This is a genomic window from Cetobacterium sp. (assembly GCF_977044495.1).
This window is the reverse complement of sequence record NZ_CDRRQU010000008.1, coordinates 1-57671: the sequence shown is the minus strand read 5'-3', so window position 1 is coordinate 57671 and position 57671 is coordinate 1. Positions and strand designations below refer to the sequence as shown.

Genomic DNA, 57671 nt, shown 5'->3' with positions numbered 1-57671 from the left:
AGAGATTTCCCCTTTGTCTTTGACAGAGCTCTTATCGCCGAAGAAGTTAAAATTATAGCTGTGTTCATTTAGATTATCTATAAGTTTTTCATCCTCTTTTACAAATCTAGTTTGAATATCAAAAATTTGTCTAGGAAGGTTAGCATATATTTGCCCAGATAAATCTTTTACAACTTTTTTAACATTAGTTACATTACTAGATTTTAAAATTTTATCTACAACCAATTTTTCATCTTTTGAAAATGTTGTTTTTTCAATATCTAGGTATCTATCTAGAGCATCAGTTAAAGAACTAAACTCCGCACTTTTGTAAATTTCTTCGATAGAGGTGTCATTTCTATAGACAGTCATATCTACATTGCCACTGCCATTAAGATTTAATTTAGAGTTGTAAAATACAGAGACGGCTCTAGAAACGCTTGATTTAGACAAGTCAATTGTTGGTGCAGAAAAAACATCATTATATATGATTTCTCTTTTGTTTCCATCTATTAACTCATTAGTTGCTACAATATCTCCATCTATTTTTAAACTTTTTTTAGCTTTAACTTTAGCGATATTTCCAGAAGCATCTTTTCCAATAATAAACTTGCCTAATTTATCAGTAGATATTTCAAGAGAGTTATTCGCCAAAATCTTACCTTTGTTTATATAAGTAGCGCCATTAGTTGCTTGAATAGCTGTTCTTCCAGTTCCATCATTTAAAAAGACAATCTCTCCCTCGTTAACAATAGAGCTTCCTTCATGGCTAGCAAACATTCCAGTTATGATAGGACTATCTCCAGCTAAAACAATCTTACCTTTATTTATAATTTTTCCACCGAGTCTAGCAACCATTCCATAGGAATTAAATCCTTGAACATTGATAACTCCTTCCTTCTCGTTAGTAGCAACTGCTCCTCTTAAAGCATTCATCCCTATTGCGTCTTCTCCCTTGACATTGATAGTGCCTCTGTTGATAGCTGTTGTATTTTCACCATAGGAGTTCATACCAGTAGCTTTTTTTCCAGAAACTGAGATTGTTCCTTTATTTTCAATGATGTTTTTACTTTTTGAATCAAAAGCGGTAATAGACATCCCTTCCAATATGTATGGTTTATTAGGATTTAAAAGATGGAAGTCATTGCCATCAATACTTATCTTTCCGTTATTAATCAAATGGATATCCTCATCAACTCCATCTTTTTCAACTATTTTTTCAGCTCTCATACCTATAAGTTGCCCATAAGCAGCGTTAGTTTTTTTGTTTCCACTAATCTCTATTTCACCATTATTAGTAGCTGTAAATCCTTGTCCTTTGGATGAGCTAAGCATTCCGATAATATCAGTTCCTTCGGCTTTTAGTTTACCATTATTTTCAAGGATACCACCATCAAGAGCTTTCATAAGAGTTATGTATGTATTTGGATTCTCCATGTTGGTAATAATAGTTCCATTGTTTATAGCTTTTGCATTTTTATCAAAAGCTACTATACCAATTCCTTCGTCAGCTAAAATCTTGATAGTGCTTGACTTTTCATTGATAGCAACCTTATTAGGGGTAGCTACCAAACCAGCTCTACCCATCTCTATAACGTTGATTGTCCCACTGTTTTTAGATGTTGGACCCTCAATTGGAGGTAAATCCTCTGGCTCTGGAATAGGTTTCTCGACATTAACTTGTTCAATTTTTGGATTGATAGGGGGAACTATATTTGTATTTGTTTTACTATTTACTGTAGGTGAAGATGTAGCAGAAGGTGAGTTACTGCTACTACCTCCACCACCTCCACTTCCACATGCTGTTACTATGGAAGCAAGGATTCCGATAAATAGATATTTTTTGCTGTATATTCTCATGTTGATTTATCCTCCAAATTTTTAAAACTTGTATGTAGCACCAATAGATACTGTGTAACTACTATTTTTTATACCTGATAAATTTTTAATACCATCGATTTTATCGCCATCTTCACTTGTAAAATCAGTAGTAGATTTTTTTCTATGGAAGTACTTAGAATACTCTAAGCTACCGTTTATATCAATGGACGGAGTCAGTGGATACGTGGCTACAACTTTAACTCCTAAATTCTTAATTTTTTTATATTTTTCAACAGTTTCCATCGGACCTCTTTCAAGGTGCTTATCATGGGCTTTAGCTTTTCCATAGATACTACCGTTAATTCCAAAGTCTAAAATTAACTTCTCGTAAGTATATGAAATTCCATAACCAATGTACGGTGTGAAAAATTTTTGAGAGTATTCAATACTTTTTCTAGAATAGTCTCCTTTAAAAATAGTAGTGGATCCATCTAACATATAGTTATATTGATCACCACTCTTAGCATAAAACTTAAAGTAGTCATATTTAAGACCGACCATAGGTCCAGATTTTAGATTGTCAGTGTGGAAGAACCAATACTTAACATTTGTATCAAACATTAAAAGATTATCCACATAGTTGTCATTACTACTGAAGTTTGACAGTTTACCGTAGTCACTAGGAGTAGCTCCATCTTCACTGTCGTTGGATGAATACCAGTCATAGTCTTTCATAGAACCACTGGATGTGGAGCTAAAGTTTTTCTTTAGCCCCATTTGAAACTCTATATTATTATTAAATGTGTGTGTATAACCAAGTATAAAAACAGGGACATTTTTAATTTTCCAATCTAGATAACTGATTTTTTCCCCTGTTTCAGGAAAATATACATACTCTCCAGCTTTACCATTAACAGTTCCTAAAGAGAAGTTAAAGGTGTTAGTTGGCTGAGCAAAAATTCCAGTAGAGGTAGCAGTAAGCAGAATTAAAAAATTTCGTTTTAACACAAAAGACCTCCTTAAAAATTTTGTGAAGTTATTTTCTAAAACCATTTTAGTATACAGAATACAAAAATTATTTTTTATGACATGAATTATTAAAAAAAATACATGAAAATATAAAAATTAAAAATTGGAAAATTAAATGAAATATTTATGATATTAAAATTACAACTGAGATGTGTTATAATTAAAAGAAAATGTATGAGGGGAAAGCATGATTAGGAGATTGAATAGAATAGTTCAAGACTTTCTAAGACCAATAAGATTAGGTATAGGCAGAAAGCTTTGGGATAGAAAAAATAAGAAAAATACAGAGTTATTAAAAGATAAAAAATTGGATATGAGTAGGGTAAAATCTATTCTTTTTTTACGTTATGATGGGAAAATAGGGGATATGGTTATAAATACTCTTGTATTTAGGGAGATACAAAAGAGATATCCAGATATTAAAATAGGGGTGGTAAGTAGAGGTACAGCTACGGATATTATAAAATTTAATCCCCATGTGAATGTGATTCATGAGTATAAAAAAGGCAAGGAAAGAGAGTTAGCTCATATCATATCTAAAGAGAGTTATGATGTATTGGTTGACTTCTCAGAGATGCTCCGTGTAAATCAAATGAAGTTTATAAATCTATGTAAAGCTAAGGTGAATATAGGGTTAGATAAAAGTGATTGGCAACTTTTCGATATAAGTTATGAAAAGAATTATAGGAAGCATATCACTAATATGTATGAAAGTATACTCAATATTTTTGGAATAGTGAACCCCAATTTGGACTATGATATATATACGGGAGTAGTTGTAAAGGATGAGATTAAAAGAAGGTTACATGAGCTCGGGAATCCAGAGAATATAGTGATTTTAAACCCGTATGCAGCTAGTAAACACAGAAGTTTTAATAGAGAAAAAACTTTGGAGATAAGTAGAAAGATTTTAAAAGATTCTAAAAATATGTTAGTATTTATAGGGGAATCTGGAAAAAAAAGTGAAATAGAGGAGATAATAGAGATTTTAGGAGATAGAGAAAGAGTAAAATACCCAACTCTTTCTGGAATACTGGAGGTTGTTGAACTGATAAGGTATTCTAAATATATAATAACTCCGGATACTTCAATTGTACACATAGGAGTGGCAGAAGGGATACCTATGACAGCAGTTTATCGACTTGATACAGGGGATAATAATTCAGTAGTTTGGGGACCCAATTCACCACTGGCGAAGCAGGTATTTTCTAGTGATATACCAGTAGCTGGAGAGGAAGCAGATATAAATAAATTTGATGTGAAAAAGCTAGAAGTGTACTGAGGAGGAAAATGAGGTATAAAATTTTAAGAGGAATTAGAGAGATAAAAAAAGTAAAACCAGACTATCTAAAATCAAGCTATTTAAAATCAAAGTTAGCAGATTTTTTATTTGAAAGATGGTTTAAAAAATTCAAAAGGGATTTTAAGAAAAAGCAAACAGAGAACGTATTGGTGATATCTTTAGAAGCTTTAGGGGATAATGTTGTAAAAACAACATCATTTAAGATTTTAGCTGATTATTATGGTAAGGAAAATCTATATATCATGTGTAGAGACAAATGGGAATCCGTATTTCAAGAGTTGGGGTATAATGTTTTGGGATTGAAAAAGTTAAAAAATCCTATAAAAAATGCAGAATATAGAGTAGAATTTTTCAAGAGATTAAATGAACTTTCATTTAAGAGAGTTATATTATTTGAGCATATTGGGATAGGTGAAATTTTAAAGTATATAATTTGTGATGATAAAATAGGATTGTGTAGCGAAGAAAGTAGCATATATATGAATAAAGCAATAAAAGTGGATGACAATAAGACGTATGTATTAGATAGACAAATTTTATTGATGGATGAGGTATTGAATAGATCTTTCACGAGAGAGGAATTAAGACCTGATATGAGAGAGATGTTTAAAGAGAGAAAATATAGTGATATAATAAGTATTGGAGTGGGAGCATCCTCCGAACAAAAAACTTTACCAATAAAAAATATGTCTAAAATTTTGAAAATGCTTTCTATGAGATATCCAAATAAAAAAATAGTACTTTTGGGGAATGGTAAAAAACAGCAGCATTATTCGGAGCAACTACTCGAAAGTTGTGGTTGTGAAAATATAGAGAGTTATATAGGAAAAATTTCTTTGGTTGAAACAATAAGGGTAATAAATGATTCAGACTTCTTTTTGGGATACGACTCAGGACTTTCAAATATAGCATTTGCACTGAGAAAAAGCTACATTTGCCTATTTTGGACTAATATGACTATCTGGCAACATCCATTTGATAATTTAAGAGTTATAAAAGGAGATGGAGTTGAGCCAGAAAATGATGGATACCATGGAACAGATATATTAAATAGTATAAAGGTTGAACAAGTGGAAAGTGCTTTAGAGGAGTTAAAACTATAAAAAGAGGATGAGAATGTTAAAAAAAGAGATTTATAAAGAAAATAATTTGTATTTTTTTGATGATGAGTATGAAAATATAGGTAAAAAAATAATTGAAAAAGATTTTATAGTTATAAAAAAATTAAAGGACACTAAAAGAAATTATGTAGCTCTTATAGAAATAGACGGTAAAAAATATATACTGAAAGAGCCTCGTAATGAATATAGAATACCACAGAGAAAAGTGATGTCAATATTTAAAGCTGGCGAAGCATTGGCAACTTTAAAAAATGTAACTAGATTGTATAATGAGGGTATTAAGGAGTTAATTCTTCCAAGATTAGTGATAAATACAAGAAAGTTTGGAATGATAACATATTCGGCAATTTTAATGGACTATTTTGATGGCGAGATAGATATAAAGTATAATGATGAATTTGTTAGGTTAGTGGAGAAAATACATAACAAAGGCTCATATCATGGTGATTTTAATCCAGGGAATTTCTTAGTAAAAAATGGTGAAATAAAAATATTGGATACTCAGGGGAAAAGAATGTTTTTTGGAAGATATAGAGCACATTATGATATGATAACGATGAGAAATGATTCCTATAAAGAGATGAAATATCCCTATAAGAAAGAGTGGTATTATTATTTAGCTTTAGGGATGAAGAAGCTAAAAAGATTAAAACTTGTTGAGAAAATAAAAGAAAAAAAGAAAAGGTTAAGGGATAGAGGATGGAAAATATAAAAGTTTCAGTAATTGTTCCTGTATATAATAGATTGGAACACTTAAGAGCCCTATTTATTTGTTTATTAAATCAAAAGATACAGCCATATGAATTGATAATAACGGATGATGGCTCTTCGGAAAAAGTTCTAGATTATATAGGTGATTTAATAGAGAAGGCTAAATTTAAGATAAAACATATCTATCAAGAGGATAGAGGCTTTAGAAAAACAAGAGCACTAAATAACGCAGTTAGAGAATCAGAAGGAGAGTATTTAATCTTTTGCGACCAAGATTTGATATTTCCAAATGATTATATTGAAAAAATGTTAAGAAATGCTAAAAAAAATGAATATTTGATGGGAAGAGCTCACAATACGGAGTTTGAAGAAAAAAAATTAATATTAGAAAAATTAAATAGAACTAAAGATTATTGTATAATAAAAGAGATTGTTCCTCAAAAATATTTTGAAAATATGCTACATCAATATAGATTAGATAAAAAAAGAAGAATTTTACAACGTTTTTGTTTAAATAAGAGAGGAATAAGATTGGCTGGAATGAGTTATGGCTTATTTAAGGAAGATTATTTAAAAGTAAATGGATATGATGAAAAATATCAGGGATGGGGGTATGAGGATGATGACTTCGGAAATAGGCTATGTGTTTCAGGAGTTAAAAGTAGAGAGTTAAAAACCGATTTAATTCAGCTACACCTTTATCATCTATTTGATCCAAGCAAGAAAAAAAGCCTAAATGAGGAATACTATTACGAAAGAAAGAAAGAGATATTTAAAAGAAAAGATTATTTTTGCAAATATGGGATAAAAAATTCTCTGGATGGAGATAAAGTTAGTAAATATACTTTGAAGTAGAGAGGAGAAAAATGTGAAATTTGTTCATATCTGTGAGGAGTTTGAGTATACTTGGATTGGAAAAGATAATGGTATGATTCCAATTTATGCTCACAATGTACTAGGCTTTGAAAGCGAAATAGTGACTTGTGATTTAAAAGAAGACTTACCTGAAGATGTCAGAGGAGTAAAAATCGTAAAAATTCCAAGATGGTTTAAAAAGATGAAGAAATTTGCTCCATGGGTAATGTTTATAAAAAGAATACCTCTTTACAGGTATATATGTAAAAATGCCAAAGATATTGATGTTTTGATGTTATTTCATGTAACAAAGTGTAGTTATTGGAACGCATTTTTTTATAAGAAATTTAATCCAAACGGAAAAGTCTTTATAAAAGCCGACTTTAATTTAGGTGTCTATGAGAAAGAGATAAAAAAAACTCAAATGAAACCAAGAAATTTAAGAGAGTTTTTTAGAAAGAGAAGAGAGATAAAAGAGTATGATAAGCGAAAAAAATTGGTTCAAATAGCAAATTTAATAAGCTACGAAACTAGGGAAGCTTATGATAAAATGAAAAATTCATATGCTGGGGTTTCCACAGAGGGAAGAACTATACTGCTTTCAAATGGATATGATGACCTTTTGATTGAAAAGAATTTTAAATTAAAAAATTATGAAGAAAAAGAAAATATATTTTTAACAGTTGGGAGATTGGGCACTGAAGAAAAAAACACTGAATTTTTGTTAAAAGTTTTAGAAAAGGTAGATTTAAAAGATTGGAAATTTTTCTTTGTAGGAAGTATTGAAAGTAAATTTCAGAAAAAAATTGACGATTTTTTTCAAAGATTTCCAGAGAAAAAAGAAAATATTATTTTTACGGGTATAGTTAAAGATAGAGAGCTTTTATATGAGTATTATAACAGAAGTAAAGTTTTTATCTTACCGTCCAAATGGGAAAGTTTTGGAATAGTTATGGTTGAAGCGATGGCATTTAACAACTATGTTTTGACATCAAATACGTGTGCGGCTAAAGATATAACTGATGCTGAAAAAGTTGGTGAGATTTTTTCAATAGTTGACGAAAATGAGTTGATAGAAAAGGTAAGAAAAATTATTGACGGGAAAATAGATTTACAAAAAAAGGAGAAACTAATAGATAACTATAAAAATAGATTTAAATATAGTTCAATAATAAAAAGCTTAAATTTAGGAGATTATTGATGGGAAAAAACATAGAGAAATACAAAGAGATAGAATCAGAATTAGTTTTTGGAAAATATAGCGAGGAAGTTCCTAAAGTGAGCATTGTCATTCCCACTTATAATAGAGATCACTTACTGAAAGAAGCTTTAGCAAGTGCATTGAATCAAGATAGTTTTGAGCCTTATGAAATTATTGTAGTGGAGGATTCACCTGAAAAAAACAGTAAAATTGAAAAGTTGATTGAAGAGATTAATAGCCCTAAAATTATGTTATATAAAAATAAAAAAAACTTAGGTTTATTTGGAAATTGGAATAGGTGTTTAGAATTAGCTAGAACAGAATGGGTTTGTATGTTGCATGATGACGATATACTTTTTCCAAATTATATTTCTACAATTAGTAGGACAATAAAGGAAAATAAGGCTGCAGATTTTATTTTCTATAAGCCTTTAGTTATTGATTTGAGAGAAAAATCTTTGGATGAGGTTTATATAGAACCCCAAAAAAGTATTGAAAAGAAAAAAGTACTCAGCCAATTTTTTATGAGAGGAGACGAATTGACTGGAATTGTGGGGATATGTTTTAAAAGATCAATAGCATTAAAAATTGATGGATTTCAAGAAGAGATGTATCCGAGTTCAGATTGGGAGTTCTTTTATAAGTACAGTAAGGAGGGAGAGATTTATAAGTACGAGAACTATCCAATAGCACTGTATAGATTTGGAGAAAATGAAAGTTTAAAGCCTAAAACAATAGAGGGATTTGTATATAAAGATTTTGAAATAAAGAGGTATATTATAGAGGATTTAGATTTCAAATATAAAAGCGTAGTAAAAAGTTATTTAAAAGTAATGACCTTGAAGCATATAGATACCTTGGAAAGAAAGCATTCAGGAATATTGGATAAAAGGCAGATAGTAGAGGATTTAGATTTAAGTTATAATTTTTTTGATAAGCTAAACTATAGAGTATACAAAATGTATTTAGCCATATTGGAGGCGAGAAATAGATGGAAAATACACCTATAATAAGTATTGTAATACCAGCATATAACGCCGAAATTTATATAGAGAGAGCCGTAAAAAGTATAATAGATCAAACGTTTAAAAATACAGAGATTATAGTTGTAAATGATGGATCAGTGGATAGAACAGAAGAGGTTTTAAAGAAGTTCAATCAGATAAGAGTTATAACACAGTTGAATAAAGGAAGTTCTCAAGCTAGAAAAGTAGGTTATGAAGTTGCCAATGGTGAGTACATAATGTTTTTAGATTCAGATGATTTCATAGATTTGGACTATATAGAGAATATGTATAATCAGATAACTCTCTCAAAAGCAGATATATGTATTTCAGATATAGTTTATATGGAAGGAAGCAATAAAAAATTAATTTTCGAAAATATAGAGAGGATAGAGAGCTCAGAGAGTGTCATAAAAAAGCTTTTATCCGATAAATTAAGTTTTTCTATGTCGAATAAACTATATAAAAAGAAGTGCATAAAAGCATCTTTTTTTGATTGTGGACTAAGATATGGTGAAGACGCATATACTCTATTAAATATATTGGATAACTCTGAAGTGGTAACAAAATTAAAAGAGAAGAGTTATTATTACTATGTAAAGAATACTCGTAGCTTAATGAATTCAAAAGTTGTACCTATTGAGGATTACTATTTAGGCTATAAAAAATTAAAAGAACATTTTTTGATAGGGAAGTATGAGGAATACATCTATATTTTCAAATATAGTTATCTCTATACTCATATAAAGTATAAAAGATTTTACAGTAGCTTTATGAAAAGAAATCCTAGCTATTTAAAGGTTTATATGGAATTTATCGAGGATATAAAATTGGGAAAAATAACGGAGAGTGTGACTGATAAACTGGAAGAGAAAAAGATAATAAAAGCTTTAAAAAGAAGTATATTTTATGCAGAAGTATTGCGTAGGTTTTTTAAACTAAAAAAGAATATAAGGAGAAAGCGTTGGCAAAAATTTTAAAAAAAATAAAAGTAGAATATATACAGATTTTATTTTTATTTATATTAATTTACGAAATGATAATAAAAAGAACCTTTAAATATGATAATATTTTAATAATATCTATTATTGGTGCGACGTTGTATAGAAATAAAAAGATTTATTTTGACAGGGATAGTAAAAAATTATATACACTAATTGTTATAAATACAGTTGTTTTTTTATTAAGTTATTATAAAGTTTTAAAATTGAATAATTTTATTTTGGATGAGCGATTTGATATGCTTAATTCTATTGTATTTAAAGGTTTTTTATTATTTTTAATAGGATTGAATCTCAACATAGGATATGAAAAAACAAGATATATAGTGCCATTTGTTTGCGTTGCCTCGATATCACCACTCATAAAAATAACAAATTTTGGTCTAAAATATGGATTTTTTAGACATAGGATTAGTGGGATGTGGGGAAATCCGAATTACGTGGGATTTGTATTAGGCTTAATAACAATATTTTGTGTTATAGCAATTGTTTGCTTTCAAGAGAGATTGGCAAAAATAATAGGAGTTATTTTTGGAAGTTGGAGCTTTTTTCTATTGCTTGCAGTTTCTCAGTCAAGAAATGCAATTTTGAGCGTTTTAGTAAGTTTAGTGGTTTTATTTAGCGTTTATTCTTTAAAATTAAAAATAAATAAAAAAAAGTTCTTTTTAATAGTATTTTTATTCAGTGGCTTAATAGCAATAGTTTTAAAATTAAATCAGAGGTTTAAAAGTTTATTTTTTATAGACGATTTGTTGAAGGATGGAAGGACTCAAATACTAAAGACTACACTAGAAATATTGAAAGACAATGACAGTATGCTTTTAGGAAAAGGATTTAGTTTTTATTTTAATAATTTAAGTATAGGACATGGGAAGCTGAGTGCATTTCACAATGATTATATAGAACTTCTAATAAATCAAGGAATTATAGGAATATTCTTTTATTTATTGCTAAGTTTTTATATATTATATCTTATAATAAAAAATATAAAATATAATACTTTTGAAAGTAATACATTTAGTATTTTAGCTTTACTTCTGTGGATTTATATATTTATTTTAGGTCAATTTGATAATGTTATCTACTCCAATAGAGTTTTCGAAATGGCGTATTTAATATTTGGTCTGAGTATAGGAGAAAATTATAAAAATGATAAAAAAGATAAGAAAATACCTTAAAAAAAAACGATACACTTCAAACTTTAAAAAGAGATGGAGAGAGAAAAATCCAGATACAGAGGTATTTCCAGTGAATATATTTGATTTTCCAATAGAAAAAGTGAAGGTTGGGAAATTTTCATATGGATCTATAGCAGTTGAAAGTTGGGGAAGTGAAGAAGAGCGGTTAGAGATAGGAAATTTTGTATCTATTGCAGAGGGAGTAAAGTTTTTACTAGGTGGGAATCATGAAATTGATACATTTACAACCTTTCCTTTCAAAGTAAAATTCTTTGGGGAGAAGATGGAAGCTAAAACGAAAGGACCTATAATAGTTAAGGATGATGTGTGGATAGGAACGAACTCTTTAATTTTATCTGGAGTTGTAATAGGTCAGGGAGCAATAGTTGCAGCCGGGAGTGTTGTGACTAAAGACGTTCCACCATATGCAGTTGTGGGTGGAAACCCAGCAAGAGTATTAAAGTATAGATATCCACAGGAGATAGTAGAAAGAATGTTGAAAGTGGAATGGAGTACGATAAATCTAGAAAAAATTCATGAAGTGAAAAAAGAACTGTATCAAAAATTAGATTTAGAAACTTTGGAAAAAGTGGAGTCTATTTTTTCAGTTAAAAAATAAAGGAGCTGAGAATGAAAGGGATTATATTAGCAGGGGGATCAGGGACTAGACTGTATCCAGTAACAAAAGCAATAAGTAAGCAAATAACACCGATATATGATAAACCACTTATTTATTATCCATTATCTGTTTTGATGTTAGCGGGTATTAAAGATATTTTAGTGATATCTACTCCAAGGGATATTGGAACTTTTGAGGAGTTATTAGGTGATGGAAGTGATTTAGGACTTAAAATAGAATATGCTATTCAAGAGCAACCAAATGGTCTTGCAGAAGCCTTTATTATAGGGGAAAAGTTTATAGGAAATGAAGCGTGCGCATTAGTTCTTGGAGACAATATGTTCTATGGGCATGGTCTTACAGGGATAGTAAAAGAGGCAGCTACGAGAGAGACTGGAGCTACAATTTTTGGGTACTATGTAAATAATCCGAAGTCTTTTGGTGTGGTGGAGTTTGACGAGAGCGGAAAAGCTATATCTTTGGAAGAAAAGCCAGAGAAGCCAAAATCAAATTTTGCGATTCCGGGACTATATTTTTATGACAACACTGTTGTAGAAAAAGCTAAAGCTGTTAAACCGTCGCACAGGGGAGAGTTAGAGATAACAACATTGAATGAGATGTATTTAAAAGAAGGAACTTTAAATGTATTGAGTTTAGGTAGAGGAATGGCATGGCTTGATACAGGAACTCATGATGGACTTTTGGAAGCCTCCAACTTTGTGAAGACAATTCAAAGTAGACAAGGAGTGATGGTAGCTTGTTTGGAGGAGATTGCTTATAAGAATGGATGGATATCTAAGGAGAAAGTGGAACAGTTAGCAAAGCCTCTATTAAAGTCACACTATGGTGAATATTTAATGGATTTGATAAAGGAGTAGTCATGAATAAGTTTAAAAGAGTGGAAACAGGGATAAAGGATTTGATTGTAATAGAGCCAACAGTGTTTGGGGATAATAGAGGATTTTTTATGGAAAGTTACTCCAAAAAAGATTTTTCTCAGATAGGGCTAGATGTTGAATTTGTTCAAGATAATCACTCCAAATCTAAAAAAGGTGTGTTGAGAGGGCTACATTTTCAAACAAAATATGTTCAAGGGAAGTTAGTTAGAGTAACAGCTGGTTCAGTTTTGGATGTGGCTGTAGATCTTAGAAGAGATAGCGCCAGTTTTGGAAAGTATTTTTTAGTAAAATTGACAGCTGAAAATAAAAAAATGTTTTATATTCCACCTGGATTTGCACATGGATTTTTGACCTTAGAGGACAATACGGAGTTTCAATATAAATGTACAGATTATTACGCCCCGGAATTTGACTCTGGCGTACTATGGAATGACTCTGATATAGATATAGATTGGAACTTTGAAAAATATGGCTTGTCGATAGATGAGATTTTACTCTCAGATAAGGATAAAAAACAGCAGACGTTAAAAGAATTTATCGAAAGTGGAGTGGTCATAGGATGATACTGATTACAGGAGCTAATGGGCAATTGGGGTATGATTTCCAAAGGATATTTAAAGAAAAAAATATAGACTTTATAGCGACAGATTATAAAGAGTTAGATATAACAGATATAGATGCAGTGAGAGAGTTTGTGAAACATAAAAATATTGCTCTCATAATAAATTGTGCCGCTTATAACAACGTGGACAAAGCCGAGGAAGAGGTAGAGATGTGTTACAAGCTAAATGCGTATGCGCCAAGAGATTTAGCATTGGTTGCTAAAGAGATAGGAGCAGATTATATAACATATTCTACAGATTTTGTTTTTGATGGAGGGAAAGATACTCCTTATACAGAAGAGGATATTCCAAAGCCACTTTCTATATACTCAGAGGCTAAAGCCGAAGGTGAAAGAATGGTATTAGAGACTTACGCTAGAAGTTTTGTAGTAAGAACATCATGGGTATTTGGAATAGCTAATAACAATTTTAATAGACAGGTTATAAACTGGAGTAAATCTAGGGATGTGTTAGGAATAGTGGACGATCAAGTATCAGTTCCTACATATTCATATGATTTGGCTTTATACTCTTTAAAACTTATAGAAACTAAAAGATATGGATTATATCATTTAAGTAGTGGTGGAGTAGCTTCAAAATATGATCAAGCGAAATATGTTTTGGATTCTATTGGATGGAAAGGAACTTTAAAAAGAGCAAAAAGTAGTGACTTTATTCTTCCAGCTAAAAGAGCAAAGTACTCGAAGTTGGATAGTAGTAAATTAGAAGAGGTCATAGGAGAGAAGATTCCGTTTTGGAAAAATGGAATAGATAGATTTTTAGAAGAGATGAAAGAGAAGGGGGAGCTATAGGTGAAAACTTATTTAGTAACAGGTGGAGCAGGATTTATTGGTGCAAATTTTATTAAATATATGTTAGAAAAATATGATAATGTAAAGTTAATTGTATTAGATAAATTGACTTATGCGGGAAATTTAGGAACAATACGTGACGAATTAAATGATTGTAGAGTCTCTTTCATTAAAGGGGATATTTGTAATAGAGAACTTGTTGAAAATATATTTATGCAATATGATGTGGACTATGTGGTGAATTTTGCAGCAGAAAGCCATGTGGATAGAAGTATAGAAAATCCTCAGATTTTTTTAGAGACAAATATACTTGGAACACAAAATCTAATGGAAGTTGCTAAGAAGTTTTGGAGTGTTGGAAAAGATTCGAAAGGATACCCTATTTATAAAGAGGGGAAAAAATTTCATCATGTTTCAACAGATGAAGTATATGGTAGTTTAAGTAAAGACTTTGATATTCCAAGAGAACTTGTGCTAGATGAAGCAGTGGCTAAAATAGCGAGTGGAAGAAAAAATCTTCAGACTTATGGGGATAAGATGTTTACGGAATCTACACCGCTAGATCCAAGAAGTCCATATTCAGCATCTAAAACAGCGTCGGATATGATAGTGATGGCTTATGGTGAGACATATAAGTTTCCTTTTAATATAACGAGATGTTCAAATAACTACGGTCCATATCATTTTCCAGAGAAGTTGATTCCATTAATTATAAAAAACATTCTAGCAGGAAAGAAACTTCCCGTATATGGAAAGGGAGATAATGTAAGAGATTGGTTATATGTAATGGATCACTGTAAAGGTATAGATATGGTTATATCCAATGCTAAGGTACATGAAGTTTACAATATTGGTGGATTTAATGAAGAACAAAATATCAATATAGTGAAGTTAACCATAGATATAATAGCTAGAATTATGAGGGAAGAGCCAGAATATCAAAGAGTTCTAACTACTGATTTATCTAATATCAACTATGATTTAATAAGCTATGTACAGGATAGATTGGGACATGATGCTAGATATGCTATCGATCCAACTAAGATAGTGACAGAACTAGGATGGTATCCAGAGACACCGTTTACAGAGGGGATAGAGAAAACTATTAGATGGTATTTAGATAATCAAAGCTGGGTAGAGGAAGTAGCATCTGGAGATTATCAAAGATATTATGAGGAGATGTATAAAGAGAGAAAGTAAAATTTTTATATCTCTTTAGATGAGTGGGAAGCTAGGTAAAATTTCACCTAGCTTTTTTTATAAAATTTATCTATCAATTCTAGAACTTCATTTTGAGTGGCATATTCTATTTTTTCTAGAATACTTTCTTTTTCAATTAAGGTTATAAAATCATTTAGAGCATCCATATGCTCTTTTTGATCTTTGCTTGAAAAACATAGGATAACTCTGGCAACTTTGTTTCCTGGAAACTCTATCGGAGTATTAAAACGAATTAAGCTCATATCAGTTTTAAAAACCCCTTGACTAGTTCTAGCATGAGGGAAAGCAATTTTATTGTTCATAATCATGTAGCTTCCATTTTTGTTGATAACTTCAATCATATCTTCAATATACCTTTCGTCCACAGAACCATTTTTCACCAAGATAGCTCCAGATTTTCTGATAGCTTCTTGCCAGCTATTCGCACTTTCAGAGAAAGAGATTGAACTTAAATTTAAAAGAGTTTTTAAATTTGGATTTTTTTTATCTTCAAAATCGTTGATATAAAAATTTCTAAGATTTCTTTTTAGCCCAACTATAAGTTTTTCTTCATCCAAGATATTACAACTCTCTTTGATTGTTTCAAGAATATTTTTTAAGGATACTTTTCTCTTTTGTTCACTCAACCCCAGTGATATAAGTTTTTCTTTATTATCTTTAGAAAGTATTGGATGAACCTTAACTATGGGGATATGTATATCTAAGTGTGGCTCAAGATCCATAGTGGATATTATAATGTCTACATCTTTGAAGCTTTTTATCTCTAAGAATTTGTGATATGGAATAGTATCAATTATATTTACATCATATAGCTCACTTAATTTATGAGCTAAAATTTTTGAGCTTCCGTAGCCAAGACCACAAACTAAAAGTAGATTCTTAGTTTTTCTATTATTACTTAAATATCTATCTGTAGCAGTTTTAAAGTGGAGAGTTATATACGCAATCTCCTCTTCTGGAAGATTTTTTCCAAGGTATTTCTCTAAAATGGGTTTACTAACTTTTTTTACTGTCGAGTAAAGATCGAAATATGTTATCTCTACCTCTTTAGCTATTGGATTTTCGAGAGATATATTATTTTTTATTCGATAATAAGCTGGTTTTAAGTGATTAAGTAACCCATCTATGAGAGTTTTATCTCCTGTTAAATCCATATTTAACTGATAACCCATAATTTTAATAATCTCAACTACAGTAGTTTCTAATTCAATCCAGTTCTCCAAAAAAGAGGAGTTGAAGTTATATGAATGACTTCCTAAAAAGAGTTCTGTCAAAACTAAAACCTCACTCTCATTAAAAGTTATAGAAAACTCATTTTCAAGATGAGATATCTCTTGAGATATGACACTATATTCACTGGTCTTTAGCAGAAACTCGCGATTTTGTTGACGATTATCAATAATATGATTTCTTTTTATTCTCGCAATACATAGATTTATATAGAATGTTAAAATATTAAAAGCTTCATCAGATATTATAATATCTAGTTTTTTCTCTATTCTTTTAATGAAGAATTTGATTAAACTTAAAATTGAATCATCTAAATTTTCTATGATAGAACTGGCTATGAAGTTTAAACCGTAGGTTCCACCTGAAAGATACCGTGATCTGTATCTATTTTTATTGATTTCAATATATCTAGTTATATATCTAAGTTGAAGTTGTCTGATATTTTCTTCTTTACCCTCTAAAACAACTCCTTGTTTGGAGATAAAATTTAACTCTAAAGTGTTAGTGTCAAAAAAAGTTTTAACCTCCTTTAAATCTAATTTAATAGTGCTTAAACTCACGTCTAAATCTTCACCAATTTCCAAGAGCCTGTTGTTTTCATTAAAAAGAAATTTAACTTTTAAAAACTCTCGTCTTTCATCAGAGGTAAAAACATAGAATTTATGTAGAATTTCTTCCAAAAAAAGTTGAAGGTTTTTAATACTTTCTCTTGTTGAATAGATACCTTTTTGAAATTTTTCAATTTCCATATACCCATTTTTTTCTAAATGGTAATTTATATTATCAATGTCGTATCTAATGCTACGTTCGCTTATATTAAAAAAATTGGCAGCCTCTTTTAAAGATAGCTGTAAATTATTATCAACTAAATATTTAATAATTTCGATACAACGTTTATTTAACATAGACACCTCCATTAAATGCGTTTTTAAAATCCTCTTCATAATCTGATAGAATAAGATTTTCGATTAATTCCTCGTTTTCAATACTTTCAATAATATTAGCGATATAATCTAGACGGAGATTTTGATTTTTTATGGTGATTCCAATTAAAATATAAACTTTTTCGCCATTTTCAAAATCAATACCATATGGGTAGTGATGAATAACTACTCCATTTTTTTTAATTAGATTTAAAGATGAGTGGGAACCGTGAGGGATAGCTATACCATTTCCAATATATGTGGAGCAGGTTATCTCTCTTTCTACCAAACTGTCGCTATAGCCACTTGCAGCGAAGCCAGAGTTTTCAAGTTCCTTTCCAAGGAGCTTGAGTGCTTCTTTCTTGGAAGTAGATTTTAAAGATAGATTCAATTGCATCTCTAAATATTCATTTTTTAAAAATTTTTCAATATAGAACTCCTTATCTAAAAAATCTTCTAAATAAAGTTTAGAGATGTCTGGATATTTTTCAATTACACGTTTTTTTAATTTTTCATGGGTAACAATTAAATCCACTTTAGGGAGAGCATCTCCTATATAGCTGTTGCTGATATCGATATGTCTATATTTAGTTTTTTCAAAGATATTTTTTAGTATATTAGCACCAATAGCGCTAGAACCCATTCCTGCATCACATAGGAAAACTATTTTTTTAATATTTTGTATATCTGGTATTGCCATATCGTTTAATTCCTTCTTAGTTTTTGAAGGAAGATTCTCTACTTTAGGCTTTTTTAAAATGACATAGGTTGTAAAAAAGGAAACTGCTGTTGAAACAGCAAAGCCTAAAAGTATATAGATGTAATCTCTATCTTTTGAAAGTAGAATGAGGTTTAGAATACTTCCGGGTGAAGCTATTCCTATAAGTCCTGTTTTAAATATATAAAAAATTAAATTCCCAGATAATCCACCCAAAAATACAGCCCATAGAAGTTTTAAATTTTTTAAAATATAAGGGAAATAGATTTCGTGTATTCCCCCAATAACTTGAACAAATATATTTGATAATAGATTTACCCTTTGTGAAGTTCTAGACTTAATTAAAAATAAGCCTAAAAGAACTCCAAGGCCAGGACCAGGATTTGTTTCTAGTAGAAAGAGAAGTGATTTTCCTTTTTCATTTAGATCATTGAAACCAAGAATAGAAAGTATTCCATGATTTATAATATTATTGAAGAAGAAAACTTTTCCTATCTCCAAAACTGGTGTGAGAATGATTAAAGCATAAACATTTTTAACAACTCCTATTAAAAAATTAGATATGCTCTCAAGATAGTAGTTGGTATGTTCTAAAATAAAGTAGAAGATTCCACCGGTGATAAGTGCGACCAGTGGATACAAAAAGTTAAAAAGAAACATTTGAAAGCCACTATATACGTATTTTTTAATAAGAATAGTTAAGTATTTAATTAAAAAACCGGAGATAACTCCAACAGCAATTCCTTGATTGATAGTGGAATCTGGATATAGATATATAGATACGCTCATAGAGATAATAGCTACAATTCCGCCGCTATTTTTTTCTAAAATATTTCCAGCGCTATAGGCAAGAGCCATAGGTAAAAGATATATCTCAAAATATTTTCCGTACAGTTCTAGGTGTGGAAAATAATATAGATTCCAACGGATAATTCCTAAAGTGATAAATAGATATATGTTTTTTAGAATAAGTTTACTAAAGAAATTTCCTATCTTATAAATCATCAAAATGACAACCTCCAAATAAATTATAAAATAGTTTAACATATTTTTTTCAAAAAAAATGTAACTGTTTATTTCAAAAAAAAATGAAATGTTTTAACCTTGATATTTTAATTCAAATGAATTAGAGTTGGAAGTAATAAAAATTCAAAAAGGGGTGTTTGGATGAGATTGATAATTCCAGAAGGAAATATTGGAGATTGGGCAGCAGCTTATGTGGTGAAAAAAATAAAAGAGTTTAAACCTACAAAAGAGAAACCATTTGTTTTAGGATTGCCAACAGGTAGTACACCAGAAAAGATGTACAAGAAGTTAGTGGAGTTATATAGAGAGGGAGATGTATCTTTTGAAAATGTAATAACATTTAATATGGATGAATATGTAGGATTAGGACCTAATGATGAGCAGAGTTACCACTATTATATGCATAAGCACTTTTTTAATCATGTAAATATACCTAAGGAGAATATAAATATTTTAGATGGACTTTGTGAAGATTTAAAAGCAGAGGCCGAAAGATATGAAGAAAAAATAAAAGCAGTTGGAGGAATTCATCTTTTTGTTGGAGGAATAGGAGCTGATGGGCATCTAGCCTTCAATGAGCCAGGTTCATCTTTAAGTTCAAGAACCAGAGATAAGGAGTTAACTCAAGATACAATTATGGCTAATTCAAGATTTTTTGCTGGAGATATGAATAGGGTTCCGAAGGTTGCAATGACAGTCGGAGTTGCAACAGTTTTAGATTCGGAGGAAGTTATGATTTTAGTTGACACTCATGCTAAGGCTCTTGCTCTACATAAAGCTGTTGAATGTGGAATAAATCATATGTGGACAGTATCAGCTCTACAACTTCATAGAAAAGGTATTATAGTTGCAAGTGAAGAGTCGTGTGGTGAACTAAAAGTTTCAACATATAGATATTTCAAAGATATTGAGAAGGATAATTTAGACACGGAGAAATTTTTAAAAAATATTAAATCAAAGTAGAAAATAATATAAATTTGCTAGCTACCAATTTTTGGTAGCTTTTTTATTTCCATTTTTTTTGAAATTTAAAAGATAGATTTTCTTTGAAATCATTGACCTTTGAAGGCCTTAAAGGTTTTTAGTATCATTTGGACAGAAAGAAGAAAGGGAAATAGGAGGATAAAAATGAAAAGTTCAGAGTTTAAGGTAAAAGTTCAGGCTTTTGGAAGATTCTTGAGTGGAATGGTTATGCCAAACATAGGTGTATTCATAGCTTGGGGACTTTTGACAGCATTATTTATACCGACAGGGTGGTTTCCAAATGAGCAGTTAGCAAAAATGGTAGGACCTATGATTACCTATATACTTCCACTACTTATAGGATACAACGGTGGAAAGTTGGTAGCTGGAGATAGGGGAGCTATCGTAGGAGCTATAACGACGGTTGGAGTTATCTGTGGGACATCAATTCCAATGTTTATAGGGGCTATGATTGCAGGACCAGTAGGTGGATATGCAATCAAAAAATTTGATGAAAAAATGAAAGGAAAAATAAAATCAGGATTTGAGATGTTAGTAAATAACTTCTCAGCAGGAATTGTTGGATTGATACTGGCAATTGTATTTTTTTATGGTGTTGGTCCAGTTGTAGAGCAATTAAATACTCTGCTTGGAGTTGGAGTGAATAGGTTAGTTCAAGCGGGACTATTACCATTGACGTCACTAGTTGTTGAACCAGCAAAAGTTTTATTTTTAAATAATGCTATAAATCATGGTGTCTTTGGACCACTTGGAATTCAGCAGGTTTCAGAAACGGGAAAATCCCTGTTTTTCTTGATTGAAGCAAATCCAGGTCCAGGTTTAGGAGTACTTTTAGCTTATATGATGTTTGGCAAGGGAGTTTCTAAAGATTCAGCTTCAGGAGCAGCGATAATCCATTTTTTTGGAGGAATACATGAAATCTATTTCCCGTATATTTTAATGAAGCCAATGCTGATTGTATCACTTGTATTTGGAGGAATGACAGGGATATTCATAAATGTTCTATTCAATGGAGGATTAGTGGCACCGCCATCACCGGGAAGTATCTTTGCAATTATGGCTTTAGTTCCAAAGGGTGAGATGTTACCAGTATTGATGTCAGTAGTTGGAGCAACGGCTGTTACTTTTGTGACAGCAACAATAGTGTTAAAAAGCTCAAAAGAGATAGAGGACGATATGGAATCTATAAAAACTTTTGTAGCTGGAAGTAAGAGTTTAGAAAAAATATCAAAGATAATAGTTGCGTGTGATGCTGGGATGGGATCGAGTGCTATGGGAGCTGGAGTATTAAGAAAAAAGGTAGAAGCAGCTAATTTGCCGATAGAGGTTACAAACTGTTCAATCTCAAATCTAACAGAGGATATGGATATAGTAATAACTCATAAAGATTTGACGGAAAGAGCTAAAAAAACGGTGATGTCACCAATACATATATCAATAGATAATTTTATGAATCATAAGTTCTATGATTCTTTGGTTGAGAATTTAAAAGAGAGATTTAAAGATATTCATATACAAGTGGAAAGTAGTGAAAAAAAAGCGATTAAAAAGGTCGATATAAATTCTGATATTTTAAAAAAAGATGGAGTTTTAACAGGTTTAGAGAGTGTGGGTAAAGAGAAGGCTATTGATGCGGTAGCTATGCACTTAGAGAAGTTGGGTTATGTGGAGAAAGGATATAGTAAGTATATGCAGGAGAGAGAAAAAATTTCGACTACATATATTGGAAACTATGTGGCTATTCCTCATGGAACAGTGGATGGAAAGAAAGAAGTCTTAAAATCTGGAATTGTAATTTTGCAGTACCCGGAGGGAATAGATTTTGGAAATGGAAATAAGGCATATTTTTTAATAGGAATAGCCGGAAAAAATGATGAACATGTAGAGATAATATCAAAAATTGCTGATGTGATAGAGGATGAAGATGAAGTCTTAGCTTTGAAAAATGAAAAAAATGCTGAAAAAATTTATAAGACATTTAATGTTTAATGGAGGAATAGAGATGAAAAAAGCATTGCAGTTTGGGGCAGGAAATATAGGGAGAGGTTTTATTGGAAAGATATTATCTCAAAGTGGATATGAAGTTTGTTTTGCAGATGTGTCAAAGGAAATTATAGATGAGTTAAATAAAAAGCACGAGTATAACGTTGAGATTGTTGGAAGTAATAGAAAAGTTGTAAGAGTGAAAAATGTTTTAGGAGTTATGTCAAATAGTGATGAGATAATTGAGAGAATAAAAGAGTCAAATCTTATAACAACTGCTGTTGGACCGAATGTTTTAAAGATAATTGCCAAAACTTTAGCCGAAGGTATAGAGGCGAGAAAGAAATCTGAAATAAATGAATATTTGAATATAATAGCGTGTGAGAATATGATAAATGGAACATCATTTTTAAAGGAGGAGATTGAGAAGCACTTGTCAAAAGAAACGGTGGAGGGGTATATGAAAAAATATATTGGATTTCCTAATTCTGCCGTGGATAGAATAGTTCCACCAATGGATAATAAAGAGAATATTTTGGATGTTAAAGTTGAGGAGTTTAGAGAGTGGATAGTGCAACAAAGTGCTTTTAAAGGAGAGATTCCTAAAGTTGAAGGGATGGAGTTAACAAATAATCTGATGGCTTTTATTGAAAGAAAGTTATTTACTTTAAATACAGGACACGCTATAACAGCTTATCTGGGAGTGTTAAATGGGCATAGTACAGTGAAAGAGAGTATTGAAAATCCAGAGATTAGAGAGGTTGTAGTGGAAGCGATGAAAGAGAGTGGAGAGGTTCTAATAAAAAGATACAATTTTGAGAAAGAGACTCATGAAAAATATATCAATAAGATATTGGCTAGATTTGAGAATCCACATCTGAAGGATGAGGTATTTAGAGTGGGGCGGGAACCACTTAGAAAGTTAAGTTTTAATGACAGATTAATAAAGCCACTGAGAGGGACACTTGATTATGAATTAAAAAATGAGAGTTTGGTGAAAGGGATAGCTGCAGCGATGAAGTATCAAAATGAAAATGATCCTCAGGCTATTGAGCTAAATGGAATGATCAATGAGTTAGGGATAAAAGAAACTTTTAAAAAAATATCGGGGTTAGAGGATAGTTGTGGGGTAGAAGATAGAGTTTTATATCATTACGATACGATATAGGTAAATATTAAAGTAAAATTGAAATTTGGAAGGGACTAGATATAAAAGAATAGAAAAAATTTAAGTAACCTGAGTCTTTTAGAATATCAGACTTAAGTTACTTAAATTTTATATTGCTTAAAAAATAATATTAGTTATAAACTTTTTTAAAGTATTTTAGAATTGCTTCTTTTGTAATTTCTTCATTTTGTGTTGTATCTAACCAAGGATCTTCTTCGTGTGTAAGAGAAACTAATTTGTTTGGACTAAATTCCCCATAACTTTCTAATACTTTAAGGATAATTTCTTCAAGACCTTCTGTAAGAGAGATATTTTCCTCTTTTGATATATTACATCTATCATAAATTTTATATTTGTGGTAAATATCTTCTATAACAGGTCCATATGTCCAGTTTACAATTTTTTCAGGAAAAGCAGGTTTATTATAAAATCTCAAAGAGATTCCTTGGATAAAATAAAGAAGCTTTTGTAAAAATAAAGGTGTAATTTCTAGTTGAAGTTCATTAGCAATCCATAGAAGTTTTCTAACAACGTCAAAAACAGGGACTGTCTCAAAACATTTTTTTTCAGTGTATAAGGGAATATTTTTTAAAATTCTATGATTTTCTAATAATTCTAAGTTACTTAATCTTTCATACAAAAGCTTATAAGTTTCTTCTGAAATTTTATCCCAGTTTATTTCAAGCAATTTTTTCATATTTTGAATATCTTTCGATAGTGTGATAATAGAATCATTGGCTTCCGTTTGTAACATGCCGTTTTCATATCTATGGATAGTAACTTTTCCCAATCCTAAAACTAAAGAATAATCACTCTGGTTTAATCCATATTTTTCACGAGTAGCAATGATGTCTTTTGTTGAGTTCATTTTTTTTTCAGATCTATATATATCATAAAGTGTTGTAGTATTTTCAATTTCGATATTTCTATCGTATATTTCTTCTTTTGTTTCAGTATTAAATTTTACTTTTTCATTAAAAGTTATAAATAAATCTCTAACTTTAACTTTTTTCTCTCTAATTAAAATAATAATTTTTTTATCCATAAACTCCTCCTTAAAATTACATAAATATCAGAATTGGCGTTCAGTTTCATGAAAAGATAAACATATAACAAAATCATCATTATCTAATTTTAACTTTATATAAATCTTATATGTCTCATAATGACTGATAAACTCCCAAATATCATCATTTGGAAATTTATGATCAGAGGATGGACCTCTATAATAATCATCAACTTGTAATTCACTAATAATTTCTTCAACGTTAAAAATACTTAACCCCATTTCATATATACTTGTCATATTTTTATCTCTGGGAATTAACTTCAATTTTCCTTCATTTGTACGTCTAGCACATTCATTTAAGAAATTTTTAATGACAGGCTCTAATAGTTCAAAGAAACTTTCATTTAGCATAAATCACCCCTAAATTTTATCAATTGATAATTATCCTTACAAGATTGTATCATTTTTTCTTTTTTTTATCAATTGATAATTTTTTTAAAAATTTTGACACCTAAGAATCTAGACGCAGTTATCCGCATAAAATAAATACTTAAGCTTTTTTTAATTTGCCTAGTTTTTGTCATATGGTATAATTAATGAAAATAATATACTGAATGGGGAAAAAATTATGAAAAAAAATAGTGAGAAAGTTTTTATCTACTTAAAAGAGAAAATAACAAATGGTGTCTGGAAAGAGAATGAAAGGATAACTCCTGAAATAGCTCTAGCAACAGAGTTGGAAGTTAGTAGAAATTCAGTAAGAGAAGCCATCGAAAAAATGGTAGGTCTTGGAATTTTAGAGAAAATGAAGGGAAAGGGAACATTTGTTAAAAAAAGAGATTGTGGACTTAGTTTTAATGAATTTTTGAGAGATAGTATAATTTTAAGAAGCGATTATTTGGAAATATTGGAATTTAGAAAGGGATTTGAAACTAGAAACGTGGAATTATTTATAGAGAATGCGGATATTGAAGATTTTAATGAATTACAGGATTGCTATGAAAATATGCTGAAAACTAAGAAGGATGGGGAAAGATTTTCATATTATGATGCAATGTTTCATAATGCCATAGCTAAAGGAACTAAGAACTCTATAATAATAAAAATAAGTGAAATACTTTCAAACCTTATGATTCAACATCAAAAAAGTTTAAATGATATCTTAGGGTATCAAAAAGGTATAGACGAACATGGGTTAATATTGAATGCTATAAAGCTTAAAGACAAGGAATTAGCTGTATTATATTGTAGAAGACATATTGAAAGAACTATCAAAGATGTTCGACATGTTGTGATGAGAAAAAGTTAATTGAAGCCTATAAAAGGGCTTTTTTTTATTTAAAATACATTTTATTTGACAAAAATAAAAAATAATAGTATATTTATTTTAAACATGTAGAACAAGTTAAGGAAGGGTATAGTTTATGTTAAAAAGTCAAGAAATAAGAACGAAAGCTCCAGAAATGGACCCATTAAGAATAGGGATGGGATGGAAAAAAGAAGATTTGTCAAAACCACAAATCATAATACAGAGTACTTATGGAGACAGTCATCCGGGAAGTGCTCATCTGAATACGTTAGTGTTTACAGGTCAAGAAGCCATAAATAGCAATGGAGGAAAGGCTGCAAAGTTTTTTACCACAGATATATGTGATGGACAAGCTCAAGGTCATGATGGGATGAACTACTCCCTTGCTTCAAGAGAATTTATAGCCAATATGATTGAGATACAAATGGGAGCAACACCATATGATGCAGCTGTATTTTTTTCAAGTTGTGACAAAGGAGTTCCCGCACATTTACAGGCTTTAGCTAGAATGGATATACCATCAATTGTTATGCCAGGAGGAATTATGGCAGCAGGACCAGGAATGTTGACTCTTGAACAGTTAGGGACTTACAGTGCAAAGTTTGAAAGAAAAGAGATAACACAAGATGAGTTTGATTTTGCTAAGCACAACGCTTGTCCGTCATGCGGAGCATGTTCTTTCATGGGAACAGCATCAACTATGCAAGTAATGGCGGAGGCATTAGGGTTAACACTTCCAGGAATGGCACTTTTACCAGCTACATCACCTGACCTTATAAAAGGTGCTGAGTTAACAGGAAAAAGAGCGGTAGAATTAGCACATGAAAGAATATTACCATCACAAATTTTAACACCAGCAGCTTTTAAAAATGCGATAATGGTTCATGCTGCAATAGCAGGTTCAACAAATTCTATGTTGCATATCCCCACTATAGCAAATGAACTGGGAATTGAGTTAGATGCTGAATTATTTGATGAGATACATAGAAAAATACCATATCTTTTGAATATAAGACCTAGTGGATTTTATCCAGGGGAGTATTTCTATTATGCAGGTGGGGTACCAGCAATAATGGAGGAGATTAAGGAGCACTTAGATTTAAGTGTTTTAACTGTAACAGGAAAAACTTTGGGTGAAAATTTAGAAGAGTTAAAGAGAAATGGTTATTATGAAAAGTGTAATCAAGAACTTAAAAAGAGAGAATTGAAAAAAGAGGATATTATAAAACCATATTCAACACCGATTCAAAAGCAGGGAGCAGTGGCTGTGTTAAAGGGAAATCTAGCTCCTGAAGGAGCTGTAATTAAACACTCAGCACTACCAAAAGAGATGAAAAAAGTTATTTTAAAAGCTCGTCCATTTGATAGTGAAGAAGAGGCAATAAGTGCAGTTTTAAAGGGCGAAATAAATCCTGGAGATGCAGTTATCATAAGGTATGAAGGACCTAAAGGAACGGGAATGCCGGAGATGTTCTATACAACAGAAGCAATAGCGTCTGATCCAAGAATATCTTCAACAACAGCTCTTATAACTGATGGAAGATTTTCAGGAGCAACTCGTGGACCAGCGATTGGACATGTTTCCCCAGAGGCATCTGAAGGTGGACCAATAGCGCTGTTAGAAGAGAATGATTTAATTCTGATAGACGTAGAAAAAAGAAAGTTGGAGATTGTTGGAGTAAATGGTAAAAACTTATCAGAAGATGAAGTTGAAAAAATTCTTTCTGAAAGAAAGAGTAGATGGGAAAAGCCAGTGCCAAAATACACAAAAGGAGTTTTAGGAATATATACAAAGTTAGCTGTTTCACCAATGAAGGGCGGGTATATAAAAGTATAATAAAGAACATGGAGGGTAAATATGGAGGCTGTAAAAAAACAGGATTCTATGAAAGCGTCAAAAAGTAGAGAGATAAGCGATTATGTAGGATTAGGAGTAGTTTTATTAGGAATAGCTTATCTTATAAAAAATTATATGACTTATTCGAGTTATTTCAATGTAGACAATGTATCTATGCCAATTGAGTCATTAACATTAGTTGCAGTAACTGGAGTTGTAATTTTACTTACATTGGTTTTAGTTTTTAAAATTCAAGCATTTATAGCACTTATGATAGGTAGTGCACTAATGGGAATTGGAACTGGAATGCCATTTGAAAAGATTATATCTAGTATTCAAAATGGTATGGGAGGAACCCTTGGATTTGTTGCTACAGTAGTTGGACTTGGGGCGGTTTATGGTGAGATGTTGGAAGCTTCTGGAGGTGCCCAAGCATTATCAAAGACTCTTCTTAAAAAGTTCGGGAAAGAGAATGCATCATGGGCACTTATGGCTACAGGATTTTTAGTAGCTATTCCAGTATTCTTTGATGTAGGATTTATTATATTAATACCTTTAGTTTATACATTGGCAAAGGAGTGTAAAAAATCAGTTTTACACTTTGGGATACCATTGCTTGCAGGACTAGCTGTGACACATACTTTTATCCCGCCAACACCCGGACCAGTTGCGGTTGCGAGTATCTTAGGGGCGGATTTAGGTTGGGTAATAGTTCTAGGAGCAGTGATAGGATTGCCAACAGCAATTCTAGCAGGACCAGTATTTGGAACATTTATAGGCAAAAAAATCTATATAGATGCAAATCAATTTATTCAAGACGCTATGAATGAAGAGGAAAAAGAGTTACCATCATTTGGAAAGGTTTTATCAGTGCTTGCGGTTCCAATGGTGCTTATATTGATTAATACAGTTTCTACAACTCTTGTAAAAAGTGGGATTATAAACAATGGACCAATATCTGATTCATTAGCATTTATTGGAAATCCGTTTATAGTTTTAACAGTTTCAGTATTAATAGCTTTCCATTTCTTGGGAACTAAAGAGGGATTCTCAAAAGACATGATACTTAATTTAAGTAATAAAGCTTTTGGACCAATTGGGTTAATTATATTGGTGACTGGAGCTGGAGGAGTTTTTAAGCAGATATTAGTGGACTCAGGAATAGGAAGACTTTTAGCTGAGCAGATGGCAAGCTCAAGTATGCCGGTATTGGTGTTAGCATTTTTGATAGCTTGTGTTGTTAGAGTGACTCAAGGTTCTGCAACAGTAGCAATGATAACAGCTGCTGGAATTGCAGCACCGGTTATGGAGCTTGTGGATATATCAGCACCGGGAAGAGCGTTAGTTGTAATATCTATAGCGTCAGGAGCAACAATATTATCACACGTTAATGACAGTGGATTCTGGTTGGTAGGAAAATATTTTGGACTTGATGTAAAGCAAACATTTGCATCTTGGACTGTGATGGAAACTATAATAGCCATTTGCGGATTTGGATTCTCTTTATTAATGAGTTTCTTTTTATAAGGTATGTATTTTGCTAGAGTATAACTATACTCTAGCTTTTTTTGTGGTATAATATAGTAAAATGAGAGGTGAGAGAAATGGTTAGGAAAAAGTTGCCTGTGGGAATAGATGATTTTAAAGAGATAATAGAAAGCGATTGCTATTTTGCAGATAAGTCGCTATTAATAGATGAGCTGTTGAGTAAAAGATCTAAAGTAACCCTATTACCAAGACCAAGAAGATTTGGAAAAACTTTAAATATGTCAATGCTTAACTATTTCTTTAACATAGAGGATAAGGATAGTAATAGAAAGTTATTTGAAGGGTTGGCTATCTCTTATACAGATAAAATGATATACCAAGGTGAGTACCCAGTTATCTATATTAGTTTAAAAGATATAAAGGTTGCTGATTGGGAATTGTGTTTAAATAAATTATACTTATTGTTACAAAATGAATATGATAAATATGGTTTAAATTTAGAAAGAAGAAGAGAGAGCCAAGAGAATGCTCTCTTAGATTTATCAAAATTTTTGTATGAAAAGTGCAATAAAAAAGTAGTAATTTTAATAGATGAATATGATACACCATTAGTAACAGCTCACTCAGAGGGATATTATAATGAAGCGATATTTTTCTTTCGGAATTTTTTAAGTGCAGCCTTAAAAGGGAATCCTTACCTTGAATTTGCGGTTTTGACAGGGATATTGAGAGTGGCTAAAGAAAGTATATTTTCAGGATTGAATAACCTTGCAGTGTCAACAATTTTAGATAATGAATTTAATCATTTTGGTTTAACAGAAGAGGAAGTTGAAGAGTTACTAAAATACTATGAATTAGAGTATGAACTAGAGGATGTAAAGAAATGGTATAATGGGTATAGATTTGGAAAGGAACTGGTTTACAATCCGTGGTCATTGATTAATTTTGCGAGTAAAAATGAGTTGAACCCATATTGGGTAAATACGAGTGATAACAGTTTAATTAGGGAACTTCTGGCTAAAAATGATTCAAAAGTGACAGACGATTTGAAAATTGTATTTAGTGGAAATGAAATAGAAGAAGTGATAACGGAAAATATTATCTTTTCAGATTTAGAGGATGTAGATACGGTATGGTCTTTGATGCTGTTTTCGGGGTATTTGACTTATGATAAAGTTGAAATATCTGAAATAACAGGGGCGAAAACATATTTTTTAAAAATTCCAAACTATGAAGTTCAATCATTTTTTAAGAACACTTTTATAAAGGAGTACAGCCATGGGAAAACAGCGATGTATTTTAAAATGATTGAAGACCTGTATAGAGGGGAAATGGATAGATTCGAATTTAAGTTCAAGGAGTTATACCTCTCAGCAGTGAGTTATCATGATGCAGGGGATAGTGAAAAATATTATCATCATTTCATATTGGGATTACTTTTAACACTGGGAGATAAATATGTGATAACTTCAAATAGAGAAAGTGGGTATGGGAGATATGATATAGCACTGGAGCCAAAAAATAAAAAAAATTATGGACTTATATTTGAGTTTAAAGTGGGGAATGAAAACTCTATTGAGGAAAAAGCTAAGAAAGCATTAACTCAAATAGATGAAAAGAGATACGATATATCTATGAAAAACAATGGGGTATCAAAGATTATAAAGATAGGGATGGCTTTTAGTGGTAAGGATGTTGCTATTAGTAGTGAAATTGACTAAGACAAAAAAATTATGGAGATTGGAGGGATAATATTTGGATTTTTTGAAAAAATTAGAGCAAGAGGTCGGTTGGAGCATATATAATCGTGGAAAAGATTACTACATGAGTAAGAGATTATTGAACATGAAAATTTATGAAATGGAAAATGAAGAATTAGAAGCTGGAACTTTGTCTCTTACTGGAAATGTAAAGGGAAATGGATATTGTGAATATCAGACAGAAGTTGTGTTTAACGAGCATGAATTTATAACCGGTCATTGCGATTGTGCATATTACCAAGAAAATGTAAAAACGTGTAAGCACATTGTGGCTATGGCAATAGCTGCTTATTATATAGTTTTAAAACCATTGGACACTAGAAAAAGTCTATTGGATGCTCAATTAGATTTTTTGAAAAATCCAATATCAGAAAAAAAGAATCTAATTTTTTTAAATATAACTCCTAGAATCGAAAAAATAATAGGATATCTAAATCTAACTTTTGACATGGAAGTTGTGGCAAATGATAAAAAATATAAACTTATGAATAAATTTTCTAAATTTATATCAGCTTATGAAAAAACAACTTTTTCCTTTGGAAAGGCATATACATACAATCCAGCAACGGACTACTTTCAAGGGTGGGAGAAGGCATTTTTAGATTTTGTAAAAGAGTATGAGGAGATGTTTAAGCGAAGTTACTATGGGGATGTGAGTTTAACTGCAATTTTGGGAAATAAAAGAAGTTTTGACAGGTTTATAGATATTTTGAGTAGTGGAAGAAAAGTTATTTTAAAAGAGACAACCTTGAATAATCTTTTACGTATAAAGTTGGATACAACAGAAGGTGGAGTCAAATTGAGCTTTGAAAATAGTGCTAACTTTATTCAAAGGGGAGAGCGAACACTTTTAGATAGCAGTAATATCAATGGAGAACCTATATTTTATAGGATATCCAGCGAAGATATGGAGCTATTTAAAAAAATATCTCAAAAGACAAGTAGGAATAAAGAGATGAAGATTAGTGATACGAATCTTCCAGTTGTAATGAATTCTATTCAAAAGATGGCAAAGTTGGAGATGTCAGAAAGTATACGAAAAAGAGTGTATACTCCCCAAGAGATACAGGACAAAATTTATATAGACTCATATAATACATACGGTCTTAAAGTTTATAGTAAGAGATTTTATGATGGCATAGCTGAAGATGACTTGGATAAGAATATAATTTTAACAGAAACTTTAGAAGGGTATTCACTATATAGAGATATACTGAAAAATTATCATAATAATTTTGAGAATGGAGCTTATCATATTACAGATATAGAAATTATATACAAATTTGTGATAGAAGGGATACCTGAACTGGAAAAGCACTATGAAATATATTATTCTGAGGAATTTAAAAAGAAGAGGTATTCAGCTGTAAGTTATCGAGTAGAAACAAAAGTCAGTGACATCTTAGAAATTAGTTTTGATATAGATGGAATAGATAAGGATGAAGTACTTAGATTTTTAATGGCAGTTCGTGAGAGAAAAAAATATTATCTTTTAAAAAATGGTGGAATTATTGATATAGAGGCAAGTTCAGAATTGAATGAGTTGAATAGTCTTTTAGATATCTCAGAAGCTAGTAAAAAAGAGATAGAGATGGGAGTGATATCTAGAGCTAGAAACTACAGCTATTTTTTAACTTCAACATTAAAAAAAATAAAAAATATAGTTTTTGATGAGAATTTTAAGGAGATGGATAGAAACCTTAACTCTATTGTAAGCAAAGAGGAGAGAGAGTTTATAAAAAAAAGTTTTCCTATATTAAGAGAGTATCAGTTATATGGGGTTCAGTGGCTGAAGACTCTTCAAAAACTTGGACTTGGTGGAATTTTGGCGGATGATATGGGACTTGGAAAAACCCTTCAAACTATAGTATATTTAGCACTGGAAAGAAGAGATTTACCAAGTATAGTTATAGCTCCAAAGTCATTAGTGTATAATTGGAAGAGTGAATTTGAAAAATTTGCACCAAATGTAGTGGTTAAGATGTGTGTAGGAAGTAAAATTGAAAGAGAGGAAATCATCAAAACACTTGGGAAGAGAGAGATTTTAATAACGACTTATGGAGTGTTGAAAAATGATTTAAAATTATATGAAGAGGTTGTATTTGAAAAAGGATTTGCTAATATAGTTATAGATGAAGCTCAAAATATAAAGAATATTTTAGGAAAGACATCCAATGCTATAAAAGGGATAAAAGGTGAAACTAAGATAGCTCTCACAGGGACACCTATTGAAAATAATATACTTGAACTTTGGAGTATATTTGATTTTTCCTTCCCAGGGTATCTTGGAAAACATACGACATTTAAAAAGAGATATTTAGATAATTTAAAAAATTTAAAAAGTATTGTGGGACCATTTATTTTAAGGCGTACAAAGGGTGAGGTATTGAAGGAACTTCCGGATAAAATTGAGCAAGATGTTATTGTTGAATTGGGTGAGAAGCAAAGAAGGTTATATGTAGGATATTTGGAGAAGTATAAAAGAGAGGTAGAGTCAAATGGAAGTGATGCAATAAGGATATTGTCCTATATAACAAGGCTTCGTCAACTATGTAATCATCCAAAGTTATTTATTGAAGATTACAAAGGAGAGAGTGCGAAACTGGATGTACTTTTAGAACTTCTTCAAGAGGCTAAGAGTGGGGGGCATAGAGTTCTACTTTTTTCTCAATTTACTGAGATGTTGACCATAATAAAAAGTCATTTAAAAGACGAGTTTATTATCTTGTACTTGGATGGAAAAACAAAGGTGAAAGAGCGTTTGCATTTGGTTGAGAGATTTAACAGCGGAGAGGGTGATATATTTATAATATCTCTTAAGGCTGGTGGAAGTGGATTAAATTTAACAGGAGCGGATACGGTTATACATTTTGATCCATGGTGGAATCCATCCATAGAGAATCAAGCTACGGATAGGGCTTATAGAATGGGGCAAAAGAGTGTTGTAAATGTATTTAGACTCATAACGAAAGGAACTATTGAGGAAAGGATTAATCTAATAAAAGGGGAAAAATCTAAAATAATCAGTGAAGTTTTGGATGGCGAGAAACAGGAACTTTTAAAAATGAATAGAGATGAGCTTTTAAAATTATTTTAAAGATTGAATTAATTAAAATAGTATGACTAGTATACAACTTATAAAAATACTGCTATAATATATAAAAACAGTGATAGGAGAGAAAAGGATGAGATTACAAGGGGTAATGAAAAATTCTAAGGAGAATACTAGACAATACATATATAGAGTTTTGAGAGAGAATATTATGAGTTTAAATTTGAAACCTGGGGAATCGATTGGAGAGATAGAACTAAGTAAGATATTAAATGTGAGTAGAACTCCACTGAGGGAAGCTATTGTGCAATTGATTGAAGAAAAACTACTGGAAGTTTTTCCACAGAAAGGCTCGTTTGTATCCAAAATAAATCTTAATTTAGTTGAGGAAGCTATATTCGTTAGAGAGACGTGTGAGGAAAGAATTTTGAAAATGGCGTGTTCAGATAAAAATATAGATGAACTGGTAAAAGAACTAGAAAAAAATATTGAATATCAAAAGATAATTTTAAATTTTAATGGAGATTTACATGAATTTTTCACTTTAGACAATGAGTTTCACTATATTTTGTTCGAATATTATAATAAAAAGAATAGTTGGAAGGCTATAAAAAGATTATCAACTCATTATGATAGATTAAGGCTTTTAGATGCTTTGGAAAAAACAAATATTGAAGCTACATTGAATCAACATATAAAGATTGTGGAGTTGATAAAGAATAAAGATAAAAGTGGAGTGGATACTTTAGTTGAAAAACATCTTTTAAATTATAAAGATGTAATTAAAAGATATGAAACAAAATACCCAGAATACTTTTGTAACAAATAAAATTGAAAAAATACTCCCTATTGTAAAAATATACAATAGGGAGTATTTCAATTTTTTTCTAAAAACTTTAATCCAATCTCAGATAAGGTAGCTCCTTTTCGTCCTTTTTTATTTTCAATAAAACCAAGATTTTCTAAATTTAGTAAAATTTTCCTAATATCATTTTCACTGAGTGAAATATTCTCCTTTGTAGCTTCAACATAGAGGGTATTTCTACCGGAAGAGATTTTGGCTAAATTATTTTTAGAGATTGTAGTTAGGACAAAAATATATTCGTCGTATTTCTTTTGAGCAACCTCTAGAAGTAAATTATTATACTGTTCAAAATTTTCATTGTTAGCATTTAAACTACTTTGATAAATTTCTATCAGTTCACTGGGCAAATCAGAAAAAACAATCTCCTTTTTATCTATGTATGTCAAAAATTCAATATAGTTTCGAAGTTCTCGGATATTACCATCCCACCTATGTGATTCAAAAACACGTTTCACCTTTTCATTGAAAGTAAAGTCTCCATGAAATTCTTTTTGGAATTTTTTTATGAAAATTTCAATATCTTGTTTTCGCTCTCTCAGTGGTGGAATAAAAATAGGAAGTGTATTTAAACGATAGTAGAGATCTTTTCTAAAGCGACCTTTTTGAACTAAATCCTTAAGATTTTCATTACTTGCCGCAATAATTCGAACATCAATATCGATAACTTTATCACCAGCTACTCTGGTTATTGTTTTTTCTTGCAGGACTCTTAAAAGTCTAATTTGAAGAGCAGGAGTCATCTCTTCCACTTTATCGAGAAAGATAGTTCCCATATGAGCACACTCCAAGAGTCCTATTTTTCTATTTCCGACTTCATCCTCATATCCAAATAACTCTTTTTCTAAGTAATTATATGGAATGATACCACAATTTATAATAACAAATGGAAAATTTTTTCGTTTGGAGTAGTTATGTATAGAGTGAGCGAATAGCTCTTTTCCAGTTCCAGTTTCTCCAGTGATTAGAATAGAAGATTCTGTCCTTGCCATTTTTTTAGCAATCTCCTTCACTCTTAAAATACAGCTATCCTCTCCTAGAATATCGCTGAAATTATAGCGAGCTCGGTGTCCTTTATTCAATAGCTGTTTTCTAAACTCATGATGACGTAGCTCTTCCTCTTGAAAGTGTTGTATGAAAGCAAAAGCACCGATATAGTTATCATTCCTAATAATGGGTGTCACATTGAGTTTAATAAAATCTCCATTTATCTCTACAAGTTTAGATTTTATTTCAACTTTATTTTTTTTCACTTCATTGAAAGGAATGATAGAAAGTTGTTCTAAGTAGCTGTAACCAATTAGATTATCTTTGGATATTTGAACGATACTTTCAGCATCCCTATTGCACGAACAAATTACATTATCTCTATCAACTCCGATTATTCCGATATTTATAGTTTTTAAAAGAATATCCAACTGACTTTCAGAGGTTGTAGCTTTTTTTAAAATTTTAATTAAACTATAGTCGTTTGAAGCTATTCTATCCAGATATTCGTTGATTTTTTTAGAATATAAAAGATGTTCATAACCTAATTTTAAAGCTATTTCAATAATAGTATTTCCATCAAAAAATCTGTGACCAATATCAATAATTTTTTTCTTCTTTAAAGATTTTGGAATATCATCAATCTCTCCAGGGGTTATAACTAGAGGAACATTAGGGATAGATTGCGAATTTGGGTGAATCGGGTAAAATTCAATGTTATTTATGCCTAGATGATAAAAATCAGACATTGTTTCTATATACATTTTTAAATTTACATTCATCAATGCTGCTTTGGTTCCGTTTGGAAATTTTTTTAAAAGAGAAAGAGTTTCTTTCGTAATAGTTAAATCGACAACAACAATATTATTTTTTTCCAAAAATTTTTCACTCAAAAGTTCGTAGGCACTTGTAGTAATTACATAGAGGTCAGAATTTTCTATATTTTTATATGAACCATCTTCAAAGCTAAAAGTTTTGACACTAATTAGGTCACCAAATAATTCTTTTAGTTTTTGAGAATAAAATTTTGTGACATCTTTTGCATTTGTTATAACAGATATATTTTTACTCATATTAATCACCTCCCGGACTATGGATATTACCCCATGATTGTCTAAAAAACAAGAGTTGATTTTACAAAAAATAAAATTTGAATTGGTGAAAATAAGGTTATTTTATAACCTAAAAAACCAATAAAAAATTATTTTTTATTTTTTTTTGACAGTAAAATAAACATAATGTATATAATAAGTATGAGAATTTTAAAAGTAAATTGGGAGGCAACTGTGAAGTATTTAGGAAGTATGAAAGAAGTGGATGGTGTTTTAGAAATTGGTGGGGTTTTGGTGACACAGTTACAAAATGAGTATGGAACACCGCTATATATATATGATTTGGAACTTATGGAAAGAAAAATTAAAGCTTTAAAGGATGGATTTATCAGTGATAAATTTAAAACGACAGTTGTATATGCATCAAAAGCTTATTTATCAAAAGCCATGGTCCAAGTTGTGGATAGAATGGGATTACATATAGATGCAGTTTCAGCTGGAGAGTTACATACTATTTTATCAGAAAAAATTAATCCTAAAAAAGTTCATATGCATGGAAATAATAAATCTTTAGAAGAGATAGAGATATGTGTTGAAAAAGGAATAGGGAGTATAATTTTAGACAATAGATTTGAAGCTAAAAGAGTAGCTAAAGTTTGTAGAAAATTTGGGAAAAAAATGGATGTGATGCTAAGATTAAATATAGGAATAGATGCTCACACTCATGAGTATATAAAAACGGCCAAGCACACATCAAAATTTGGAGAGTCCATTTTTGATAAGGATATAGTTGAGATTGTGCGAGAGATAGTTGAGGAAGATGAACTTAATTTCTTAGGTTTTCATTGTCATATCGGTTCACAAATTTTTGATGAGTTAGCATTTTATGAAGGAATAGATAGTATGGTTAAATTTACAAAAGAGGTATCTAAAAAGTTGAATATAACAATACCAGAAATAAATATTGGGGGTGGTTTTGGTGTTAGATACACAGAGGGGGATACAGATGTAGATTTAAAATATTTGATGCAAAAAATTATAGATTGTTTAGAAAAAACATTGGAATCGGAAAAGGTAAAGGTTGAAAAAATATCAATTGAACCCGGACGTTCTATAGTGGGTCAAGCAGGTAGTACCCTTTATACAGTTGGAGGAAAAAAAGAAACTTTTGGTGGAGAAAAGTATATTTTTATAGATGGTGGAATGACTGATAATATCAGACCAGCTCTTTACAATGCAAAATATGAAAGTATCGTAGCTAATAGATTATTGAATAATGAGAAAAAAGAGATTGTTTCTATAGCTGGAAAATGTTGTGAGTCGGGGGATGTTATTATAAAAAATACAAAGTTAGGTGAGTGTAGTGAAGGGGACTTGATACTTGTGAGTTGTACAGGAGCTTACGGACATTCAATGAGTAGTAACTACAATAAAGCTTTAAAATCAGCTGTAGTTTTTGTAAAGTCTGGAAAAAGTTGTTTAGTTTCCAAAAGAGAAACATATGAAGACTTATTGAAAAATGATTTATCATTAGAGGATATGTAGAGGTGGGACTGTGGAAATAAAATTTATGTTAGCATCATTGATTTTTGCAATGACACCAGGATTGGCAACGGTATATATCTTAAGCAATTCAACTTTATATGGAAGAAAAGAGGGATTAAAATCAGCTTTAGGTGTTATGAGTGGTGGATGTATTAGGTTCAATTTTATTGGCGATATTTGTAATACCTACAAATGGATTAGAAAACTCACTATTGTTTTCGATTATAAAAATTGTTGGTGCAGGATATTTAATCTACACTGGAATAACAGAATTAAAATCTAAAAAAACTCTTTTAGAGGAAAGAGAGAAAAATAACTCATATTTGAAGGGAATGATAACAAATTTGGCTAATCCTAAGGTTTTATTATTTTTTATAACTTTTATTCCTCAATTTTTAAAGGGAAATGGAAACCTTGGAAAAGAGATGTTTCTTTTAGGAAGTATTTATTTGATGATTGAAGTTTCATGGTATATAGTTCTAGCTTTTTCTACAACTCTTTTTACAGATAAAGTTAAAGAATTTTTATTCAATAAAATGAAATATTTATCAGGAAGTGTTTTTATATTGATAGGAGTAACTATGTTTTTGTAAAATTTATATGAGGGAGGGTATTATGATAAATGCAATTTGGGTGGGGTTAATACTTATAGGTATAGTGATATCTATGTTTACAGGAACGGTTCAAGGGGTAACAGATTCAGTTGTCTCTTCAGCTAAAACAGCGGTAGAAATTTCAATTGGTCTAATAGGAATAATGAGTTTTTGGTTGGGGCTTATGAAGGTAGCGGAAAAAGCGGGATTGGTTCAATTGCTTGGAAAAGCTTTGAGACCTCTTATGAGACTATTGTTTCCAGAAATTCCGGAGAATCATCCTGCCAACGGAAGCATTGTGGCAAATATAGCTGCTAATTTTTTAGGTTTAGGGAATGCTGCTACTCCATTGGGAATAAAAGCTATGCAAGAGTTACAGGACTTAAATGAGAATAAGGATGAAGCAACAGATGCAATGGTGCTATTTTTAGCTATTAATACATCATCTGTTACACTTGTGTCATCAAGTGTGCTGGCGTATCGTGCTGCAGCAAACTCCGCCAATGTGAGTGAAATAATAGCACCTACAATAGTAGCTACATTAATATCTACAACAGTAGCTATCATAAGTTGTAAAATGCTACAAAAACTAAAAAAATTCAAAAGAGAGGACATTGAAGAGTTAAAAGAGGCAGCTTTATAAATAGAACTTTAGGGGGAAGGTAAATGAAGAAAAAGTTTTTTTATGTGTCATTATTGGCACTACTATTTATAAGTTGTAGTGGTTTAGAAAATGTTCGACAAGAAGAAAATACACAAAAAATAAGTACAAGATTGCCCAAAGAGAAAACAAAGCCTTTAAAGAAATTTATAAATTCAGATATGATGAAACATGGAAATTTGAGTTTTTATGCAGTTGATTTAGATAGTGGGAAGATTGTGGATAATTATAACGGTGACACAGGGTTAGTACCAGCTTCAGTTTTAAAAATAGTTACTTCTGCAACAGCTATAAAAGTTTTGGGAGGAGATACAACTTTAGAAACAAAACTTCTATATGATGGTAAGATATCTAAAAGTGGCATTTTAAAAGGAGATGTTTATATTGAAGGAAGTGGAGACCCCACATTAGGTTCCGATGGGTTTGCAGAGGATAAAGAGTTGTTTTTAAAGCATTGGGTTCAAGAGATGAAGAGGATTGGAATAAAATAAATTGATGGAAATATAATTGTACTTGATGATCTATTTGGGTATGAAGGAATTCCAGGAAAATGGCTTTGGGAAGATATGGGAACAGATTATGGTCAGGCAACTTATGGGATAAGTATATTTGATAATTTGTATACTCTTTCATTGGAAACAAAGAAGTCAGGAGAAAAACCTAAAATAACAAGAATATCTCCTAAAATTAAAGAGCTAAGCTTTGATAATAAGGCATTAGTATTAGAAAATAGTAAAAATACTCTTATAGTTCAGGGAGCACCTTTAGAAAATAAAAGAACGATTAGTGGAACTATACCAAAGAGTGAAGAGGAATATAGGATAGACAGTGATATTCCAGATCCAGGACTATTTTTGGGGAATTATTTTTCAGAATATTTACAGAAGGAAGGTATAAAGTTTACAGGAAAAGTACTAAGTGCTAGAACAACTTCAAAAAGGCCTAAGGATGGGAAAATCATAGCAATAACAGAGTCACCGACTATATCGGAAATTTGTAGGGTTCTTTTAACAAGAAGTGATAATCACTATGCAGAGCATTTGTACCAACTTCTGAAGAAAAGTAAAAAAATTGATATAGTTGAATTCTGGAAAAATAATGGTTTAGAAACAAATGCACTGGTTTTAGGAGATGGAAGTGGGCTTTCAAGAGGAAATATAGTATCTTCAAAATTTTTGGTAGATGTTCTAGCGTACTCGAAGAATGATTTAAAAGATGTACTACCAATAGCTGGAAAAGAAGGAACTGTTAAATTATTTCTAAAAGATACACCATTATCTGGAAATGCTAAAATAAAAAGTGGGAGTATGAGTGGAATTCAATCATATTCAGGATATGTTGAAAAAAATGGGAAGACATATGCGTTTGCTATAATGGTTAATCATTGGAATGGTTCAAGAAAAGAGTTAAGAGAAGAGATGGAAGTTTTATTGAATAATATATTTTGATAGATTATGAATAGGATTTAATAGATGCTATAATAGGAGGGGTTTATGTTTACTTTAATAATGGGAAAAATATCTTTATATGCAATACCGGTGATAATACTTTCAATACTTGGATATAGTTTTTTTGTAGCTAAAGTTAAAGTTTATGAGGTTTTTTGCGAAGGAGCGAAGGAAGGATTTTCTACGGCTATAAAAATAATTCCGTTTTTAGTTGCTATGTTAGTTGCCATTGGTGTTTTCAGAAGTTCAGGGGCTATCGATTTAATTGTAAAAGGAATAAACCCAATCTTACAACTGATAGGTATGCCGGGAGAGTTACTACCTATGGCTATTATGAGACCACTTTCAGGGGGAGGATCAACGGGAATTTTAAATGATTTATTTATTAATTTCGGTCCAGATTCTATGATTGGAAGAATGGGATCTGTAATGATGGGGTCAACAGAAACTACATTCTATGTTCTAGCGGTTTATTTTGGAGCTATTAGTATTAGAAAAACAAGACACGCTATAGTGGCAGGGTTGTTGGCAGACGTTGCAGGACTACTTTCAGCTGTTTGGGTTTGTAATATAATTTTTGGATAAAGGACGGATTTTATGAAGTTAAAAAGAGGGGATACTATAGGCTTAGTTGCTCCAGCTGGATCTATAGAAAAAGAAGTTTTGGAAAGTGCTATTGAGAACTTAACTACAATGGGGTTTAAGGTAAAAGTAGGTGAAAGTGTAACTAAAAAATGGTATTCCTTTGCTGGAACTGATGAGGAGAGGGCAAAGGATATAAACGATTTTTTTAAAGATAAAGGCATAGAGGCAATAATGTGTGTACGTGGAGGTTATGGTTGCACTAGATTGTTGGAACTTTTAGACTATGAAGAGATAAAGAAAAATCCAAAACCATTTATAGGATATAGTGATATTACCTCAGTTCTTTTAGCTCTATATAAAAAGTGTGGAATGAAAAGTTATCATGGACCTATGGGTGTGAGTAATTTTTCAGGAAGTTACGACAGAGAAACTTTAAATCATTTTTTAGGAGTAGTTATGGAAGACTTCAAGGAGTGTAATTTAGAAAACTTTGGTGAGGAGATAGGATTTTATAACTCATTGAAAGGAGAGGGAGTTTTAATAGGGGGGAATTTAGCTGTATTGGTATCAAATTTAAGAAGTGAGTATGATATTGATTACAGAGACAAAATACTTTTTATTGAAGAAATTTCAGAGAGTACATATAAAATAGATAGGATGCTATGGCAATTAAAAAACGCCGGAGTTTTAAATGAAATTTCTGGAATTATTTTAGGTGATTTTAAAAATTGTGAAAAAAGTTCAGAGCATGATATGTCCTTGAAAGAGGTTTTTGATTTTCATTTTGCCAATTTGAAAAAACCAGTTTGTTATAATTTAAAATCAGGGCACTGTAAACCTATGTTAACTTTAGAGTTTGGAGGTACTTATAGGATAGACGGTGAAAAGGGAATAGTTAAGTATAACAATTAAGATGAAAAATAGAGTATTTTTGTAGAAAAAATTCGTATTATAAGCACTTGAAGTATAGTTCAAAACACTATATTTCAAGTGCTTTTTGTTTGAAATAGAACAGTAGTTTCTGAAAACAGTACAAAAAAATTATTGACAAAATTTAAAAGATTGGATATCATACTTGCATACAACTAATACAAAAGATTTGAAGGAGTTTCTATGAGAAAATTTATGGATTCAGATTTTTTATTAAAAAATGATGTAAGTAAAAAATTATATGAATATGCAGAAAAAATGCCAATATTCGATTATCACTGTCACCTTAATCCAAAGGAGATAGCAGAGAATAAAAGCTATGAAAATATAACACAGATTTGGCTTTATGGAGACCACTATAAGTGGAGAGCTATGAGATCAAATGGTGTAGATGAAAAGTATATTACAGGAGATGCAACTGACTATGAGAAGTTCTTAGCTTTTGCGGAAACCATGGAATACGCTTATGGAAACCCACTTTTCCACTGGTCTCACTTAGAGCTTAAGAGATTCTTTGGAATAGAGGAGGTATTGAATAGAAAGACTGCCAAGAGCATCTGGGACAAAGCTAATGAGCTTTTAAAAACAAGTGAGTTCACAGCTAAAAGGCTTATTGAAAGATCAAATGTAAAAGCACTTTGTACAACAGACGATCCCGCTGATACACTGGAGTTTCATCAAGAGATTTTAAAAGATGAGACCTTTAAAGTAAGAGTTCTTCCAACTTTTAGACCTGATAAAGCTATCTACTTAGAAAAAGATGATTATTTAATCTGGTTAGAAAAATTAGAAACTGTTTCAAATGAGAAGATAGATTCTTTTAAAAAGTTGGTAGAAGTTTTAGAAAAAAGAGTGAAATTCTTTGTAGAAAATGGTTGTGTTGTGACTGACCACAGTTTAGAGGCACCTTTTTACAGAAGAGATACTGAGAACAGGATAGAGATAATCTTCGCTAAGAGATTAGCTGGAGAGACTTTAACAAAAGAGGAAGCAGATACTTATAAAACTGAAATCTTCTTAGCTCTTGGAAAAATATATTACAAAAATGATTTAGGAATGCAACTACACATGGGTGCTCTTAGAAATAACAATGAAAGAATGTTTAAAAAATTGGGGGCAGATGTTGGTTTTGATTCAATAGCAGATAATAACTATGGAGAGGTTTTATCAAAATTGTTGAACAGTTTAGAGGTAAACGGAGAGCTTCCGAAAACAATTCTTTATTGTTTAAATCCAAAGGACAATGAACTTCTTGGAACAATGATTGGGAACTTCCAAAATAGTGACATTCCAGGAAAGATTCAGTTTGGATCTGGATGGTGGTTTAATGATCAAAAGGATGGAATGATTCGTCAAATGACAGCTCTATCTCAACTGGGACTTTTAAGAAGATTTGTGGGAATGCTTACAGACTCTAGAAGTTTCCTATCCTATACAAGACATGAGTATTTCAGAAGAATACTTTGTAATTTAGTGGGGACTTGGGTAGAGGATGGAGAAGTTCCATATGATGAAGAGATTTTAAAGGCAATGATCGAAGAGATTTGTTTTGTCAATGCAAAAAATTACTTTAAGCTAGAAATTTAATTAATATAGAAATTTTAAGGAGGAAAAAAGTGAAATTATCATTTAGATGGTATGGAGAATCTGATCCAGTAAAACTGGAATACATAAAGCAGATTCCAACAATGGAAAGTATTGTAACAGCTATATATGATGTTCCAGTTGGAGAAGTTTGGCCAATGGATAAAATATTAGCTTTAAAGGAGACAGTTGAAAAAGCTGGACTAAAATTTGATGTTATAGAGAGTGTACCAGTACATGAAGATATAAAATTAGGTATTGGAAAAAGAGATGAGTATGTAGCGAACTACAAGCAAAACATAAGAAACTTAGGAGCTGCTGGAGTTAAAGTTATATGCTACAACTTCATGCCTGTATTTGATTGGACTAGATCACAGTTAGACAAAGAGTTAGAGGATGGTTCAACAACACTTGTTTACTACAAGGATCAAGTGGATAAATTAGATCCATTAAATAGTAATTTATCACTACCAGGATGGGATTCAAGTTATACAAAAGAGCAGTTAGCAGAGCTATTTGCAGGATATAAGAGTATAGGGCAAGAGGGGCTTTGGGCTAATCTGGAGTATTTTTTAAAAGAGATTATTCCAGTGGCTGAAGAGGCTGATGTAAAAATGGCTATTCACCCAGACGATCCACCTTGGCCAATCTTTGGACTTCCAAGAATCATAACGTGTGAAGAAAATGTTGATAGATTCTTAAGTTTGGTTGATAGCAAGTACAATGGACTAACTCTTTGCACTGGATCATTAGGGTGTGCTAACTTCAACAATATGGAGAAATTAGTAGATAAGTACAGTGCAATGGGAAGAATCCACTTTATACACGTGAGAAATGTAAAGCTTCTTGAGGATGGAGTAAGTTTTGAAGAAGCAGCGCACTATTCAGGGTGTGGGTCATTGGATATAGTTAAGATTATGGCAGCACTTCATAAGAATAACTTTGATGGATACCTAAGACCAGATCATGGAAGAATGATTTGGGGAGAGACAGGAAAACCAGGATATGGATTATATGACAGAGCTTTAGGAGCGAGCTATATAACAGGAATTTGGGAGACTCTTTCTAAGTTAAAGTAACAGTTATTAACAAAAGGAGATTTGAAATGAAATTAAACTTAAAGGATATAAAAAACATAGATGGTTCATTGGGGATAATAGTACCAAAATATGATATTGAGGCAGTGAAAGAGGAAACTTTAAAAGCGCCAAAGTGGTTACACTTTGGTGCTGGGAATATCTTTAGAGCATACATGGGGAAAGTCGGACAAGTTTTAATTGAAAAAAATCTAGAGAATACAGGGATTATTGTAGCTGAGAGCTTTGATACTGAGATTATAGACAAAGCTTACACACCATTTGATAACTTAACTATCTTAACGACATTAAATAAAAATGGAGATTTCCAAAATGAGATTATTGGTAGTATCGTTGAGTCGATAAAAGCTACTGATGAAAACTTTAAAAGTTTAGAGGAGATTGTAAAAAAAGATTCGCTTCAGATGATTAGTTTTACAATAACTGAGAAGGGATATAACTTAAAAGATCCTTCTGGAAACTATTTTGGAGTTATATTAGAGGATTTCAAAAATGGATTTACTTCACCAAAGCATGTAATGACTTTAATAACAAAATTACTTTACTCAAGATTTAAAACTAATGGAACACCAATAAGTTTAGTAAGTATGGATAACTGTTCTGGAAATGGGGATAAAATAAAGGCAGCTGTTTTAGAGATAGCTACAGCTTGGAACAATAATGGGTATGTTGAGGATGAGTTCTTAGTATATTTAAAGGATGAGTCTAAGGTATCTTACCCTGTGACTATGATTGATAAAATCACTCCTAGACCAGCTGAAGAGGTAAAAATCTCTTTAGAGAAGCTAGGATTTGAGAATATGGCACCAGTTATCACAAGTAGAAACAGCTTTGTGGCTCCTTTTGTTAACGCTGAAATACCAGAGTATTTTATAGTTGAGGATAAATTCCCTAATGGAAGACCAAACTTAGAGGCAGCTGGGGTATTTTTAACAGATAGAGAAACTGTTGAGAAAACAGAAAAAATGAAAGTAACTACATGTTTAAATCCACTACATACAACACTTGCGATATTTGGGTGTATTCTAAATAAGAAATCAATCTATGATGCTGCAAGTGATGAGGATTTGAATAGATTAATAAAAGAGGTTGGTTACAACGAGGCTTTAAAAGTTGTTGAAAGTCCAAAGATAATCGATCCAAAGACTTTTATAGATGAGGTTATAGATGAGAGATTCCTAAATCCATATATTCCAGATCAACCGGAAAGAATAGCTACAGATACATCTCAAAAGATAGCTATTAGATTTGGAGAGACTATTAAGTCATATATGGCCGACAAGAATTTAGATGTTAAATCATTAAAATATATTCCACTAGTTTTAGCAGGATGGTTTAGATACCTTTTAGGAGTGGATGATAAGGGATTAGAGAGATCAATTAGTAGTGACCCAATGTTGGAGATGCTTAAGGGAGAGTTAGCAGGTATCGAATTTGGAAAACCTGAGAGTTACAGAGGACAACTAAAAGTGATACTTAGAAATGATAGAATCTTTGGAGTTAACTTAGAAGAGGTTGGTCTTTCTGAATTAGTAGAAAATTATTTTGTGGAAATGTTATCTGGGGAGGATGCAGTTAGAAATACTTTACATAAGTATTTAGAAGCAAAATAAGAATCTTAATTAAAGGGAGATAGGAAGATGAGAATAATGAAAAAGGTTTTAATGGGAACTATGGCTATTGTCATGGGAGCTCTTTTTGCATCCTGTAATAAAGGGAATGGAAAAGAGATCATCAGAGTATCACATAACCAAGCGGCAGATCACCCTACTAATATAGGATTGCTTGCTTTTGAGAAATACATAGAAGAAAACCTTGGTGATAAGTATGATGTTCAAATATTTCCAAATGAGCTTTTAGGTTCTCAGGTAAATACAGTTGAGTTAACTCAGACAGGGGCGATTAATTTTACTGTTGCAAGTAATGCAATATTAGAGAGCTTTGAAAATGTGTATCAAATTTTTAATCTACCATATCTATTTACTAGTCCGGAGCATTATCATGCAGTGATGGATGATAAAAGTATCGTAGATCCAATATTTAAATCTACACAAAAATCTGGATTTGAAGCAGTAGCTTGGTTAGATGCTGGAACTAGAAATTTCTATACGGTTAAAAAGCCAATACTTACTCCAGATGATTTGAAGGGATTAAAAATTAGGGTTCAGCAGAGTGCTTCTAATATTAGAATGATGCAACTATTTGGTGGATCAGCTACTCCAATGGGGTTTGGAGAGGTTTATACAGCGTTGCAACAAAATGTTATAGATGGAGCGGAAAATAACGAGTTAGCTATAACAAGTAATAAGCATGGTGAAGTTGCTAAATATTATTCTTACAATATGCATCAAATGGTTCCTGATATTGTTATTGGAAACGAGAAGTTTTTGAGCAATCTTTCACCGGAGGAAAGGGAAATTTTTGATAAAGGATTCCAAATAATCTCAAGAGTTCAAAGAGATGCTTGGGGAAACTCGGTAGAGAAAGCTATAAAACAAGCTAAAGAGGAGATGAACGTGCAATTCTTCTATCCAGATGTGTTGCCGTTCCAAGAGAAAGTTTTACCACTACACCAAGAAGTGATGACAGCAAATCCTAAATTAGTTCCAATATATGAGAAAATTCAGGAAGTTGGAAAGTCTATGACTGGAGGAGATGAGAATGAATAATATAAGAAAAGGGTTGGATAAAATTTTATTAGGAACTTGTGTGGTCTTATTCGCATTCATGACCTTAATGGGAACTTATCAAATTTCATCAAGATATATATTTAAAGCACCAAGTACAGTATCTGAAGAGCTAATTTCTTACTCCTTCGCTTGGATGGCAATGTTGGCTGCAGCATATATTTTTGGAAAGAGAGATCATATGAAAATGGTTTTCTTTGTGGAAAAATTAACTGATAAAACTCAGAGTTTACTAGGAGTTTTAAGTGAACTTGTGGTATTTCTATTTTCACTTGGAGTTTTAGTGAGAGGTGGATCAGCAATAACAGCCCTGACTATGACACAAACTACTCCTGCTCTTAGAATATCTATGGGATATATATATGCAGTACTTCCAATATCTGGAGTTATAATCTGTATCTACTCCTTGTTAAATATAAAGGATATTTTAGAGAAATTAAAGGAGGAGATATAAAAAATGGTTTTAACAACAGCTCTAATTATGTTTAGTGTGCTGATAATTACACTAATTTTAGGATTTCCGATAGCTATAAGTATTGGAGTATCTTCGATACTAGCTATTTTACCATCTTTGGCTTTCGATAATACGCTTATTACAGGAGCTCAAAGAATATTTTCTGGAATATCGAATTTTACACTTATAGCAATACCGTTTTTTATTTTAGCTGGAAATATAATGAATCAAGGTGGAATAGCTAAGAAATTGGTGTCATTTGCTCAGTCTTTGACAGGAAGGGTACCAGGATCACTTATGCAGACAAATATTCTTGCAAATATGATGTTTGGAGCTATCTCTGGGTCATCAGTTGCAGCGTGTGCTGCTATGGGTGGAATACTTTTACCTATGGAAAAAGAGGAGGGATATGATCCAATTTTAGGTGCTACAGTAAATATTTCAACAGCGCCAACAGGGTTACTAATACCACCATCAAATTCGCTAATTGTTTACTCTCTTGTAAGTGGAGGAACATCGGTTGCAGCTCTATTTATGGCTGGATATATTCCGGGAATACTTTGGGGTCTAGGTTGTATGATTTTAACTTTTTTCCTAGCTAAGAAAAGAGGAATGAAAGGAAAGGCAGCAGCAAAGTTTTCAGTTGTATTAGCTACATTTATAGATGCTATACCATCACTAGCACTTATAGTTATTGTAATAGGTGGAATTATTAGAGGTATATTTACACCTACAGAGGGATCGATTGTGGCGGTAGTTTACAGCTTATTATTATCTATGTTTTTCTATAGAAGTATAACAGTGAAGCAGTTAGTTAAAATATTTGAAGAGAGTGCAAAGATGACAGGAATAATTGTTTTTCTGATTGGAGTTTCAACAATTATGTCATGGGTAATGGCTTTCACAGGTGTGCCTCAGGCTATTTCTAATCTGATATTAGGAATCTCTGAGAATAAATATCTAATTCTTTTATTGATGAACGTACTTTTATTATTCATTGGAACATTCATGGATGTCACACCAGCGATACTTATATTTACACCAATATTCCTACCAATAGTTAAGACTTTTGGAATGACTCCAGTTCAATTCGGAATCATCATAGTATTTAACTTATGTATTGGAAATATCACACCACCAGTTGGAAATACATTATTTGTGGGAGTAAAAGTTGCCAAACTTAAAATGGAAGATGTTATGAGAGAGATGGTAAAGTACTATGCAGTCATTATAGCAGTATTACTACTGGTAGTTTATATACCTCAGCTTTCAACAGCACTACCAAAATTAATGGGGTTAATAAAATAAAGGGATTTATATTAATAGAAGGGACAGAACTTTAAAGTTAAACTGTCCCTATTTTTATGTTTAAATCTCTTCGTGTTCTTCGATTCTTTTTCCATAATTTTTAAATCTCTCTATCATAGAGGTCATTTCTTCAACAGACAGCGAAATAGGTTCACCCATAGATTTAGCTCTACAGAAAAGTTCAGAGCAAAACTCAACATCTAAAGCGATAGAGAAAGCTTCTTTTAAAGTTTTACCTCCAGTAATTAACCCATGGTTAGCAAGAAGTGCAGCATTTCTACTTTTCATGGCTTCAAAGGCGTTTTTAGCTAGTCTTACAGTTCCATAAGTTGCATATTCAGTACACCTAATATCAACCCCAGCAGTAGCTAAAATGTAGTGAATAGGAGGAAGATTTATATTAAGACATGAGATTGTTGTAGAAAAAGTACTGTGGGTATGAACAACAGCATCAATATCATCTCGATATTTATAGAAAATTCTATGCATATCACATTCACTTGAAGGAACTCTATGTCCATCTACAATTTTTCCAGTAGTCACATCAATAATAACAATATCCTCTGGTGTTATATCAAAATAACCAACACCACTAGGAGTGATAGCCATTAAATTCTTTTCTCTATTAAAGATACTTAAGTTTCCACCAGTACCCTTAGTTAAATTTTCTGTAATCATTTTTTTACCATAAACAATAAGTTCTTCTCTTTCTCTTTCTAAAAGCATAGTTTTTTCTCCTTTAAAAAAGTTCTCTGTAATCTTTTCCACATTTGAATTTTTCTTGGTTGAATAATATTTGTAATGCTAAAGTTATATTCTTCATTTGAGCTTTCTTTTGAATATCTTTATCATTGTAATCATCCATCTCTTTAACATGAGATGAACCAGTTGTTCTTCTTATCATTTCACAAGCACAATACCCTGCAGTATCTTTTAAAATACTATTTAAATACCAGAATTTAAACTCCTCATTAGTTTTAGCAAAATGTTCAGTGGCATATTTGTCCCAAACTTCAATGAACTCTTTTTTAAAGTTATCTATAAAGCTCTCAATTTGATTTAAAACATAGTTTTTATATTGTATATTTCCAAGAGCTTTGTGGTAACAAGCATTCATAAATAGATTAGCTAAAAACATACCAACATCAAATCCCATAGGACCATAGAATGAAAACTCTGTATCAATGAATTTTAGACTATTTTCTTTGACGAAAATACTTCCTATATGAGCGTCTCCATGAAGAAGAGCTTGTGCATTACACATAAAATTGTGCTTTAACTTGGCTACTTCAAAAGCTACATTTTTGTCATCGAAAACATTTTCTTTAACAAAGTCTAAAAGGTGATTATCAATTCTATTTCTAGAAGCTAAAAATGCTGAGTTAGTTAAAATTAGATGTTCTGTTAAATCACAAAGATCCTTATTGATAAACTTTAACACTTCATCTTTTTTAGTTTTACTATCAAGGACAATATCGCTAGTTCTAAGAAGAGTATTGGCAAAGAAGTTAGCTGCATCTTTCCCTAAAGTTGGAAATACAATGCCATTTATCATGGCAGTTCTAAGAATTTCATGTCCTGTTAAATCTTCCATAGCTATAATGTATTTTGAAGGATCGTAGTTATAGACAATAGGTACCATATTAGGAGAAAGAGCACCTTGTGTTATAAGTCCCATAGCCTCAATCTCTCCTCTTCTAGGGTCTAATTTCATTTCTATAGATGTTCTAGCATACGGAAGAGATTGCTTTAAAATTAGAGATTTACCAGAGTTAGAGTCAACTATTCTAAAGACATTGTTTAGGTTACCATCTCCAATCTCCTTACAAGTTAGATGATTTTTATCTTTAAAAAAATTTAAAGTTTCAACAGAGTATATAAGTGCAGAATTTTCATTTAAAATCTCATAAGATGTCATAGATTTACTCCTCCCCTTTCATTTTAGCTAAACTTTCTTTATAATTTGGTCTAGCAATTCCTTTTTCACAAATAATAGCTGTAATTAATTCATTAGGAGTAACATCAAAACAAGGGTTGTAAACTTTTATACCATATGGAGCCGTTCGCTTTCCAAATCCTTCTGTAATCTCTTCATCAGGTCTAAGCTCAATAGGTACATCACTACCTTTTTCCATAGAGAAATCTACACTTGCAAAAGTTGAGGCTACATAAAATGGAATGTTATGATATCTAGCTAAAACAGCGACATTATAAGTTCCGATTTTATTGATTGTATCACCATTAGCAGTAATTCTATCACTTGATACAACTACAGCATCAATAAGACCTTGCTGCATACAGTAAGCAGCCATATTATCACAGATTAAAGTTACATCTACTCCAGCTTTTTGAAGTTCATGAGCAGTTAATCTAGATCCCTGTAAAAGTGGTCTTGTTTCATCCACAAAAGCTTTAATATTCATCCCTCTTTCTTTAGCAAGGTAAAATGGAGCTAATGCAGACCCTCTGATAACAGTAGCGTAGCTTCCTGCATTACAGTGAGTTAAAACAGTCATTCCATCTGTTAGAAGAGATAAGGCAAACTCTCCAACCTTAGCACAGTCATCTATATTTTCTTGCCTAATCTCATGACATCTATTTAAAATAGCTGTTTTTATCTCGGGAACAGAAAGATGAGCATTTTTTAAAGCGCATTTTCTAATTTTATTAACCATTACAAATAGTTTAACAGCTGTAGGTCTAGCTGTATCCATATAGTTACAAATTTCAAGAACTTTATCTACAAATTTTTTAGAATCTGTTTCTTCTGATTTCCAAACTCCTAAGTAAACACCATAAGCTCCACCAATACTTAAAGCACCAGCTCCTCTAATTGTTAAAGTTTTTATATAGTGATGCATCTGTTTTTCATCAGTTACTGTTAAAAACACTGTTTCTGTTGGAAGCTTAGTTTGATCTAAAATAATAGCCCCATTCTCACTCCACTCTATAGAATAAATAAAATCTTTTTCAGTTTTCATATATTCTCCTCCTATATTATGATATCGTATAATACAATATACATATATAATTCTAAAACAGAAAAAAATCAAATAAAGTTGATAATAAAGTAAAAAAGAGCTAAGTTATTCCCTAGCTCTTTTATACAATATTTTAAACTATCTATTCCAATCTGTTAAAAACTTAGCAATTTCAGCATTTGTAAGTGGATACTCTAACATTTTATATTATATTTGACATACACATTTTTAATGTGTATAATAAATGTGAGGTGAATAGACATGTCATACAATTCAAAAGACCTCATTCAACTATTGAAAGGTAATGGTTGGATTTTAGATAGAATTAACGGTTCACATCATATTTTTTACAAAGGAAGCGTAACTGTAATAGTTCCTCATCCAAGAAAAGATATGAAAAAAGGTACATATCTTTCTATCTTGAAGGCTGCGGGATTAAAATAATCCCGCTAACTTTATATATTAATATAATTTAGAGGTGATGAAAATGAAAAAAGATAGATATATTTATCCCGCAATTTTTAAACAAGAAGAAGAAGGGTTTAATGTTTCTTTTCCAGATTTACCTGGAGCATTTACATGTGGAGATAGCTTAGAAGAAGCTTTATTTATGGCTAAAGATTGTTTAGGCTTGTATTTATATTCTTTAGAATCTAGAGAACAAGAAATTCCTAATGCTAGTAAGCCTCAGAGTATAAAGGTAGATTCAATGGAGTTTGTTCAATTAGTTGAAGTTTTCATGACTCCTATTAGAGATGATGAAAATAATAAATGTGTTAGAAGAAATGTAACTTTACCAAAATGGCTTAATGATTTAGCAAAAAAAAATAAAATAAATGTTTCAGCTATTTTAGAAAGTAGTTTAAAAAGTAAATTAGGATTGTAAAAAAGCTATCTCACATAAATTTATGTGAGATAGCTTTTTAAGTTATCTATTCCAATCGGCTAAAAACTTAGCAATTCCAGCATCTGTAAGTGGATGCTCTAACATTTTACAAAGTACAGGATATGGGATTGTACCAATGTGGGCCCCAGCCTTAGCAGCTTCTTTAGAGTGATAAGTATTTCTAATGCTAGCAGCTATAATTTCACTACCGATATTATGAGTTTTAAAAATTTCAGCAATCTCTTTTATTAGTTCAATACCATTTACTCCAGTGTCATCAAGTCTTCCAAGAAAAGGGCTAACATAAGTAGCTCCAGCTCTTGCAGCTAAAAGGGCTTGGTTAGCGGTAAAAATAAGAGTCACATTTGTCTTAATTCCTCTATTTGTAAGATGTCGACAAGCCTCCAAACCATCTCTTGTAATAGGAAGTTTTATAACTATATTGCTATGAATTTTTGCAAGTTCTAAAGCTTCAGCAATCATCTCATCAGCTTTTAAAGAGATGACCTCGGCACTGATAGGACCATCCACAATATCACATATTTCACTTACAACCTCTTTGAAATCTCTTCCCTCCTTGGCAATTAATGACGGATTTGTGGTAACTCCGGAGATACACCCCATTTTTGCAGCTTCTCTAATCTCATTTACATTAGCAGTATCGATAAAAATTTTCATAGTTTTCCTCCTAAAGCAAGCTCACTTGCCTTCTCTATAATTTTTTCAGCTGTCAAACCATACTCTTTCTGTAGAAACTCTTGCGTTCCAACTTGTCCAAACCTATCTTCAATGCCTACCTTTCTCATAGGTATTGGGTAGTGTTCTACAAGAACTTCAGCAACAGCACTTCCAAGACCACCAGTGACATTATGGTTTTCAGCTGTTATAATTTTCCCTGTTTTTTTGGCGTATTCAATAATTAAATCTTTGTCTATAGGTTTTATAGTAAACATATCGATAACAGCGACGCTAACTCCTTGCTTTTCAAGTTCTTCAGCAGCTTCTAGTGCTTCCGCAACCATTATTCCATTAGATATTATCGTAAAGTCTTTACCATCTTTTAGAACTTTTCCTTTTCCAATTTCAAACTTTTCATTTTCATCATATATTTTATAAGCATTTTTTCTAATTGTTGTTATGTAATGAATTCCGTAGATATCTTTTATTTCACGGATAAGGTATTTTAACATAGTGGAGTCTGTAGCAGTGATAACTGTGGCTCCAGGAATCTCTCTCATAAGAGCTACATCTTCAAAGGACGTATGAGTTCCACCGTTGTGCTGTGATGTAATTCCAGTGTCTGACCCCAATATTTTTATATTTGTTTTAGCATAAGCTCCAGATAAGAATATTTGGTCATAACACCTCCTAGTGGCAAAAGGACTAAATGTATGAATAAAAGGGATTTTTCCAAGAAGAGATAGCCCACTTGCAGCTCCGACCATGTTAGCTTCCATAATTCCACAATTGACAAAATTTTTCGGGTAATCGACTCCAATGGATGTTGTAGTAATAGCCTCAGAAAGATCAGCTTCTAAAACATAGACATTTTTATCCTCTTTAATAAGTTCTTTTAGTGTTTCACTGTATGCTTTTCTCATCTCTGTAATTTCTAATATAAGATTACTCATTGTCAGCCTCCTTATCACTATTTTCAAAGTTTTGAATCTCCCAAAGAAGAACTCCCTTCATCTCATCATTGAATCTGACGTGGTGATTTGCTTTTAAATCCTCAAAGTATTTAACACCTTGCCCTTTGATAGTATCTAAGACAATAGCTTTAGGTTTCCCAAAGTTATTGCTTTTTAAAGCTGTTTCAATCTCTCCAACAGAGTTACCTTTAACTTGCATAGAGTGAAATCCAAAACTTCTAAGTTTTTCTAAGATACTAAAAGTTTCACAGATTTCATCAGTTGTTCCGTCTAATTGTTTTTTATTGTTATCTACTAGAAGAGTGAAGTTAGTTAATTTAAAGTTGGCAGCAAATTGAATAGCTTCCCAACATTGTCCCTCATTTAGTTCTCCATCCCCAACAATACAATAGACCTGTCTTTCACTACCGTCTCTTAAAAGACCTAAGGCAATTCCAACAGCAGCAGAGATACCCTGTCCCAAAGAACCAGTTGTCATATCAATTCCCGGAGTCAAATTTCTATCGGGATGACTGGGAAGGGTAGTTCCATTGTCATTTAGTGTCATCAGAGTTTCCAGTGGAAAAAATCCTTTTAATGCAAGTGTAGCATAAAGGCTGGGTCCGGCGTGCCCCTTGGATAAAACTAAAAAATCTCTATCTAAGTTTTTAGGGTCCTTTGGATTGATTTTCATATTTGAATAGAGAACTGCTAGAGTTTCTACAATGGACATAGCGCCACCAATGTGCCCAAAACCTCTATTTAAAAGCATTTTTAGTGTCTCTTTTCGAATATTTTTAGCAAACTTTTCCATTTGAATAATATCACTCATAAAAACCTCCTAATGAAAATATCTTGTAAAAATTTATGGATACCCTATAGGTATCCATAATATAGTTCTGTGAAATTTAGAAATAACCTACAATATATCCTAAAATAATTCCTACAACTCCAAAATCTGCATCAGAAAAAGTTGTGTTAGCAAATCCTAAACTTCCTAAAATTGGAAGTAGAGCTACAGGTAGGAATGTAATTAAAAGACCATGAGCAAAGGCTCCAAGGGTTGCTCCTTTTCTACCACCAGTTGCATTTCCAAAAACTCCAGCAGTAGCTCCACAGAAGAAATGAGGTACAACACCCGGTAAAATTAATATCATTTTAAGTTGTCCTAGGATTAAAAGACCGACAATACCACCGGCAAAACTGCTAAGGAATCCAATTAAAACAGCGTTTGGTGCGTAAGGGAATACAATAGGACAATCTAGAGCAGGTTTAGCGTTAGGTACTAACTTTTGAGAAATACCAGTGAATGCAGGCACAATTTCCGCAAGAAGTAATCTAACCCCTTGAAGAATAACGTATACTCCAGCAGCAAAAGTGATGGCTTGAACGATAGCAAAGACAATATAATTTTGTCCGCCACTCAAATTTTGCTCAACATATTGAGGACCAGCGGCAACGGCGACTATAATGTATAGAATACTCATAGTTAAAGAGATTGAGATAGAGCTATCTCTTAAGAAACTTAAGTTCTTAGGAAGAGTCATCTCCTCAGTAGATTTAGAGTGCTTTCCAACAAGAGATCCGACCCATGCTGATAAAAGATAACCAACTGTACCGAAATGCCCAAATGCTACATCATCAGAGCCCACAATTTTTCTCATAACAGGTTGTGCAATAGCTGGGAAAAATGCCATGATAAATCCAAGAACTAAAGCTCCGACCCCGATTAAAGTAGTTCCAGTCAATCCACCAACGGCAAGAATAACAGCAATCATACAAGCCATATAAAAAGTGTGGTGTCCAGTTAAGAAAATATATTTTAAAGGTGTAAATTTAGCAATTAGGATATTTGCTAACATACCAAAAGCCATAATAAGAGCTGTTGCAGTACCGTACTCTTTCAAAGCCATTCCTACGATAGCTTCGTTATTAGGGACAATCCCTTGAACATTGAAACCAACTTCAAATAGTTGACCAAATGGAACTAAAGCCCCAACTAAAATACCAGCTCCACCACCGATAATAATAAACCCTAGTATAGTTTTAATAGTTCCCTTAATCGTGTCTGAAGCACTTTTTTTCTGTAGCAATAAACCGATTAATGATATTAAACCAACTAAAATAGCTGGAACTTTTAAAATGTCTAGTATAACATTTAACATCTCTATTCACTCCCTTTTTCTTTTATCAAAACACCCTGAGAAAACCTCTTCCTCTATTAGGGAGAGGATGAATCAGGGCAATCTTTTAGTTCCTTTAATCGAATATATAGCTTAATAGTTTCTATTGTTTTTTCTAAAATATGGTATAATCAGACCACATAAATTTTAAGTTTAAGGAGGTGAAAACTATGAAGACGTATAACTTAGCTTTTAAATATAGAATCTATCCTAATGAAACTCAAACCAATACAATTAATCAAACTTTTGGTTGCACTAGACTTGTGTATAACAGATTCTTAGCTCAGAGAAAAGAATTGTATGAGACAGAGAAAAAATCTGTAACCTACAATACCCAAGCTAAAGAGCTTGTAC

General features: G+C 31.6%; 51 protein-coding genes and 1 pseudogene (1 of these 52 running past the window's edge). 38 read left to right on the top strand and 14 right to left on the bottom strand.

Annotated features, from left to right (window positions below; translation table 11 throughout):
* Positions 1 to 1839, bottom strand: partial view of an autotransporter outer membrane beta-barrel domain-containing protein gene (locus ACWI69_RS03410; RefSeq protein WP_448820449.1) — the 5' portion only. The gene continues 720 nt to the left of window position 1, outside the view; only the first 1839 of its 2559 coding nucleotides appear in the window; the start codon lies at positions 1837 to 1839; the stop codon falls past the left edge of the window.
* Between the two features lie 21 nt (positions 1840 to 1860).
* Complete coding sequence (locus ACWI69_RS03405; RefSeq protein WP_448820448.1) at positions 1861 to 2808, bottom strand: omptin family outer membrane protease; 948 nt, start codon at positions 2806 to 2808, stop codon at positions 1861 to 1863.
* A gap of 208 nt (positions 2809 to 3016) precedes the next feature.
* Here ACWI69_RS03405 and ACWI69_RS03400 point away from each other — a divergent pair, with 208 nt between their 5' ends.
* From ACWI69_RS03400 to ACWI69_RS03340, 13 genes are read left to right on the top strand one after another with little or no spacing between them, the layout of a single operon-like run.
* Positions 3017 to 4111, top strand: coding sequence for a glycosyltransferase family 9 protein (locus tag ACWI69_RS03400; RefSeq protein WP_448820447.1), 1095 nt, complete (start codon positions 3017 to 3019; stop codon positions 4109 to 4111).
* Between the two features lie 8 nt (positions 4112 to 4119).
* Complete coding sequence (locus ACWI69_RS03395; protein ID WP_448820446.1) at positions 4120 to 5235, top strand: glycosyltransferase family 9 protein; 1116 nt, start codon at positions 4120 to 4122, stop codon at positions 5233 to 5235.
* A gap of 7 nt (positions 5236 to 5242) precedes the next feature.
* Positions 5243 to 5965, top strand: a complete 723-nt coding sequence (locus ACWI69_RS03390) for a lipopolysaccharide core heptose(II) kinase RfaY (RefSeq protein WP_448820445.1) — start codon at positions 5243 to 5245, stop codon at positions 5963 to 5965.
* Positions 5953 to 6819: a glycosyltransferase gene (locus ACWI69_RS03385; protein WP_448820444.1), complete on the top strand. Its 867-nt coding sequence runs from the start codon at positions 5953 to 5955 to the stop codon at positions 6817 to 6819. Before ACWI69_RS03390 ends, ACWI69_RS03385 begins: the two co-directional genes overlap by 13 nt.
* 13 nt (positions 6820 to 6832) lie before the next feature.
* Positions 6833 to 8020: a glycosyltransferase gene (locus ACWI69_RS03380; RefSeq protein ID WP_448820443.1), complete on the top strand. Its 1188-nt coding sequence runs from the start codon at positions 6833 to 6835 to the stop codon at positions 8018 to 8020.
* Entirely contained in the window at positions 8020 to 9030 is a 1011-nt protein-coding gene (locus ACWI69_RS03375; protein ID WP_448820442.1) for a glycosyltransferase family 2 protein, read from the top strand. The genes ACWI69_RS03380 and ACWI69_RS03375 overlap by 1 nt, the downstream gene beginning before the upstream one ends.
* The gene (locus tag ACWI69_RS03370; protein WP_448820441.1) at positions 9012 to 10004 is read left to right on the top strand and encodes a glycosyltransferase family 2 protein; all 993 of its coding nucleotides are present in this window, start codon (positions 9012 to 9014) and stop codon (positions 10002 to 10004) included. The genes ACWI69_RS03375 and ACWI69_RS03370 overlap by 19 nt, the downstream gene beginning before the upstream one ends.
* The gene (locus ACWI69_RS03365) at positions 9989 to 11203 is read left to right on the top strand and encodes an O-antigen ligase family protein (RefSeq protein WP_448820440.1); all 1215 of its coding nucleotides are present in this window, start codon (positions 9989 to 9991) and stop codon (positions 11201 to 11203) included. The genes ACWI69_RS03370 and ACWI69_RS03365 overlap by 16 nt, the downstream gene beginning before the upstream one ends.
* Positions 11175 to 11822, top strand: a complete 648-nt coding sequence (locus ACWI69_RS03360; RefSeq protein WP_448820439.1) for a CatB-related O-acetyltransferase — start codon at positions 11175 to 11177, stop codon at positions 11820 to 11822. Before ACWI69_RS03365 ends, ACWI69_RS03360 begins: the two co-directional genes overlap by 29 nt.
* An 11-nt stretch (positions 11823 to 11833) precedes the next feature.
* On the top strand, positions 11834 to 12700 hold the full coding sequence (rfbA, locus tag ACWI69_RS03355) for a glucose-1-phosphate thymidylyltransferase RfbA (protein ID WP_448820438.1): 867 nt from the start codon (positions 11834 to 11836) through the stop codon (positions 12698 to 12700).
* 2 nt (positions 12701 to 12702) lie between these two features.
* The gene (rfbC, locus tag ACWI69_RS03350) at positions 12703 to 13284 is read left to right on the top strand and encodes a dTDP-4-dehydrorhamnose 3,5-epimerase (protein ID WP_448820437.1); all 582 of its coding nucleotides are present in this window, start codon (positions 12703 to 12705) and stop codon (positions 13282 to 13284) included.
* Positions 13281 to 14135, top strand: coding sequence for a dTDP-4-dehydrorhamnose reductase (rfbD, locus tag ACWI69_RS03345; RefSeq protein WP_448820436.1), 855 nt, complete (start codon positions 13281 to 13283; stop codon positions 14133 to 14135). Before rfbC ends, rfbD begins: the two co-directional genes overlap by 4 nt.
* The gene (locus tag ACWI69_RS03340) at positions 14136 to 15335 is read left to right on the top strand and encodes a dTDP-glucose 4,6-dehydratase (RefSeq protein WP_448820435.1); all 1200 of its coding nucleotides are present in this window, start codon (positions 14136 to 14138) and stop codon (positions 15333 to 15335) included.
* Positions 15336 to 15382: 47 nt separating this feature from the next.
* On the opposite strand, the gene ACWI69_RS03335 is transcribed toward ACWI69_RS03340, so the two are convergent.
* Together ACWI69_RS03335 and ACWI69_RS03330 are read right to left on the bottom strand one after the other, a co-directional pair.
* The gene (locus ACWI69_RS03335; RefSeq protein ID WP_448820434.1) at positions 15383 to 17491 is read right to left on the bottom strand and encodes a BglG family transcription antiterminator; all 2109 of its coding nucleotides are present in this window, start codon (positions 17489 to 17491) and stop codon (positions 15383 to 15385) included.
* On the bottom strand, positions 17481 to 19232 hold the full coding sequence (locus ACWI69_RS03330) for a PTS sugar transporter subunit IIA (protein ID WP_448820433.1): 1752 nt from the start codon (positions 19230 to 19232) through the stop codon (positions 17481 to 17483). Before ACWI69_RS03330 ends, ACWI69_RS03335 begins: the two co-directional genes overlap by 11 nt.
* Before the next feature lie 162 nt (positions 19233 to 19394).
* On the opposite strand from ACWI69_RS03330, the gene nagB reads away from it, so the two are divergent.
* The 3 genes from nagB (at position 19395) to ACWI69_RS03315 (ending at position 23388) form a co-directional block, all read left to right on the top strand.
* Positions 19395 to 20216: a glucosamine-6-phosphate deaminase gene (gene nagB / locus ACWI69_RS03325; protein ID WP_448820432.1), complete on the top strand. Its 822-nt coding sequence runs from the start codon at positions 19395 to 19397 to the stop codon at positions 20214 to 20216.
* A 165-nt stretch (positions 20217 to 20381) separates the two neighbouring features.
* Positions 20382 to 22226, top strand: coding sequence for a PTS mannitol transporter subunit IICBA (locus ACWI69_RS03320; RefSeq protein ID WP_448820431.1), 1845 nt, complete (start codon positions 20382 to 20384; stop codon positions 22224 to 22226).
* A 13-nt stretch (positions 22227 to 22239) separates the two neighbouring features.
* Positions 22240 to 23388, top strand: a complete 1149-nt coding sequence (locus ACWI69_RS03315; RefSeq protein ID WP_448820430.1) for a mannitol-1-phosphate 5-dehydrogenase — start codon at positions 22240 to 22242, stop codon at positions 23386 to 23388.
* Positions 23389 to 23518: 130 nt separating this feature from the next.
* Here the strand turns inward: ACWI69_RS03315 and ACWI69_RS03310 are convergent, their stop codons facing one another.
* Positions 23519 to 24433 carry a type II toxin-antitoxin system antitoxin SocA domain-containing protein gene (locus ACWI69_RS03310; RefSeq protein ID WP_448820429.1) on the bottom strand — a complete coding sequence of 305 codons (915 nt, stop codon included), beginning with the start codon at positions 24431 to 24433 and terminating at the stop codon, positions 23519 to 23521.
* Between the two features lie 27 nt (positions 24434 to 24460).
* Entirely contained in the window at positions 24461 to 24808 is a 348-nt protein-coding gene (locus tag ACWI69_RS03305) for a type II toxin-antitoxin system MqsR family toxin (RefSeq protein WP_448820428.1), read from the bottom strand.
* A gap of 217 nt (positions 24809 to 25025) precedes the next feature.
* On the opposite strand from ACWI69_RS03305, the gene ACWI69_RS03300 reads away from it, so the two are divergent.
* The 6 genes from ACWI69_RS03300 (at position 25026) to ACWI69_RS03275 (ending at position 34672) form a co-directional block, all read left to right on the top strand.
* Entirely contained in the window at positions 25026 to 25706 is a 681-nt protein-coding gene (locus ACWI69_RS03300) for a FadR/GntR family transcriptional regulator (RefSeq protein ID WP_448820427.1), read from the top strand.
* A 115-nt stretch (positions 25707 to 25821) separates the two neighbouring features.
* A complete protein-coding gene (gene ilvD, locus ACWI69_RS03295; RefSeq protein ID WP_448820426.1) occupies positions 25822 to 27543 on the top strand; it encodes a dihydroxy-acid dehydratase in 1722 nt (573 codons plus the stop codon).
* Positions 27544 to 27564: 21 nt separating this feature from the next.
* A complete protein-coding gene (locus ACWI69_RS03290; RefSeq protein ID WP_448820425.1) occupies positions 27565 to 29070 on the top strand; it encodes a GntP family permease in 1506 nt (501 codons plus the stop codon).
* 77 nt (positions 29071 to 29147) lie between these two features.
* Positions 29148 to 30752 carry an AAA family ATPase gene (locus ACWI69_RS03285; protein ID WP_448820424.1) on the top strand — a complete coding sequence of 535 codons (1605 nt, stop codon included), beginning with the start codon at positions 29148 to 29150 and terminating at the stop codon, positions 30750 to 30752.
* 34 nt (positions 30753 to 30786) lie between these two features.
* Positions 30787 to 33888 carry an SNF2-related protein gene (locus ACWI69_RS03280; RefSeq protein WP_448820423.1) on the top strand — a complete coding sequence of 1034 codons (3102 nt, stop codon included), beginning with the start codon at positions 30787 to 30789 and terminating at the stop codon, positions 33886 to 33888.
* Between the two features lie 88 nt (positions 33889 to 33976).
* Complete coding sequence (locus ACWI69_RS03275; RefSeq protein ID WP_448820422.1) at positions 33977 to 34672, top strand: GntR family transcriptional regulator; 696 nt, start codon at positions 33977 to 33979, stop codon at positions 34670 to 34672.
* 47 nt (positions 34673 to 34719) lie between these two features.
* Here ACWI69_RS03275 and ACWI69_RS03270 read toward each other — a convergent pair whose 3' ends face one another.
* The gene (locus ACWI69_RS03270) at positions 34720 to 36765 is read right to left on the bottom strand and encodes a sigma-54 interaction domain-containing protein (protein ID WP_448820421.1); all 2046 of its coding nucleotides are present in this window, start codon (positions 36763 to 36765) and stop codon (positions 34720 to 34722) included.
* A 213-nt stretch (positions 36766 to 36978) separates the two neighbouring features.
* Between ACWI69_RS03270 and lysA the strand changes: the two genes are divergently transcribed.
* From lysA to ACWI69_RS03205, 13 genes and pseudogenes are all read left to right on the top strand, one after another.
* Positions 36979 to 38289, top strand: a complete 1311-nt coding sequence (gene lysA, locus ACWI69_RS03265; protein WP_448820420.1) for a diaminopimelate decarboxylase — start codon at positions 36979 to 36981, stop codon at positions 38287 to 38289.
* Between the two features lie 10 nt (positions 38290 to 38299).
* The gene (locus tag ACWI69_RS03260) at positions 38300 to 38572 is read left to right on the top strand and encodes a hypothetical protein (RefSeq protein WP_448820419.1); all 273 of its coding nucleotides are present in this window, start codon (positions 38300 to 38302) and stop codon (positions 38570 to 38572) included.
* The gene (locus ACWI69_RS03255) at positions 38502 to 38882 is read left to right on the top strand and encodes a LysE family translocator (protein ID WP_448820418.1); all 381 of its coding nucleotides are present in this window, start codon (positions 38502 to 38504) and stop codon (positions 38880 to 38882) included. Before ACWI69_RS03260 ends, ACWI69_RS03255 begins: the two co-directional genes overlap by 71 nt.
* 22 nt (positions 38883 to 38904) lie before the next feature.
* Complete coding sequence (locus tag ACWI69_RS03250; RefSeq protein ID WP_448820417.1) at positions 38905 to 39525, top strand: nucleoside recognition domain-containing protein; 621 nt, start codon at positions 38905 to 38907, stop codon at positions 39523 to 39525.
* Between the two features lie 23 nt (positions 39526 to 39548).
* A pseudogene (gene dacB, locus ACWI69_RS03245) lies at positions 39549 to 40991 on the top strand (D-alanyl-D-alanine carboxypeptidase/D-alanyl-D-alanine endopeptidase).
* A gap of 45 nt (positions 40992 to 41036) precedes the next feature.
* Positions 41037 to 41576, top strand: a complete 540-nt coding sequence (locus ACWI69_RS03240; RefSeq protein ID WP_448820416.1) for a spore maturation protein — start codon at positions 41037 to 41039, stop codon at positions 41574 to 41576.
* Positions 41577 to 41588: 12 nt separating this feature from the next.
* Positions 41589 to 42488, top strand: a complete 900-nt coding sequence (locus tag ACWI69_RS03235) for a S66 peptidase family protein (protein WP_448820415.1) — start codon at positions 41589 to 41591, stop codon at positions 42486 to 42488.
* A 201-nt stretch (positions 42489 to 42689) separates the two neighbouring features.
* Positions 42690 to 44093 (top strand): glucuronate isomerase, encoded by a 1404-nt coding sequence (gene uxaC / locus ACWI69_RS03230; RefSeq protein WP_448820414.1) that lies wholly within the window; start codon positions 42690 to 42692, stop codon positions 44091 to 44093.
* Between the two features lie 29 nt (positions 44094 to 44122).
* Positions 44123 to 45169 (top strand): mannonate dehydratase, encoded by a 1047-nt coding sequence (uxuA, locus tag ACWI69_RS03225; RefSeq protein ID WP_448820413.1) that lies wholly within the window; start codon positions 44123 to 44125, stop codon positions 45167 to 45169.
* A 26-nt stretch (positions 45170 to 45195) separates the two neighbouring features.
* Positions 45196 to 46800 carry a mannitol dehydrogenase family protein gene (locus ACWI69_RS03220; RefSeq protein ID WP_448820412.1) on the top strand — a complete coding sequence of 535 codons (1605 nt, stop codon included), beginning with the start codon at positions 45196 to 45198 and terminating at the stop codon, positions 46798 to 46800.
* Between the two features lie 27 nt (positions 46801 to 46827).
* A complete protein-coding gene (locus ACWI69_RS03215) occupies positions 46828 to 47856 on the top strand; it encodes a TRAP transporter substrate-binding protein (protein WP_448820411.1) in 1029 nt (342 codons plus the stop codon).
* Positions 47849 to 48328 carry a TRAP transporter small permease gene (locus ACWI69_RS03210; protein ID WP_448820410.1) on the top strand — a complete coding sequence of 160 codons (480 nt, stop codon included), beginning with the start codon at positions 47849 to 47851 and terminating at the stop codon, positions 48326 to 48328. The genes ACWI69_RS03215 and ACWI69_RS03210 overlap by 8 nt, the downstream gene beginning before the upstream one ends.
* A 3-nt stretch (positions 48329 to 48331) precedes the next feature.
* Entirely contained in the window at positions 48332 to 49636 is a 1305-nt protein-coding gene (locus ACWI69_RS03205; protein WP_448820409.1) for a TRAP transporter large permease, read from the top strand.
* A 60-nt stretch (positions 49637 to 49696) separates the two neighbouring features.
* Here ACWI69_RS03205 and ACWI69_RS03200 read toward each other — a convergent pair whose 3' ends face one another.
* From ACWI69_RS03200 to mtnA, 3 genes are read right to left on the bottom strand one after another with little or no spacing between them, the layout of a single operon-like run.
* Positions 49697 to 50362, bottom strand: a complete 666-nt coding sequence (locus ACWI69_RS03200) for an L-fuculose-phosphate aldolase (protein ID WP_448820408.1) — start codon at positions 50360 to 50362, stop codon at positions 49697 to 49699.
* Between the two features lie 13 nt (positions 50363 to 50375).
* The gene (gene mtnK / locus ACWI69_RS03195; protein ID WP_448820407.1) at positions 50376 to 51554 is read right to left on the bottom strand and encodes an S-methyl-5-thioribose kinase; all 1179 of its coding nucleotides are present in this window, start codon (positions 51552 to 51554) and stop codon (positions 50376 to 50378) included.
* 4 nt (positions 51555 to 51558) lie between these two features.
* A complete protein-coding gene (mtnA, locus tag ACWI69_RS03190) occupies positions 51559 to 52617 on the bottom strand; it encodes an S-methyl-5-thioribose-1-phosphate isomerase (RefSeq protein WP_448820406.1) in 1059 nt (352 codons plus the stop codon).
* A 261-nt stretch (positions 52618 to 52878) separates the two neighbouring features.
* Between mtnA and ACWI69_RS03185 the strand changes: the two genes are divergently transcribed.
* Together ACWI69_RS03185 and ACWI69_RS03180 are read left to right on the top strand one after the other, a co-directional pair.
* Positions 52879 to 53061, top strand: coding sequence for a type II toxin-antitoxin system HicA family toxin (locus ACWI69_RS03185; protein ID WP_448820405.1), 183 nt, complete (start codon positions 52879 to 52881; stop codon positions 53059 to 53061).
* Between the two features lie 43 nt (positions 53062 to 53104).
* Complete coding sequence (locus tag ACWI69_RS03180; protein ID WP_448820404.1) at positions 53105 to 53503, top strand: type II toxin-antitoxin system HicB family antitoxin; 399 nt, start codon at positions 53105 to 53107, stop codon at positions 53501 to 53503.
* 42 nt (positions 53504 to 53545) lie between these two features.
* Here ACWI69_RS03180 and fsa read toward each other — a convergent pair whose 3' ends face one another.
* The 4 genes from fsa to ACWI69_RS03160 all read right to left on the bottom strand — a co-directional run bounded on the left by fsa (position 53546) and on the right by ACWI69_RS03160 (position 57299).
* Complete coding sequence (fsa, locus tag ACWI69_RS03175) at positions 53546 to 54181, bottom strand: fructose-6-phosphate aldolase (protein WP_448820403.1); 636 nt, start codon at positions 54179 to 54181, stop codon at positions 53546 to 53548.
* Complete coding sequence (locus ACWI69_RS03170; protein ID WP_448820402.1) at positions 54178 to 55134, bottom strand: transketolase family protein; 957 nt, start codon at positions 55132 to 55134, stop codon at positions 54178 to 54180. Before ACWI69_RS03170 ends, fsa begins: the two co-directional genes overlap by 4 nt.
* Entirely contained in the window at positions 55127 to 55966 is an 840-nt protein-coding gene (locus ACWI69_RS03165; protein WP_448820401.1) for a transketolase, read from the bottom strand. Before ACWI69_RS03165 ends, ACWI69_RS03170 begins: the two co-directional genes overlap by 8 nt.
* 76 nt (positions 55967 to 56042) lie before the next feature.
* A complete protein-coding gene (locus tag ACWI69_RS03160) occupies positions 56043 to 57299 on the bottom strand; it encodes a PTS ascorbate transporter subunit IIC (protein ID WP_448820400.1) in 1257 nt (418 codons plus the stop codon).
* A 188-nt stretch (positions 57300 to 57487) separates the two neighbouring features.
* Between ACWI69_RS03160 and ACWI69_RS03155 the strand changes: the two genes are divergently transcribed.
* Positions 57488 to 57671, top strand: a 184-nt coding sequence (locus tag ACWI69_RS03155; RefSeq protein ID WP_448820399.1) for a helix-turn-helix domain-containing protein, incomplete at its 3' end; no start/stop codon positions are given.

Bases quoted from the DNA above. Each gene is read 5' to 3' on its own strand.
- ACWI69_RS03205 (WP_448820409.1), top strand. From the start codon at position 48,332: ATGGTTTTAACAACAGCTCTAATTATGTTTAGTGTGCTGATAATTACA.
- ACWI69_RS03275 (WP_448820422.1), top strand. From the start codon at position 33,977: ATGAGATTACAAGGGGTAATGAAAAATTCTAAGGAGAATACTAGACAA.
- ACWI69_RS03360 (WP_448820439.1), top strand. From the start codon at position 11,175: ATGATAAAAAAGATAAGAAAATACCTTAAAAAAAAACGATACACTTCA.
- rfbA (WP_448820438.1), top strand. From the start codon at position 11,834: ATGAAAGGGATTATATTAGCAGGGGGATCAGGGACTAGACTGTATCCA.
- ACWI69_RS03235 (WP_448820415.1), top strand. From the start codon at position 41,589: ATGAAGTTAAAAAGAGGGGATACTATAGGCTTAGTTGCTCCAGCTGGA.
- ACWI69_RS03330 (WP_448820433.1), bottom strand. From the start codon at position 19,232: ATGATTTATAAGATAGGAAATTTCTTTAGTAAACTTATTCTAAAAAAC.
- ACWI69_RS03310 (WP_448820429.1), bottom strand. From the start codon at position 24,433: ATGGATAAAAAAATTATTATTTTAATTAGAGAGAAAAAAGTTAAAGTT.
- ACWI69_RS03220 (WP_448820412.1), top strand. From the start codon at position 45,196: ATGAAATTAAACTTAAAGGATATAAAAAACATAGATGGTTCATTGGGG.
- ACWI69_RS03305 (WP_448820428.1), bottom strand. From the start codon at position 24,808: ATGCTAAATGAAAGTTTCTTTGAACTATTAGAGCCTGTCATTAAAAAT.
- ACWI69_RS03185 (WP_448820405.1), top strand. From the start codon at position 52,879: ATGTCATACAATTCAAAAGACCTCATTCAACTATTGAAAGGTAATGGT.
- ilvD (WP_448820426.1), top strand. From the start codon at position 25,822: ATGTTAAAAAGTCAAGAAATAAGAACGAAAGCTCCAGAAATGGACCCA.
- fsa (WP_448820403.1), bottom strand. From the start codon at position 54,181: ATGAAAATTTTTATCGATACTGCTAATGTAAATGAGATTAGAGAAGCT.
- mtnK (WP_448820407.1), bottom strand. From the start codon at position 51,554: ATGACATCTTATGAGATTTTAAATGAAAATTCTGCACTTATATACTCT.
- ACWI69_RS03390 (WP_448820445.1), top strand. From the start codon at position 5,243: ATGAGAATGTTAAAAAAAGAGATTTATAAAGAAAATAATTTGTATTTT.
- mtnA (WP_448820406.1), bottom strand. From the start codon at position 52,617: ATGAAAACTGAAAAAGATTTTATTTATTCTATAGAGTGGAGTGAGAAT.
- ACWI69_RS03315 (WP_448820430.1), top strand. From the start codon at position 22,240: ATGAAAAAAGCATTGCAGTTTGGGGCAGGAAATATAGGGAGAGGTTTT.
- ACWI69_RS03180 (WP_448820404.1), top strand. From the start codon at position 53,105: ATGAAAAAAGATAGATATATTTATCCCGCAATTTTTAAACAAGAAGAA.
- ACWI69_RS03320 (WP_448820431.1), top strand. From the start codon at position 20,382: ATGAAAAGTTCAGAGTTTAAGGTAAAAGTTCAGGCTTTTGGAAGATTC.
- uxaC (WP_448820414.1), top strand. From the start codon at position 42,690: ATGAGAAAATTTATGGATTCAGATTTTTTATTAAAAAATGATGTAAGT.
- ACWI69_RS03160 (WP_448820400.1), bottom strand. From the start codon at position 57,299: ATGTTAAATGTTATACTAGACATTTTAAAAGTTCCAGCTATTTTAGTT.
- rfbC (WP_448820437.1), top strand. From the start codon at position 12,703: ATGAATAAGTTTAAAAGAGTGGAAACAGGGATAAAGGATTTGATTGTA.
- ACWI69_RS03375 (WP_448820442.1), top strand. From the start codon at position 8,020: ATGGGAAAAAACATAGAGAAATACAAAGAGATAGAATCAGAATTAGTT.
- ACWI69_RS03395 (WP_448820446.1), top strand. From the start codon at position 4,120: ATGAGGTATAAAATTTTAAGAGGAATTAGAGAGATAAAAAAAGTAAAA.
- ACWI69_RS03300 (WP_448820427.1), top strand. From the start codon at position 25,026: ATGAAAAAAAATAGTGAGAAAGTTTTTATCTACTTAAAAGAGAAAATA.
- ACWI69_RS03200 (WP_448820408.1), bottom strand. From the start codon at position 50,362: ATGCTTTTAGAAAGAGAAAGAGAAGAACTTATTGTTTATGGTAAAAAA.
- ACWI69_RS03240 (WP_448820416.1), top strand. From the start codon at position 41,037: ATGTTTACTTTAATAATGGGAAAAATATCTTTATATGCAATACCGGTG.
- ACWI69_RS03290 (WP_448820425.1), top strand. From the start codon at position 27,565: ATGGAGGCTGTAAAAAAACAGGATTCTATGAAAGCGTCAAAAAGTAGA.
- ACWI69_RS03215 (WP_448820411.1), top strand. From the start codon at position 46,828: ATGAGAATAATGAAAAAGGTTTTAATGGGAACTATGGCTATTGTCATG.
- ACWI69_RS03170 (WP_448820402.1), bottom strand. From the start codon at position 55,134: ATGAGTAATCTTATATTAGAAATTACAGAGATGAGAAAAGCATACAGT.
- ACWI69_RS03165 (WP_448820401.1), bottom strand. From the start codon at position 55,966: ATGAGTGATATTATTCAAATGGAAAAGTTTGCTAAAAATATTCGAAAA.
- ACWI69_RS03370 (WP_448820441.1), top strand. From the start codon at position 9,012: ATGGAAAATACACCTATAATAAGTATTGTAATACCAGCATATAACGCC.
- ACWI69_RS03250 (WP_448820417.1), top strand. From the start codon at position 38,905: ATGATAAATGCAATTTGGGTGGGGTTAATACTTATAGGTATAGTGATA.
- ACWI69_RS03385 (WP_448820444.1), top strand. From the start codon at position 5,953: ATGGAAAATATAAAAGTTTCAGTAATTGTTCCTGTATATAATAGATTG.
- ACWI69_RS03285 (WP_448820424.1), top strand. From the start codon at position 29,148: ATGGTTAGGAAAAAGTTGCCTGTGGGAATAGATGATTTTAAAGAGATA.
- ACWI69_RS03210 (WP_448820410.1), top strand. From the start codon at position 47,849: ATGAATAATATAAGAAAAGGGTTGGATAAAATTTTATTAGGAACTTGT.
- ACWI69_RS03400 (WP_448820447.1), top strand. From the start codon at position 3,017: ATGATTAGGAGATTGAATAGAATAGTTCAAGACTTTCTAAGACCAATA.
- ACWI69_RS03270 (WP_448820421.1), bottom strand. From the start codon at position 36,765: ATGAGTAAAAATATATCTGTTATAACAAATGCAAAAGATGTCACAAAA.
- rfbD (WP_448820436.1), top strand. From the start codon at position 13,281: ATGATACTGATTACAGGAGCTAATGGGCAATTGGGGTATGATTTCCAA.
- ACWI69_RS03335 (WP_448820434.1), bottom strand. From the start codon at position 17,491: ATGTTAAATAAACGTTGTATCGAAATTATTAAATATTTAGTTGATAAT.
- nagB (WP_448820432.1), top strand. From the start codon at position 19,395: ATGAGATTGATAATTCCAGAAGGAAATATTGGAGATTGGGCAGCAGCT.